The 56,865-nt window shown below is 68.4% G+C and carries 53 protein-coding genes and 1 pseudogene (2 of these 54 only partly in view); 21 read left to right on the top strand and 33 right to left on the bottom strand.

The features are described from left to right. A protein-coding gene (locus tag AB0M36_RS17255; protein ID WP_364158238.1) for a phospholipase A2 crosses the window boundary here: on the bottom strand, window positions 1–3,572 show its 5' portion. Its footprint begins 820 nt before the window's first position; only the first 3,572 of its 4,392 coding nucleotides appear in the window; its start codon is at window positions 3,570–3,572; its stop codon lies off the left edge, out of view. Between the two features lie 320 nt (window positions 3,573–3,892). On the opposite strand from AB0M36_RS17255, the gene AB0M36_RS17250 reads away from it, so the two are divergent. Beyond that, window positions 3,893–4,696 carry a hypothetical protein gene (locus AB0M36_RS17250; RefSeq protein WP_364158235.1) on the top strand — a complete coding sequence of 268 codons (804 nt, stop codon included), beginning with the start codon at window positions 3,893–3,895 and terminating at the stop codon, window positions 4,694–4,696. A 24-nt stretch (window positions 4,697–4,720) separates the two neighbouring features. Here AB0M36_RS17250 and AB0M36_RS17245 read toward each other — a convergent pair whose 3' ends face one another. Next, window positions 4,721–5,074 carry a PepSY domain-containing protein gene (locus tag AB0M36_RS17245; protein ID WP_364158232.1) on the bottom strand — a complete coding sequence of 118 codons (354 nt, stop codon included), beginning with the start codon at window positions 5,072–5,074 and terminating at the stop codon, window positions 4,721–4,723. Between the two features lie 231 nt (window positions 5,075–5,305). Here AB0M36_RS17245 and AB0M36_RS17240 point away from each other — a divergent pair, with 231 nt between their 5' ends. Continuing rightward, on the top strand, window positions 5,306–5,977 hold the full coding sequence (locus tag AB0M36_RS17240; protein ID WP_364158230.1) for a response regulator transcription factor: 672 nt from the start codon (window positions 5,306–5,308) through the stop codon (window positions 5,975–5,977). Next, entirely contained in the window at window positions 5,974–7,401 is a 1,428-nt protein-coding gene (locus AB0M36_RS17235; protein WP_364158227.1) for a HAMP domain-containing sensor histidine kinase, read from the top strand. Before AB0M36_RS17240 ends, AB0M36_RS17235 begins: the two co-directional genes overlap by 4 nt. Here AB0M36_RS17235 and AB0M36_RS17230 read toward each other — a convergent pair. Then, the gene (locus AB0M36_RS17230) at window positions 7,349–9,271 is read right to left on the bottom strand and encodes an ABC transporter ATP-binding protein (protein ID WP_364158224.1); all 1,923 of its coding nucleotides are present in this window, start codon (window positions 9,269–9,271) and stop codon (window positions 7,349–7,351) included. The genes AB0M36_RS17235 and AB0M36_RS17230 overlap by 53 nt on opposite strands. 155 nt (window positions 9,272–9,426) lie before the next feature. Between AB0M36_RS17230 and AB0M36_RS17225 the strand changes: the two genes are divergently transcribed. After that, complete coding sequence (locus tag AB0M36_RS17225) at window positions 9,427–9,864, top strand: nuclear transport factor 2 family protein (RefSeq protein ID WP_364158221.1); 438 nt, start codon at window positions 9,427–9,429, stop codon at window positions 9,862–9,864. Here AB0M36_RS17225 and AB0M36_RS17220 read toward each other — a convergent pair. The 4 genes from AB0M36_RS17220 to AB0M36_RS17205 all read right to left on the bottom strand — a co-directional run bounded on the left by AB0M36_RS17220 (window position 9,818) and on the right by AB0M36_RS17205 (window position 14,995). Then, window positions 9,818–10,120, bottom strand: a complete 303-nt coding sequence (locus AB0M36_RS17220; protein WP_364158218.1) for a hypothetical protein — start codon at window positions 10,118–10,120, stop codon at window positions 9,818–9,820. The two genes, AB0M36_RS17225 and AB0M36_RS17220, sit on opposite strands and share 47 nt — an antisense overlap. Before the next feature lie 81 nt (window positions 10,121–10,201). Then, the gene (locus tag AB0M36_RS17215; RefSeq protein ID WP_364158215.1) at window positions 10,202–12,547 is read right to left on the bottom strand and encodes a family 43 glycosylhydrolase; all 2,346 of its coding nucleotides are present in this window, start codon (window positions 12,545–12,547) and stop codon (window positions 10,202–10,204) included. Between the two features lie 30 nt (window positions 12,548–12,577). Continuing rightward, on the bottom strand, window positions 12,578–14,005 hold the full coding sequence (locus AB0M36_RS17210; protein WP_364158213.1) for an L-fucose/L-arabinose isomerase family protein: 1,428 nt from the start codon (window positions 14,003–14,005) through the stop codon (window positions 12,578–12,580). A gap of 351 nt (window positions 14,006–14,356) precedes the next feature. Next, complete coding sequence (locus tag AB0M36_RS17205) at window positions 14,357–14,995, bottom strand: isochorismatase family protein (protein WP_364158210.1); 639 nt, start codon at window positions 14,993–14,995, stop codon at window positions 14,357–14,359. 111 nt (window positions 14,996–15,106) lie between these two features. Here AB0M36_RS17205 and AB0M36_RS17200 point away from each other — a divergent pair, with 111 nt between their 5' ends. From AB0M36_RS17200 to AB0M36_RS17190, 3 genes are all read left to right on the top strand, one after another. Then, window positions 15,107–16,123, top strand: coding sequence for a helix-turn-helix domain-containing protein (locus AB0M36_RS17200; RefSeq protein ID WP_364158207.1), 1,017 nt, complete (start codon window positions 15,107–15,109; stop codon window positions 16,121–16,123). Continuing rightward, complete coding sequence (locus AB0M36_RS17195; RefSeq protein ID WP_364158204.1) at window positions 16,110–17,045, top strand: hypothetical protein; 936 nt, start codon at window positions 16,110–16,112, stop codon at window positions 17,043–17,045. The genes AB0M36_RS17200 and AB0M36_RS17195 overlap by 14 nt, the downstream gene beginning before the upstream one ends. Before the next feature lie 145 nt (window positions 17,046–17,190). After that, a complete protein-coding gene (locus tag AB0M36_RS17190) occupies window positions 17,191–17,907 on the top strand; it encodes a peptidoglycan DD-metalloendopeptidase family protein (RefSeq protein ID WP_364158202.1) in 717 nt (238 codons plus the stop codon). 17 nt (window positions 17,908–17,924) lie between these two features. Here AB0M36_RS17190 and AB0M36_RS17185 read toward each other — a convergent pair whose 3' ends face one another. The 13 genes from AB0M36_RS17185 to AB0M36_RS17125 form a co-directional block, all read right to left on the bottom strand. Next, on the bottom strand, window positions 17,925–18,092 hold the full coding sequence (locus AB0M36_RS17185; RefSeq protein WP_364158200.1) for a hypothetical protein: 168 nt from the start codon (window positions 18,090–18,092) through the stop codon (window positions 17,925–17,927). A 113-nt stretch (window positions 18,093–18,205) separates the two neighbouring features. Continuing rightward, on the bottom strand, window positions 18,206–20,311 hold the full coding sequence (locus AB0M36_RS17180; RefSeq protein WP_364158198.1) for a hypothetical protein: 2,106 nt from the start codon (window positions 20,309–20,311) through the stop codon (window positions 18,206–18,208). A 22-nt stretch (window positions 20,312–20,333) separates the two neighbouring features. Further along, entirely contained in the window at window positions 20,334–22,379 is a 2,046-nt protein-coding gene (locus AB0M36_RS17175) for a hypothetical protein (RefSeq protein ID WP_364158195.1), read from the bottom strand. Between the two features lie 2 nt (window positions 22,380–22,381). After that, window positions 22,382–23,116, bottom strand: a complete 735-nt coding sequence (locus AB0M36_RS17170) for a hypothetical protein (protein WP_364158193.1) — start codon at window positions 23,114–23,116, stop codon at window positions 22,382–22,384. Further along, a complete protein-coding gene (locus tag AB0M36_RS17165; RefSeq protein WP_364158190.1) occupies window positions 23,106–23,375 on the bottom strand; it encodes a hypothetical protein in 270 nt (89 codons plus the stop codon). The genes AB0M36_RS17170 and AB0M36_RS17165 overlap by 11 nt, the downstream gene beginning before the upstream one ends. After that, window positions 23,351–25,513: a hypothetical protein gene (locus AB0M36_RS17160; RefSeq protein WP_364158187.1), complete on the bottom strand. Its 2,163-nt coding sequence runs from the start codon at window positions 25,511–25,513 to the stop codon at window positions 23,351–23,353. The genes AB0M36_RS17165 and AB0M36_RS17160 overlap by 25 nt, the downstream gene beginning before the upstream one ends. 18 nt (window positions 25,514–25,531) lie before the next feature. Beyond that, window positions 25,532–26,542: a hypothetical protein gene (locus AB0M36_RS17155; RefSeq protein WP_364158184.1), complete on the bottom strand. Its 1,011-nt coding sequence runs from the start codon at window positions 26,540–26,542 to the stop codon at window positions 25,532–25,534. A gap of 47 nt (window positions 26,543–26,589) precedes the next feature. Beyond that, window positions 26,590–28,536 carry a hypothetical protein gene (locus AB0M36_RS17150; RefSeq protein WP_364158181.1) on the bottom strand — a complete coding sequence of 649 codons (1,947 nt, stop codon included), beginning with the start codon at window positions 28,534–28,536 and terminating at the stop codon, window positions 26,590–26,592. Beyond that, the gene (locus AB0M36_RS17145) at window positions 28,533–29,849 is read right to left on the bottom strand and encodes a S8 family serine peptidase (protein ID WP_364158178.1); all 1,317 of its coding nucleotides are present in this window, start codon (window positions 29,847–29,849) and stop codon (window positions 28,533–28,535) included. Before AB0M36_RS17145 ends, AB0M36_RS17150 begins: the two co-directional genes overlap by 4 nt. A gap of 126 nt (window positions 29,850–29,975) precedes the next feature. Further along, window positions 29,976–30,197: a hypothetical protein gene (locus tag AB0M36_RS17140; RefSeq protein WP_364158176.1), complete on the bottom strand. Its 222-nt coding sequence runs from the start codon at window positions 30,195–30,197 to the stop codon at window positions 29,976–29,978. A gap of 26 nt (window positions 30,198–30,223) precedes the next feature. Continuing rightward, window positions 30,224–30,862, bottom strand: coding sequence for a GNAT family N-acetyltransferase (locus tag AB0M36_RS17135; RefSeq protein ID WP_364158173.1), 639 nt, complete (start codon window positions 30,860–30,862; stop codon window positions 30,224–30,226). Window positions 30,863–31,099: 237 nt separating this feature from the next. Then, window positions 31,100–31,402, bottom strand: coding sequence for a hypothetical protein (locus AB0M36_RS17130; RefSeq protein ID WP_364158171.1), 303 nt, complete (start codon window positions 31,400–31,402; stop codon window positions 31,100–31,102). A 456-nt stretch (window positions 31,403–31,858) separates the two neighbouring features. Further along, entirely contained in the window at window positions 31,859–32,137 is a 279-nt protein-coding gene (locus AB0M36_RS17125) for a hypothetical protein (RefSeq protein ID WP_364158168.1), read from the bottom strand. Window positions 32,138–32,143: 6 nt separating this feature from the next. On the opposite strand from AB0M36_RS17125, the gene AB0M36_RS17120 reads away from it, so the two are divergent. Further along, a complete protein-coding gene (locus AB0M36_RS17120) occupies window positions 32,144–32,902 on the top strand; it encodes a tetratricopeptide repeat protein (protein ID WP_364158165.1) in 759 nt (252 codons plus the stop codon). Between the two features lie 301 nt (window positions 32,903–33,203). On the opposite strand, the gene AB0M36_RS17115 is transcribed toward AB0M36_RS17120, so the two are convergent. Next, a complete protein-coding gene (locus tag AB0M36_RS17115) occupies window positions 33,204–33,746 on the bottom strand; it encodes a DUF1877 family protein (protein WP_364158162.1) in 543 nt (180 codons plus the stop codon). A 342-nt stretch (window positions 33,747–34,088) separates the two neighbouring features. Between AB0M36_RS17115 and AB0M36_RS17110 the strand changes: the two genes are divergently transcribed. Together AB0M36_RS17110 and AB0M36_RS17105 are read left to right on the top strand one after the other, a co-directional pair. Then, complete coding sequence (locus AB0M36_RS17110; protein ID WP_364158160.1) at window positions 34,089–34,460, top strand: helix-turn-helix transcriptional regulator; 372 nt, start codon at window positions 34,089–34,091, stop codon at window positions 34,458–34,460. Next, window positions 34,457–35,830 carry a permease prefix domain 1-containing protein gene (locus AB0M36_RS17105; RefSeq protein WP_364158157.1) on the top strand — a complete coding sequence of 458 codons (1,374 nt, stop codon included), beginning with the start codon at window positions 34,457–34,459 and terminating at the stop codon, window positions 35,828–35,830. Before AB0M36_RS17110 ends, AB0M36_RS17105 begins: the two co-directional genes overlap by 4 nt. Before the next feature lie 71 nt (window positions 35,831–35,901). Here the strand turns inward: AB0M36_RS17105 and AB0M36_RS17100 are convergent, their stop codons facing one another. Together AB0M36_RS17100 and AB0M36_RS17095 are read right to left on the bottom strand one after the other, a co-directional pair. Further along, window positions 35,902–36,357 (bottom strand): hypothetical protein, encoded by a 456-nt coding sequence (locus AB0M36_RS17100; protein ID WP_364158154.1) that lies wholly within the window; start codon window positions 36,355–36,357, stop codon window positions 35,902–35,904. A gap of 61 nt (window positions 36,358–36,418) precedes the next feature. After that, complete coding sequence (locus AB0M36_RS17095) at window positions 36,419–36,985, bottom strand: maleylpyruvate isomerase N-terminal domain-containing protein (protein WP_364158783.1); 567 nt, start codon at window positions 36,983–36,985, stop codon at window positions 36,419–36,421. Between the two features lie 209 nt (window positions 36,986–37,194). Here AB0M36_RS17095 and AB0M36_RS17090 point away from each other — a divergent pair, with 209 nt between their 5' ends. Beyond that, a complete protein-coding gene (locus AB0M36_RS17090) occupies window positions 37,195–37,839 on the top strand; it encodes a hypothetical protein (protein WP_364158152.1) in 645 nt (214 codons plus the stop codon). Between the two features lie 533 nt (window positions 37,840–38,372). Here the strand turns inward: AB0M36_RS17090 and AB0M36_RS17085 are convergent. Further along, window positions 38,373–38,942: a dihydrofolate reductase family protein gene (locus AB0M36_RS17085; RefSeq protein ID WP_364158149.1), complete on the bottom strand. Its 570-nt coding sequence runs from the start codon at window positions 38,940–38,942 to the stop codon at window positions 38,373–38,375. A gap of 81 nt (window positions 38,943–39,023) precedes the next feature. Between AB0M36_RS17085 and AB0M36_RS17080 the strand changes: the two genes are divergently transcribed. Together AB0M36_RS17080 and AB0M36_RS17075 are read left to right on the top strand one after the other, a co-directional pair. Continuing rightward, window positions 39,024–39,590 (top strand): TetR family transcriptional regulator, encoded by a 567-nt coding sequence (locus AB0M36_RS17080; RefSeq protein WP_364158146.1) that lies wholly within the window; start codon window positions 39,024–39,026, stop codon window positions 39,588–39,590. 218 nt (window positions 39,591–39,808) lie between these two features. Beyond that, window positions 39,809–40,752, top strand: a pseudogene (locus tag AB0M36_RS17075) (transposase). Window positions 40,753–40,834: 82 nt separating this feature from the next. Here the strand turns inward: AB0M36_RS17075 and AB0M36_RS17070 are convergent. Next, the gene (locus AB0M36_RS17070; RefSeq protein WP_364158143.1) at window positions 40,835–41,284 is read right to left on the bottom strand and encodes a hypothetical protein; all 450 of its coding nucleotides are present in this window, start codon (window positions 41,282–41,284) and stop codon (window positions 40,835–40,837) included. Between the two features lie 10 nt (window positions 41,285–41,294). Next, window positions 41,295–43,823: a S8 family serine peptidase gene (locus tag AB0M36_RS17065; protein ID WP_364158141.1), complete on the bottom strand. Its 2,529-nt coding sequence runs from the start codon at window positions 43,821–43,823 to the stop codon at window positions 41,295–41,297. Window positions 43,824–44,347: 524 nt separating this feature from the next. Between AB0M36_RS17065 and AB0M36_RS17060 the strand changes: the two genes are divergently transcribed. Continuing rightward, entirely contained in the window at window positions 44,348–45,241 is an 894-nt protein-coding gene (locus AB0M36_RS17060) for a HEAT repeat domain-containing protein (RefSeq protein WP_364158138.1), read from the top strand. A 187-nt stretch (window positions 45,242–45,428) separates the two neighbouring features. Here the strand turns inward: AB0M36_RS17060 and AB0M36_RS17055 are convergent, their stop codons facing one another. Together AB0M36_RS17055 and AB0M36_RS17050 are read right to left on the bottom strand one after the other, a co-directional pair. Then, window positions 45,429–46,142 (bottom strand): hypothetical protein, encoded by a 714-nt coding sequence (locus AB0M36_RS17055; protein WP_364158135.1) that lies wholly within the window; start codon window positions 46,140–46,142, stop codon window positions 45,429–45,431. 466 nt (window positions 46,143–46,608) lie between these two features. Then, window positions 46,609–47,292 carry an ElyC/SanA/YdcF family protein gene (locus AB0M36_RS17050; RefSeq protein ID WP_364158133.1) on the bottom strand — a complete coding sequence of 228 codons (684 nt, stop codon included), beginning with the start codon at window positions 47,290–47,292 and terminating at the stop codon, window positions 46,609–46,611. Window positions 47,293–47,397: 105 nt separating this feature from the next. Here AB0M36_RS17050 and AB0M36_RS17045 point away from each other — a divergent pair, with 105 nt between their 5' ends. The 4 genes from AB0M36_RS17045 to AB0M36_RS17030 all read left to right on the top strand — a co-directional run bounded on the left by AB0M36_RS17045 (window position 47,398) and on the right by AB0M36_RS17030 (window position 49,479). Further along, window positions 47,398–47,718, top strand: coding sequence for a hypothetical protein (locus AB0M36_RS17045; RefSeq protein WP_364158130.1), 321 nt, complete (start codon window positions 47,398–47,400; stop codon window positions 47,716–47,718). Window positions 47,719–47,877: 159 nt separating this feature from the next. After that, on the top strand, window positions 47,878–48,228 hold the full coding sequence (locus AB0M36_RS17040; protein ID WP_364158127.1) for a hypothetical protein: 351 nt from the start codon (window positions 47,878–47,880) through the stop codon (window positions 48,226–48,228). Window positions 48,229–48,230: 2 nt separating this feature from the next. Continuing rightward, window positions 48,231–48,761 carry a hypothetical protein gene (locus AB0M36_RS17035; RefSeq protein ID WP_364158125.1) on the top strand — a complete coding sequence of 177 codons (531 nt, stop codon included), beginning with the start codon at window positions 48,231–48,233 and terminating at the stop codon, window positions 48,759–48,761. Window positions 48,762–48,822: 61 nt separating this feature from the next. Then, complete coding sequence (locus tag AB0M36_RS17030) at window positions 48,823–49,479, top strand: hypothetical protein (RefSeq protein ID WP_364158122.1); 657 nt, start codon at window positions 48,823–48,825, stop codon at window positions 49,477–49,479. A 185-nt stretch (window positions 49,480–49,664) separates the two neighbouring features. Here the strand turns inward: AB0M36_RS17030 and AB0M36_RS17025 are convergent, their stop codons facing one another. After that, entirely contained in the window at window positions 49,665–50,567 is a 903-nt protein-coding gene (locus AB0M36_RS17025) for a LysR family transcriptional regulator (RefSeq protein WP_364158119.1), read from the bottom strand. Between the two features lie 79 nt (window positions 50,568–50,646). On the opposite strand from AB0M36_RS17025, the gene AB0M36_RS17020 reads away from it, so the two are divergent. Together AB0M36_RS17020 and AB0M36_RS17015 are read left to right on the top strand one after the other, a co-directional pair. Continuing rightward, the gene (locus tag AB0M36_RS17020) at window positions 50,647–51,534 is read left to right on the top strand and encodes an EamA family transporter (protein WP_364158116.1); all 888 of its coding nucleotides are present in this window, start codon (window positions 50,647–50,649) and stop codon (window positions 51,532–51,534) included. Next, on the top strand, window positions 51,531–52,157 hold the full coding sequence (locus tag AB0M36_RS17015; protein ID WP_364158113.1) for an NAD(P)H-binding protein: 627 nt from the start codon (window positions 51,531–51,533) through the stop codon (window positions 52,155–52,157). The genes AB0M36_RS17020 and AB0M36_RS17015 overlap by 4 nt, the downstream gene beginning before the upstream one ends. A 31-nt stretch (window positions 52,158–52,188) precedes the next feature. Here the strand turns inward: AB0M36_RS17015 and AB0M36_RS17010 are convergent, their stop codons facing one another. Further along, the gene (locus tag AB0M36_RS17010; RefSeq protein ID WP_364158110.1) at window positions 52,189–52,755 is read right to left on the bottom strand and encodes a Uma2 family endonuclease; all 567 of its coding nucleotides are present in this window, start codon (window positions 52,753–52,755) and stop codon (window positions 52,189–52,191) included. Window positions 52,756–52,792: 37 nt separating this feature from the next. On the opposite strand from AB0M36_RS17010, the gene AB0M36_RS17005 reads away from it, so the two are divergent. Beyond that, the gene (locus AB0M36_RS17005; protein WP_364158780.1) at window positions 52,793–53,206 is read left to right on the top strand and encodes a response regulator; all 414 of its coding nucleotides are present in this window, start codon (window positions 52,793–52,795) and stop codon (window positions 53,204–53,206) included. A 393-nt stretch (window positions 53,207–53,599) separates the two neighbouring features. Here the strand turns inward: AB0M36_RS17005 and AB0M36_RS17000 are convergent, their stop codons facing one another. The 3 genes from AB0M36_RS17000 to AB0M36_RS16990 form a co-directional block, all read right to left on the bottom strand. Next, window positions 53,600–53,908, bottom strand: a complete 309-nt coding sequence (locus AB0M36_RS17000; protein ID WP_364158107.1) for a (2Fe-2S)-binding protein — start codon at window positions 53,906–53,908, stop codon at window positions 53,600–53,602. Window positions 53,909–54,398: 490 nt separating this feature from the next. Then, complete coding sequence (locus AB0M36_RS16995; RefSeq protein WP_364158104.1) at window positions 54,399–55,091, bottom strand: ATP-binding cassette domain-containing protein; 693 nt, start codon at window positions 55,089–55,091, stop codon at window positions 54,399–54,401. Then, a protein-coding gene (locus AB0M36_RS16990; RefSeq protein WP_364158102.1) for a dipeptide/oligopeptide/nickel ABC transporter permease/ATP-binding protein crosses the window boundary here: on the bottom strand, window positions 55,088–56,865 show its 3' portion. It continues 46 nt past the right edge of the window; 1,778 of the gene's 1,824 nt are visible here — the last part of the coding sequence; its start codon lies beyond the right edge, outside the window; the stop codon is at window positions 55,088–55,090. The genes AB0M36_RS16995 and AB0M36_RS16990 overlap by 4 nt, the downstream gene beginning before the upstream one ends.

Raw genomic sequence — 56,865 nt, 5'->3', positions numbered from 1 at the left:
TTGAAGGAGCAGCAGAGATCCCATGGCATCGGCAGCCGCTGCCAGGCCCCGCCGGTCGTGACACCGCGCTGGTAGACCCAGTATCGGACGTTCGGGGTGCCGCTACCGGTCCAGCGCAGGCTGACGGATCTGTCACCCGGAGTCGCTGTCAGGCCCGAGGGCGCCCCGGGGAACGGGGGCATCGGCCGGGCGCTGGCGATGGCGGAGAATCCCGAGTCACCGGTGATGTTGTTGGCGAGGACCCGGAACTCGTAGGTGACCGCGTTCTCCAACAGCGTGACGTCGAAGGCGCAGCAGGTGGTCACCGGGTACCGCAGACGCTGCCAGGCGCCGCCCCGGGACCGCAGCTCGACCCAGTAGTGGACGTCGCTGACGCCGCTCCATCGCAGTGCGACCCGACCGTCGCCGGGGGTCGCGGTAAGCCCGGTGGGTGCCGCCGGCGGCGGCGGCATCGGGCGGGCGGACGCCAGATTGGTGGTGTCGCTGGACCCCGAGGGGTTCCTGGCCGCGACCTTGAACTGGTACGTATTGCCGTTGGTCAGCAACCCCGCGGTCATGGAGGTGCCCTGGACCGAGATGGGCAGCTTCTGCCAGGAGCCGCCCGCGCTCTCGTTCCGCTGGTACACGTCGTAGGTGACGTTGGCGGTCGGGCTTGCCGTCCAGCGGAGCACGGCCTGGCCGTTGCCGGCCGTGGCGGTCAGGCCGCCCGGTGGCTGCGGCACGCCGCCGAGCGAGGTCACCCGGATCGGGGTGGTCGCTACGCCCTCGCCACCCTGATTCTGGGCGGTCACCTTGAACTCGTAGACGTGGCCGTGCGCGAGCATGCCGATGTTGGCGGTGGTGTGCTCCGTCGGGAAGACGCCCTTGACGAAGTTGGCCTCGCCGGTCGTCACGTTGCGCCAGTAGATCCAGTACTGCAGGTGGGGTCCGGGCGCGTCCCAGTCGAGTGTCACCGAACCGTTGCCGACGGCGGTGCCGCGCAGGTTCTTCGGCGCCGCCGGCCGCGCGTACGTCGACGTCTCCTGGACGGCGGCCGACAGCGGGCCGGCCCCGGCGCCGTTCGTGGCCGCGACCTTGAACTGGTAAACGTGGTTGTGGACTAGCAGGCCGGCCGTGAACGTGCAGCAGGTCGTGACCGGCAGCGGCAGCTTCGTGAAGCCCGCCTCGCCCTTGGTCACGTCCCGGACGTGTATGTCGTACCAGAGCCCGTCGCCAGGCGGCGCGGTCCAGCGCAGCCCGATCGTGCCGTCGGCGTCGGCCGTGGCGGTCAACCCGGTCACCGCTCCCGGCAGGGGAACCCGCGGGGTGACCTGGATCGTGCTGGTGGCCGCCGACTCGCCGCCCTGGCTGGTGGTGGTCACCTTGAACTCGTAGGTCTGGCCGTTGGTCAGATACCCGGCGGTCATCGCGCAGCACTCGGTGACGGGCAGTGGCAGCTGGGTGAATTGTGGCTCACCGGTCGTGACGTTGCGCTGGTGGACCTGGTACCAGACGTTCGGGGTGGAGCTGGCGGTCCACTTCAGCACCGCCTGCCCGCTGCCGGCCGTCGCGGTGAGCCCGGACGGCGCCGCCGGCACCGGGTATACCGCGCGGGCCCGCGCGACGGCCGAGGCCGGCCCTTCGCCGCCCCGGTTGGTCGCGGAGACCTTGAACTCGTACTCATGGTTGTGGGCGAGTAGGCCGGCGGTCATGGCGGTGCCCTGAGCCACCGGCAGGCTCAGTCGGGTGAACTGGGTCTCGCCGGCCGTGACGTCCCGCTGGTAGACCCGGTACCAGACGTCCGGGCCGGGCGCGGCCCAGGACAGCCCGATCGTCCCGTCGCTCTTCGTGGCCGCGGCCAGCCCGAGCGGCGCGCCCGGCGGCGCGTAGGTCGCGGTGGCCCGGACGGTTGCCGACGCCGGCGAGGCGCCGCCGCCGTGGTGGGCGGTGACGTAAAACTCGTACTCGTGGTTGTGCTCCAGGTCGACGGTCTGGTGGCTGGTCTCGCTCCCGGCCGGTCGGGTCAGGAACGTGAACGATGTCTCGCCGGCCGTGACGTCCCGGCGGAACACCTCGTAGTTCCAGGCCGACGAGACCGGGCTCCAGCGGACGGTGACGCGGCCGCCCTGGTCGGCGGTGGCGGTCAGGCCGGTGGGGGCGGGCGGCGGACCGATCTGGGGGGTGACCTGCACGGTCGCCGAGGCTGGACCCTCCCCGACCGCGTTCTCGGCGGTGACCCGGAATTGGTACGAGTGGCCGTCACGCAGCATCGCCACCTCGGTCGAGGTGCCGGTCGGCGTGCTGGAGAGCCGGGCGAAGTGGGTCTGGCCGGCGGTCAGGTCGCGTTGGTGGACGCGGTACCGGGCGGCCCCGGCGACGGGCTGCCAGGACAATTGGGCGGTGCCGGCGGAGTCCACCGTCGCGGTGAACCCTTGCGGTGCGGCCGGCAGGGTGGCCGGGTCGAGCCGTGGCCGGGGCCAGTCGACCTCCACGAAGCGCGGCCGGTACAGCCGCGCGTCGGCGAGGTTGTCCGCGTCCCGGAGGCTGTTGACGTTGTACGAGACCAGCAGCTTGCCGGAGCGGGCGAGCTCGGGGTGGAGCCGGGCGTCGTAGGTGATGATCGAGGTGCCGGGCAGCTGCTCGGGCGCGCCGAAAAGCTGGACCGGACCGGAGAACGGGCCGGTCGGCGCGGACGCCGTGTAGGCCACGTACTGTCCATCGAAGAGCAGGTTGTTCTCCTGGGTGACCAGCACGTACTCGGCGCCGACCCGCTGCACCGCGTAGGAGGTGCCGACGCCGCTGAGCAGCCGGCCGGCGTCGGACTCGGTGGCCGACCAGGCGCTGCCGGTCCAGAACTGCCACGCCCCGTCCAGCCCGTCGGCGCCCACCCGGGCCACCTTGCCGAACCGCATGCCGGCCGGCGCGTTCTCCGAGCCGTACACGTAGGTGTATCCGCCGTCGGAGACCACCTCGGAGCCCCAGGCCACCTTGTCGCTGAGCGGCAGGTCGACCACCGAGTCGAGGTGTAGACCGGGCAGGGTGAAGGTGGCCAGCGCCGTGCCGGTGAGCACGAAGTCGAGGTTGCCGGTGCCGCTGCGGCGGTGCCGGTTGTAGAGCACCTTCAGCGTCCCGCCCTCCACCACACCGTCGGCCACCCAGTAGTACTCACCGGGCTGACCGGGCACGACGAGGGCGGTGGGGGCGGCGGCGGTACCACCGTGCCGGGTGTCGACGAGGCTCGCTCCCTCCTGGACGACGATCGTGTTGTTCACCATCGGCGTACCGGCGGGCCGGCTGCCGTCGGGGTTGACGGTACCCAGGAACGTGTCGGAGAAGAGCCACGCGACCCGACCGTCCGGGAGCTCCACCGACGCGGTGTTGTCGCCGCCGGTCCAGTGGTTGCCCGCGTCGCCGTAGCCGCTGAACATCGTGTTGACGTCCGCCGCGGCCATGCCGCCGGCGGGCACCGCGGCGGCCGCCGGGGCGGGGAGATCGGTCGTCTGGACCAGGCCCGCGGCCACGACGAGGGCGGCCGCCAGCGTGGCCCACCTCCGTCCGCCGGGAGCCGACCCGTTCCTGCGGTGTCTGGACATGCGCGAGAGCATCGCAGCCGGACGGCTCATCCGTAACAGTCGATCAGTGGCGGTTGCCGTCTGAACGGTCGATGGACCCCCGCGTCGTCCAGGACGATGTCGACGTGATCGGTCCGGCGCGTCCCGACTGCCGGATCAGTCGGTGAGCGTCGCGGTGCCACTAGTCCGTTTGGTCCCGCGACCAACCCGTAGACGCATAAGACCAGGTCACCGCCTCCGGAATTCGACCCTGTGGTCGCTGAGCTGGTGTCCTGTCAGGGGATCAGGTGCACCCGTCCGGCTCTGCCGCTTCGAGCCGCGCGGGCCGTACCGTGCCACCAGTGATCCAGACAGCTACGGAATCGGCGGGCCCAGCGGCTGCGCCACGGCCGACGACGGTCACCGTCGCGTTCGCGTTTCAGGTCGCCCTCGTCGGCACGTTACTGGTGATGATCGCGACGGTCGTGGCGGGAGCGATCCGGTACGACGCCTTGATCGACAAAGCGGCGCGGGCGGTCGGCGCGAGCGCGAGCGACGTCTCGTTCGAGCGTTCGATGAACCTGTCCACCACGCTGACGGTCGCCGTGCCGCTCGCGGTGCTGGCCGTCTGGTTGGGCCTCGCCGCGGTGTGGGTGCGCCGGGGCAGCAACGTCGCCCGAATCCTCAGTCTGGTGGGGCTCGGCATGCCGCCGGTTCTGGGACTGCTGGGGTGCCTGTTCGGCAGCGTGTTCGGCGGCATCCTGATGATGGGTCTGCTGGCCGGCCCATCCGATGACTTTTTCGTCGAGGACGGCGCTTCCGTGGACGACAGCGCCTTCGTGGAGGAGGACTTCACGGGCGAGGGCGAGATGGCCCTGATGGAAGAACTGGCACGGCTCGACACCGAGGGCTGGTCGATAGCCCTCCAGGTGACCGGCATGACCACGGCCGCGGTCGCCCTGCTGCTCGGTGTCGCGACCATGGTCCTGCTGCTCACGGGCCCATCCGACCGGCACTTCCGGCCATGGCGGCGAGTGCCCTCCTTCACCCCGCCGACGGGACCCTGGCCAGCACCGCCCCCGCATGCACCGCACCCATGGGACGGCTTCCCGGCCCTGCCGCACCCGCCGGGTCCCCCTCCGGCCGCTCCGCCCCCGCCCGGCTGACCTCATATTCCAGCCTCGAAGGTCTCAGTCGTCGGCCAGGATCGCTCCGGTGGTGGCGTCGACGTCGACCTCGTCCTCCCGGCCGGAGCGCTCGAACTTCATCTCCCAGATGGGTGCGCCGCCGGCCTCGTCGAGTTCGGCCTCGGTGACGCGGGCGCCGGGGAAGGCGTTCTCGACGATGGCGGCGGCCTGGGTGGCGTTGACGCGGCGCGGCCCGAATTGGGCGTCGAGGTCCGCGTCGATCTCCAGGTCGAAGGACGGCCGACCAGACGCGGGTACGGCGACGCGCCGCTCGTCGCGGTCCTTGGCGCTGGCAACGGCTGTCCCGGCGAGGGCTAGTCCGACTGCCACGACGGCGGTGATGACGGCTCTGCGCATTGGTTACTCCTTGGTGGGTCGCGTGTCGTGCAGTACGCGTTCCCGGTCGCCGCGGATGGGCGTACGCGAATGCCTGGCGGTGTTCTGGTTGATTCCTGGCCGTCTCCTGGCATTCGGCTCTCTGCCCGCCGGTTCAACCAATCGCGCTGACGGTACGTATCCCTTCCCGTCCGGGATGCCGGATCACGGCTGCCCGGTGCCCGCCGCCCGGCAAGAGCAGGGGATCGTGGCATGAGAGTTCTGCTAGTCGAGGACGACGACTCGATCGCCGAGCCACTGACCGCCGGGCTGAGCCGGTACGGGATGACGGTCAACCGGGTGGCCACCGGAACGGAGGCGCTCGCAGCGCCGCGCGCCGAGATGGTCCTGCTCGACCTCGGGCTGCCGGACATCGACGGCATCGAGGTGTGCCGGCGGCTGCGCCGTAGCGACGACATCCCGCTCATCATGCTCACCGCCCGCGGCGACGAGGCGGACCGCGTCATCGGTCTGGAGCTCGGCGCCGACGACTATCTGGCCAAGCCGTTCAGCATCCGCGAGCTGGTCGCCCGCATGCACGCGGTCGGCCGCCGCACCCGGCCCGTCGCGGCGCCGCGGTCCGAGGACCACCTGCAGCGGCTGGGCGCCTTGACCATCGATCGCCGCATCCGCGAGGCACGGCTGCGCGACGACGTCATCGGCCTCGCGCCGAAGGAGTACGACCTGCTCGTCGTCCTCGCGGCCGATCCGGGCGCGCTGGTGCCCCGCCGGGACATCCTCGAGGCGGTCTGGGAACCGAACTCCTTCGGCCGCGGCAAGACCCTCGACTTCCACGTGGCGAGCCTGCGGCGCAAGCTCGGCGACCCGGCCTGGATCGAGACCCGTCGCGGCGTCGGGCTCCGCCTCGTCGTCCAGCAGCCATGACCCGGCGCCTGCTGCTCACGTACCTCACCTTCGCGCTCTTGATCTTGATCGCTCTTGAAGTGCCGCTCGGGTACGTCTACCACCGCAGCGAAACCCAGCACGCCTCCGCGCAGCTGGAACACGACGCCGAGGTCCTCGCCGCGTTCATCGACACGGCCATGCGCACCGGGCAGCGGGAGCAGATCGACCTGCTCGCGCACGAATCCGCCCAGCGCCTGGACGGCGATGTCGACGTCGTGGACGCCCGAGGGCAGCTGCTGGCCAGTACCCACCCGGACGAACACCCGCCCGGCAGCCTCGCCACCGCGACCGACATCCGCACTGTGCTGCACGGTCAGGGCCGGATCAGCACCCACGTCGCCGAAGCGGGCGCCGTGGGCGTCATGTCCGTGACCGCGCCGATCAATCCGGGGATGGCCGCGCAGGGCGCGGTCCGGGTCACCGTGCCGAAAGGGCCGCTGACGTCGCGGATCGAGCAGTTCTGGCTGCTGCTGGTCGGCGCCGGCGTGGCCGTGCTGGCGGCGGTGGCGCTGATCGCGCTGGCCCTGGCCCGCTGGATCAGCAAGCCGGTACGCGCCCTCGAACTCGCCAGCCGGCGCCTGCCCGACGGAGCGCTGCCGCCACCGACCACGACCGGGCCGCCCGAACTCCAACGCCTCGCCGCCACCTTCCGCGCCACCGCCGAACGGGTGCACAACCTGCTCGAATCGCAGCGGTCCTTCGTCGGGCACGCCTCACACCAGCTCAAGACGCCACTCGCGGCGCTGCGGCTCCGCCTGGAGAACCTCGAATCGGACAGCCCGGCCGGCAACCGGGACCTGCACGCGGCGATCACCGAGACCGACCGCCTCGCGCACCTGGTGGAGACACTGCTGGCCATGGCCCGCTTCGAGCAGAGCGCGTTGCCGCGTGAATCCGTCGTGCTCGCCGACGCCGTCGCCGACCGGATCTATGTGTGGTCGCCGCTGGCGACGGAGAAGCAGGTACGGCTGGAAGCGACGGGCCCGGAGACCGCTGAGGTCCTCGCTGTCGCGGGTGCGGTCGAGCAGATCATCGACAACCTGGTGTCCAACGCGCTGCGGGTGGCGCCGCCGGACAGCACCATCGCGATCAGCTGGCGGCCCGGACCGGACGACATGGTGGAACTCCATGTTGTCGACGCCGGGCCAGGACTCCCCTCCGAGCAACGGAAACGGGCACTGGATCCATTCTGGCGGGCGCCGGACGCCGCCAAGGACGGCACCGGGCTGGGCCTGTCGCTGGTGCGAAAACTCGCGGCCGCCGGCGGCGGCGACGTGGCGCTGCGGGCGGCCGACGGTACGGGAATCGACGCGGTGGTCACCTTCCCGGCCGGCCGGCCCGCCGACGTGGTTAGCGAAGGCCTCGTTGCGCTCCACTCTGGTAGCCCTTGGACTGCAAGGTGAACAGCTCGGTGTAACGGCCGTTCGCGCGCATCAGCTCGTCGTGGGTGCCGACTTCCGTCACAGCGCCGTTGTGCATGACGAGGATCCGGTCGGCGTGGGTGACGTTGGCGAGCCGGTGCGTGATCAGGATGGTGGTCTTGGAGCCCTTCCGGGAACGAATGGCTTGGAACAGCTGGTCTTCGGCCCGGGGATCGAGCGCGGAGGACGGCTCATCCATGATGAGCAGATCGCCGTCCCGCATGAATCCGCGAGCGGCCGTGATCCGCTGCCACTGGCCACCGGACAGATCCTGACCATCGGCGAACGTACGGTCGAGCAAAGTGTCGTAGCCGTGCGGCAGGTCCAGAATCATCTGGTGTGCGGCGGCGAGCGACGCGGCGCGCTCGATGCGGTCGCGGTCCGCGGTGATGGTCAGGTCGCCCATGGCGATGTTCGTGGCCGCGCTGAACGGCCACTTGTGGTGCTCCTGGAGCACCACGCCGATCCGGGCGCGTAGCGCGTCGGTGTCCCATTCCGGCAGCGGCCGCCCGTTCCAGTTGACGACGCCCGTGGTGGGTTCCCGCAGGCCGGCGATCATGGCGGCGAGGCTGGACTTGCCGGAACCGTTCTCGCCGACCAGGGCGATCGTCTCCCCGGCACGGATGGTGACCGAGAGTTCGTCGACGGCCGGCTTGTCCCGGTCGGGGTAGGTGAGGCTCACCCCGCGAACGGCGATCTCTCGCAGCTCCTCCGGTGCGCTCCCCTCGTTGGCCGAGGTCGGCAGATAGGTGGCGGCGCGTTCCAGGAAGCCCACGTACTCGTTGAAGAACTGACCATCGGTGAACATCCGGTCGATCTGGAACGTCGTCTGGGTCAGCGCCCGCTGGGCGGCCTGCACGGCGACCACGCAGGTCGCAGCGGCCGCCAAGGGGATCTGGCCGTCGATCAGCAGCACGCCCAGCAGAATGTAGACACCCGTGAGCGCCAGTCCACCGGTGGCCGAGCCGATCGCGGTGGTCGTGGTGACCCGTCGGGCCAGAGCGAGGTCGACCGCGGTCTGCGCGCCCATCACGCGGTCGTGCTGGTTCAGCAGAAAATTCCGCAGTCCGTACGAGCGCAGCTCCGGCGCGGACACACGCTCCGCCATGAGCTGCTGCAGCACCCACATCCGGCGCCGCCTGGTCGATCCGGCCAGGTAGCTCTTGAACTGCTCGTGCCCGGCGCGCAGTGCCGCATAGGCGGTGGGGACGGTGGCCACCAGCAGTGCGAGCAGCAGCAACGGATGGATCACGACGACGGCGACCGTGACCGCGAGGAGGCTGACCACACCGGCGAACAGGTTGATCGTGTTCTCGACGAGGTCGATGGCCGCTTCCGAGCCACGGGTCGCCCGTTCCATCCCCTCGGAGAACGCGTCGTCGTCGAACGCCTCCAACCGCACCGCGGTGGTGTGCTCGAACAGCTGCCGCTCGACCTCCTGGTTGACCCGGGGAGTGAGCCCGTTGAGCGCGTACCCGGTGGCGATGCCCATCGCGCCCCGGATCGCCGTCGCCGCACCGAGCAACACCAGCGCCGGCAGAGCGGCGCGTACCCGATCCGGGGTGGGGCCGCCGGCGAACAACTCGATCAACACGCGTTGAGTGGCAAGGAGCCCGAACGTGGCCATCACGCCGGCCGCGATCGTCACGGCGGCAACGGTCGCGGTTCGGAGCCGGTCGGTGCGCCAGGCCATGCTGACGGCCTTGGCGGCCAGGCCGGGAATCTCGGCGAACACGCCGAGGATGCCGGTCTCCGCTCGCGCCCGTACTCCGGTCTCCCACCAGGTCGGCCGCAGCTCGGGCAGTACGAAGTCGTCCGTCTCGGGTCGCTGCTGCCTTGGGCTGGTCGTCACCCGGTGACCTCCTGGAACGTGGCCTGAGGCGACGGTAGAGGCACGAGGGTGCGGCGCAGTGTCACGACGCCGACAGGTGCCCCGATCGGTTGCCGGCCGGTGGAACGTGTTCTAATCTCGGAGGCATTCCGGATGTTCGGCACGGGAGGCATGCGATGGCGTCGGGAGTGTTGACCGTCCGCGACCTGGCTCGGCGTTCTCAGGCGGCGGCCGGGGCCAAAGACCGCGAGGGCTGGCTCGGGCTGTTCGCCGACGACGCGATCGTCGAGGACCCGATCGGTCCGTCCCCGCTCGACCCGGACGGTCGCGGACATCGCGGTTCCGCGGCCATCGCCACCTTTTACGACACCGTGATCGGGCGCGTCGAGGGGATGCGCTTCGAGATCGAGCGGTCCTACCTGTGCGGCGACGAGGTCGCCGATGTCGGCAGCATCCACCTCACCCTGCCGGGGGGACACCACTCCGAGGTGCGCGGCGTCTTCACCTATCGGGGAGACCGCAACGGCAAAATCGCGGCGCTGCGGGCGTACTGGGAGTTCGGCAACATCATTCAATCGACCGACTCTCCGGACCGGCGTACTCCGTCAACGTGAACCGGTCGACTTCCCCAGCGGGATGCACGTTCACGGTGATGGTGCTCTCATCCTCGAATCTGAGCTCGAAGACCGGATCCATCTCGCACAGGAAGGCGAACCCCTCGCGCTCGTCCTCGTCATCGGTGAGCAGGCGGCCCTCGGCACTCCAGCCCGTGTCTGTAGTGGCGATGGCCACCGCGACTTCGACGCTGGCGAGCAACGTCATGGAGTTGGCCCACCAGTCCAGGTGGCAATGACCCTCGAAGCGTTCCATGGTCCCCATCATCCGGCAGGGCCATCGCACGTCGCGGTGCAACGGCCGCGGGCCAGGTGTGGCCCGCGGCCGGCCGAGGGGTCAGGTGGTGAGGTAACAGCTCTTCACGACACCGAAGATCGGGTCGAGGCCGAAAGAACTCGGGTTGCACGGTGCGGCGTCGGTGAAGGACTTGTAGACATAGCGACCGGCCGCGCCGTATGCCACGGTGCGGAAACCGCTAAATGAACACGTGCCGCTCTCGCCCGCACAGGCGGTGCCGAAGCCGACCGGGCCGCCGGTCTGTGTGTAGCAGGCGTTGGTCGCACCGGCGATCGGCGCACCACCGAAGTTGGTGGCCGAGCAGGTCACCGAGCCGTTGATCTGACGGGCGTAGTAGGCGCCGCTGGTGCCATAGAAGACCGTCTGCGGACCGTTGACGGTGCAGGTGCCGCCCTCGGCGGCGCACTGTTGCCAGTTACCGGCCGGCGCGGCGGCAGTGGTGGTGTAGCAGGCTTTTGTCTGGCCGCTGATCGGGTCGCGGCCGAACGCGGCGCTGGTGCATGCGGTGCCATTGGTGGCCAGCCGGAACACGAAGGCGCCGTTCGCGCCGTACGCGACCAGCTTGGGGCCGGTGAAGGCGCAGTTGCCGCCCTCGGCGGCGCACTGGCTGTGTCCGGCGGGTCCGCCGGCCGGCGCGACGTAGCAGGACTTGAGCACCCCGTAGACCGGGTCGCCGCCGAACGCGGCGATGCCACAGGCGGTGCCGCCGGTGACGGTCTTGAAGCGGTACCCGCCGGCGCCGTAGGCGACCACGCGGGTCCCGGTGAACGCACAGGTGCCGCCCTCGCCCGCGCAGCGGGTGTAGCCGGCGGGCAGTTCCTCGGCGACGGCGGCGGGTGCGGCGTTGACGTCGGTGGTGAACTTCAGGTCCCGGGACGACTCAGCGGTGAAGCTACCGCCGCGATTGACGCTGTAGCTTTCGACGCCACCCTGGTACGGATCGAAGTCGTTGTACTCGAAGCCGTAGCAACCCGCGGTGGTGCTGGAGCGCAGCCTGATCGTGTACGTGTGGCCGGCGGTGACGGCGACGTTCGGATGCGCGGCCAGCACCGTCGGGGTCCACGGCACCGCGCCGGCCGGGATCGCCGTGGAATGCAACAGCGTGCCGGTCGCGGCGTCGACCACGTCGACGATCAGGGGCGCGGTCGGCTGGTTGCGCTGGAAGGTGGTCATCGACGCGCTGGTGAGCACGCCCGTACGCGACGGGGTGAAGGTCTGCTGGCGCCACACGTTGCCGGCGATGTCGCAGTGGTGCCGGAAGCGGTCGAAACCGCTGTGCTGGTCCTGGTCGGCGGTGACGGTGTAGGCGCCGACGGTGGAGCCCGGAAGGGTGGCGGTGAAGGAGTTGACGCACTGGACGGTCTGCAGCGTGCCCTGCGCGTCGAAGGCGAGCGGGCCGAGGAAGAAGTTGGCCAACCCCTGGTTCGGGTCGCGGTAGGCGCCCCACCGGTCGGAGACGAAGTAGTAGTCGGTGCCGCCGGTACGGTTCACCGGCAGCACCGCGAGCGGCTGGCCGCCGCAGTTGTCGGCGTTGACGATCCGGGCCCTGTTCCGCGGCTGGGGCCGGTTCTCGTAGATGTTCCAGCCGTTCGGGTCGTACCAGACGCCGGACCACGGCCCGAGCATCGAGGTGGCGGTCACCTCACCGGTCGCGCCGGCACAGTAGGCGCAGGTCGGATCGGACATCAGCACGTGATAGACGCCGTCGCGCTTGAACGGCGCGAACGCCTCGACGTTGCCCAGCCCGAGCCGGACCGCCTCGCCGGTGGTGGTGAGGTAGTTCGGGGTCAGCTTCTCCACCACCATGTCCGCGGTCATCCCGGACGGGACGAGCGTCGTGTTGTGGATGACGTAGCCGGTGCCGTCGCTGTCGACGAACAGCGCCATGTCGACGCTCTGCCCGATCGCCAGCGTGGGATTGGCCCGCCGGGTGAACAGGCCGGTCGGCGAGGGGCTGGTGAACACGCCGTAACTGTTGCCGAGGCCCATGTCCGCCCACAGCACGTAGGTCGACGTGCTGGCGTTGTAGACGACGTGCGGTCGGAAGCAGTACGCGCACTGGCCGGGCTCCACGACGTATCCGCGGTCGGTCCAGTGCACCAGATCCGGGGAGCTGTAGACCTTGTAGCCGCAGAAGCTGCTGTTCTGGGTGTAGCGGTAGCCGCACGAATAGCTGGTGCCGTAGAGGTAGTACAGGTCACCGACCTGCACAATGGAGCCGTCATGCGCGTCCAGGGCGTTGCCGTCGACGTCGAACCGGCTCACCTGAGCGCCGTTCACGTCGCTGTTCACCACCGTCACCGCGATGTCCGCGTGTGCCGCGCCCGGAGTCAACCCGGTCGCGGCCAGCACCGCGCAAACGATCGCCACCAGTGCTCGTCTCATGTCACCCTTCCTCCAGAGTGTTCTCGAACATCACACGATCGTCAGCCGCAGCCCGAGGAGGTCAGCGACGGCGCGGAGTTCCCCGAGGCGATGGCCGGTGCCGAGCGCCCAGTGATGGGCGATCCCGGTCGCCGACCATTCGTCGGTCCACTCCCCCGGGTCGCGCCCGAAGTCGACGCGCGACGTGGTGTTGCCGATCCGCAGCAGCGGTCCGGGCACGACCGTTCCCTCGGAAGCGACGAGGGAGAAGGTGCCGTGCCGGTCCTGGGCGAGCCCGCAGGCGGTGACCGGGCCGTGGTTGACGTCGAACTCGACGGACACGCCCCAGCCGCGCTTGCCGTGATAGACGCCGAGGCCGCGCAGCAGCGGGCGGTGGGCGCTGATGGCGAGGTGCGCGGGGCCGTCGTGGCCCATCTCGACGACGTCGTCGACGAAGTTGAGGGCCTGCAGCTCGGTGAAGGAGCCGCCGGCGCCGAGCCGATCCATGACGAGCATCGCGAGGGAGGTGCGCAGCTCGTACTCGCCGCAGGCCGGGACGCCGCGCGCCGTCAGCAGCGACGCGCCGAGGATGAGCCCGGCGCCGACCCGTTCGTGGGTCTCGCCGTCGAGGCCGCGGTGGTAGTAGGCGAGCGAGTCGAGGGCGAAGTCCTCCACCAGCCGGTCCAGTCCGACGGACACCTGGGCGCCCCAGCGGAAGTCCGCTTCGACGACCGAGTCGTCGAGCTGGAAGAGCTCGCGGGCAAGTGCCATGCGGGCTTCGGTTTCCGCGTCGGTGACCTTCTCGATCCGTACGCGGAGGTCGTCGATCTCCAGGATCTCGACGTGGCCGCCGAGCTGGGCGCAGACGAGTGTCGGATCGGTGGAGACGTCCATCATGCCCGGGTACAGGTGGCCCATGAGCCCGTGCCGGCCGTGGCGGAACGCGGACCGCACGCCGGCGGCCTTGATCCAGCGTTCGATGCGGGTCCAGGCTCGTTCGTCCTCGAGGTAGCCGGAGACGGAGCGGAACTCGATGCCGCAGCGGCGGAAGGCGTTGGCCATCTCGGGCAGCGGGCAGGCGCCGCAGTACGCGAGCCAGGCGCCGGTGTCGAAGGTGGCGTGGTCCATGACCTCGGTGGGCTGGAGATTGAGCAGCAGGACCGGTGCGCCGGTCCGCTGCGCGACCGGCACCAGCATGTTCGCGGTCATGTACGTGGTGAGGAAGCCGACGATGAGGTCGCAGTCCGCGACTCGCAGTCTTTCGGCGGCGGCCGCGCCTTCCCGCGCGTCGGAGATGAACCCGACGTCGACGACCTCGCAGTCCAGCCGCGACATGCGCTGCGCGACCCGTCGCGACGACGCCCGCAGCTGCGGCAGGAGCTCGGGGAACTGCGGCCAGTACGCGCCGAGCCCGCCCGCGACGAGGCCGATACGGGTCTTGCGCGGCGTGATCCGCGAGACGCCAGGTCGTTCGGTCATGACGTACCTTTCGGATGCCCATGAGCGTTATGAAACGTTTCATGAATGAACGCGCGAACGGCACGATCTCACCGTCGGTTGTGTACTCGCCGAGCTTGCGAACCCTACGCACTGGCGCAATTGGCTAGGCAGGCCGGGGCCGATGAAGCGGTCTGGATGAAGCTGGCTGCATTGAAACGTTGTGCCGAAGCCTACGGCAAGCGACCGCGCGGGCCAACCCCCGTGGCCCGCGCTCCTCCCGCCCGCGATCGCGAACGCCGACCACCGAAGGGAACCACGGTGAACGCGGTGACGATGTGCTGGCGGGAGGTCAGCGTCGTAGTCAGCGGCTCGGGCGAGAGCAGGTGTCGATCAGGCTTGCCCGGCGCGCCGCGCACCGGTCGCGGCGGAGGCGCGGAGGTCGGACTTGGGCAGTGGATGCCGAGCGGCGACGGCGTCGGACCAGGTCGCGGTGTCGGCGACGGCGGCGAAGTTGGAGTGGAACAGTGCCATCAGGGTGGTGTGGACCGTCTTCGCGTCGGCGAAGCCGGCCTCGTTGGCGATGTTGATCGCGCCGGTGGCGTCGGAGAGCACCTCGACGGTCAGGCCGTGCGTTTCGGCCTCGGCGGCGGAGGCCAGCACGCAGTTGTTGGTCATGTAGCCGACGAGGGTGATGGTGTCGATCTGGCGCTCTCGCAGAAACGGGAGCAGATCGGTGCCGGCGAACACGGTGCTGTACTGCTTGACGATCGTTTTCCACTCGCCGGTGCGGCGGCGTTCGATGTCTGGGTGCAGTTGGAAGCCCGGCTGGGTGGGGTTGAAGATGGGCGCGCCCTCGCCCGATGTGTGCTGCACCGCGACGACGGGAATGCCCGCGACGGTGGCCGCATCGATCGCGTGCGCGATCCGGGGCAGCGAGTCGGTGTGCGGCGGATACTGGATCTCCAGCGGGCCGCTGAAGTACTCCTGCTGCACGTCGATGACGATGAGGGCGCGGCGCGGGGTGGTCATGACTGGTGTGCTCCTTGGTGTCGGTGCCGTTGCTTCCGTGGGCGACACATCGAGTCTGCGGGCCGGCAACGTCGCGGGCCATTGGCACACGTGCGACGTTACGATGAAATCGTGCCAACCTCCGGAGACGCCCTGCGAGTCGCTGTCTACGCCTTCGACGGCATCACGATGTTTCACCTCTCCGTGCCGCAGCTCGTCTTCGACGAGGTCAGGCGGCAGGGCCTGGGCGATTGGACGACAGTGCTCTTCTCCGACCGCGCCGGGTCAGTCCGCACCGCAGAGGGTTACCCGATCGGCGAGGTGCGCGGTCCGTCGGCGGCCGAGAAGGCCGACGTGGTGGTCATTCCTTCCTGGTTCGAGGACGGTCGTGCGGCGGGTCCGGCACTGCGGCGACTGCTGACGAAGGCCCACGATCGTGGCGCCACGATCGCCGGTCTGTGCCTGGGCGCCGTCGCCGTCGCCGACGCGGGCCTGCTGTCGCGGCGTACGGCGGTGACGCACTGGCAGGCCGTCGACATGCTCGCCGCCCGGCACCGCGACGTCGCCGTGGACGCCTCGGTGTTGTATATCGACCACGGCGACGTGCTGACCTCCGCGGGCACGGCCTCGGCGATCGACGCCTGCCTGCATCTGGTCCGCGGCCGGCTCGGCGCCGCGGCGGCCAACCGGGTGGCCCGCAGCCTCGTGGTGGCCCCGCACCGTGAGGGCGGCCAGGCGCAGTACATCGAACGGCCGCTACCCGCGCAGTCGGCGAACGACCCGATCGCCCTCGTGCTGGACTGGGCGCTGCGGCACCTGGCAGAACCGCTTCCGGTCGAACGGCTGGCCGGCGTCGCACACCTGAGCCGGCGCACCTTCATCCGGGCGTTCCAGGCCTCCACGGGGGTCACCCCGGCGGTCTGGGTTCGGCGTCAGCGCCTCGACGAGGCCCGCCGGCTGCTGGAATCGACGGATCTGCCGATCGACCAGGTCGCCGCCGCCTGCGGTTTCGGCAGCACGGTCACCATGCGGCAGAGTTTCGCCGCGGCCTTCGACACCTCGCCGTCGGAGTACCGCCGACGCTTCGACGCCCGTACCGAAAACAGCCGTGCCGCTGCCCGCACAGGCTTGAGCCTTGAGGTTCTCTAAAGTTCGCCTGGAACCAGCGTATAAGCCGGACGGCGGCACCAGCTGGCAGGTCGTCGCGGTCGACATCACCGGGTCGTCGGTGTCGGTGCCGCGGTGGTCGCTGCCGGGCAGCACCACCGCGAAGCTCAAGGTGATCGCCAGCGACGGAATCCGCAGCACCGCCGCGGCCTCCGAGACGTTCTCGCTGCGCCAAGGCCGGAAGCACCGTCCCGCTCAAGTGGTCGATCTCCGGTCCGGGCGTCAACGCCGGCACCATCAAATCGGCCAGGTTCCTGAACGACGGCGCGAGCTACAAGATGGTCAAGTCCGGCCCGCACTGACACCTCAACGTGCAGACTCCCAAGACATGGGCGGCAACCAGCCAGGTCTTTCGGATCACCCTGGTCGACGGGTCCACGCACGAACCGCAGTTCACCCTGAAATGAGCCGGCCCCGGCCTCGGCCAGCCGTAGCGGTGCGAGCAGCGGGAATGCTGCTGCTCGCACCGCTGCTGCCCGCATGCACCCCGACAGCCGAGCCGTCGACCGGCGACAACGGCCTGACCGGCACGGCCGTCGTCCTCGACGACACCGGCCTGTCCGACTCACCGATCGAAGAGGGCTGGATCATCGCCGTGCCGGAAGCGGCCGTCGACGACCTGTGGAGCGCCGCCGGCGTCGCTCCGCCCGAAGACATGCCCCACGCGAACATCCCGCTCAGTCGCGACCAGGTGACCCGGGCCGGCGGAGTGATCGCCCCTCTCGACCGCGAAGGCCGGTTCGCCCTACCCGCCAAGGAAGGCGGGTATCTGCTGTGCCGCCTCAAGCAGACCGAATCCGGGGGCGAGAGAACGCGAGGCTGCGGGGTCTTGACTCTGCCCGCAGCCGGCAAACTACGCATTACCGACGGGGAAGGTGGCTTCCACGCGGTGCTGAAGGAGTAGCGGCTCGAGCGGCCGCACAAGCCTTCTGTCGACGATGCTGGGCGGCGCCGGCAGGCACGGGAGAGGCTCCGGAGTGACCACCGGCACACGCGTACAGCGGCATTTGGCCTGATTAGGGGTCAGGCGCTTCTGTCAAGATCGAATCATGATCTTGATCCGTCGCTTGTCTGGGTTGACCGCTCTCGCCGTGTGTCTGGCCGGCTGCGCCAGCACCGCCGGAGGCGTACCGGAGGCCGCGACGCCGCAGCTGGTGCGGCCAGCCGCGGCCATCGAGCCCGTCCCGCGGGTGGCGTCCGGTGCGGTACCGGCGAATGCCTCTAGCGCCGCGATCACTGTCAGCAAGCCGGCCACCACCCACCGGTACGCCTTCCCGGTGCGCGCGTCGAACGTGTCGTTCCACAAGACCCACTCCGGCTACCCGGCGACCGACATATTCGCCGCTTGCGGTAAGTCGGTGGTCGCCACGACCAGCGGAGTGGTCCTGGAGATCAGCAAGGTGGACAAGTACGTCAAGGGCAAGCCGGACGGCCCGCGCAACGGCGGCAAGTTCGTCTCGATCAAGGGCGACGATGGTGTCCGCTACTACGGCTCGCACCTGAGCAAAGTGCAGTCCGGCATCAAGCCGGGCGTCCGGGTGAAGACGGGCCAGGTGCTGGGCAAGGTGGGACACACCGGCAACGCCAGCGGCGTCTGCCACCTGCACTACGGAATCTCGCCCCCGTGCAAGAAGACCGGCGACTGGAAGGTCCGCCGCGGCGTCGTCTGGCCCGCGACCTATCTCTCCTCCTGGCGCAAGGGCGGGAAGAAGAGCCCGGCCGCCGCGGTGAAGGCATGGAACAACAAGCACCACTGCAAGGCCTGACGCCGGCACCCGGCCGATCAGGTCGTCGGTGACAAGCCCGGCCCGTCGAGCAGCGTGTCGAGCGTTTGTTCTCCCGTACGTGCCAGTTCTTGCCGTTCGGTCTCGTCGAGGTTGTCGTAGGTGCCGTTGATCGCGGCGGTGGTGTTGTACACCCCGTGCGCGATCTCGGTGACCGCTTCCGCCACTCTTGCGTTTCTACGTGGCATGGCGGCGACCATGGCAATGAATCACGGCAGGAAGAAGATCACGGGGGCTTCAGCGACGGTAACGAACCCTCGACGGTCAGGAAGGAGCAACGCTACTGAGCTGTGTGCTTCCTCAGGTATTCCAGCTGTTCGGCGGGCAGCGGCGGAACGTCGGGCACGTAGTCCGTGCCCTTCTTGACGTAGAAGTCATTGCCTTGGCTGATCATGAAGTCGACGGCGGAGCGGGAGACCACCAGGTGCCTGTTCACCTTGAACCCGCCGAACGCGTTGATCTCGAACTCCCCGTCGAACTCCCATTTGCCGTTCCCGACCGGGTTGTACGCACCCTCGTACCGGTAGACGATCGGCCAGGTGCGCGGGTCGGAGCCGCTCGGAGGGATCGTGTTCATCCGGGTCACGGTGACCGCGGCGTCGGAGTGGGTCCAGTCCGAGGAATTGGTGAGATCCCGGCTCAGGATGACTGTTCCGACCTCGCCGTAGGCGTTTCCCTCCCACTCGACGATCAGCTCGGCATTCGCTTGCAGCGCCTTTCCCGGCTGGAGGCTCAGGAACGTACGGCGGTGCTTCGATGTCGCCGCCCGTGCGCCGGGCATCTCGCGCCGCGCGTCGTCGGTGAGCAGTCGATGTGCCTTGTCATAGGTGAGCGAAAGGCTTCCGGACGCGGCCGACAGGCCCGCTTGCGCGACTGAGATGGCTCCCAGTCCGATCTGGATGGCGTCGACCAGTGCGATGGCCGGCAAAATCTGCTGGTACGACATATGGCCGAGGGGCACGGCCAGCGAGCCGCCGCCTTCATACAACGACTGGGTCAGGACCGGAGCGTCCGGCGAGCGTTGGTAGAGATCCGCCTCCGCCTGCCGGCGCTGCACCAGCTCGTCGAGCTGGACGACCTGCGTGCCGCGCCGGGCCCGTACCCATTTGTTGAGCTCGGTCGGGATCTGGGCGTGGGCGCCGTCGCGCAGCAGCCGCACCAGCGTCGAGGCGCGGAAGGCGTTCATCCCGATGCCGAGCATGAAGCAGGCGAGCGCGTCGACCTGGTTCTGGTTCAACGGTACGGAGACCGTCTCGGTCAGCACCTTCGCGGCGTCCGCGGCACGCTGCTCCACGTCGACACCCTGCTCCCACCGCCGGATGAACTCCAGTCCGGCCGGCGAAACCGCGCGCGTCGATCCGTTGACCGCGACCGGGCCGTCGAGGGTCAAATCCGACAACGGTACGACCATCGTCACCAGCGACGTGGCCCCCGCCGATGTGCCGAATGACAGGGCGTCCGAGGCGATCGTCAGTCCGCCCTGTCCCTTGACGACGGGTGCGCTCGATCTGATGGCGGGCAGCGCGCTGACGTCGATGCTGCTGCCGAGGCCGCCGCCGATCACCGGCACCTTGCTGAGGACCGACCGGAGGGCCTCGTTGATGAGGCCCACCGTGCGGTGGTAGGCGGTGGTGATCGCGGTGTCGAACCCCTGGCCGGCCTTCCAGTTGTTCCAGAAGAAGAACGTGGTGGGTTCGGGAAGGACGTTCAGACCCACCGAGCCGGAGACCACCTGGGCGCCGGCGTCGAGCCACGCCTGGTTCAGGGTGGCCGCGTAGCAGTTCATCATGTAGACGGTGCGCAGCGGGAGTGCCTTGGCGAACTCGGTCTTCCAGCCCCGGATCATCGTGTCGTCGATGTCGGCGCCGCCGTCGTTGATGGCGATGGTCCGCTCGCCGCCGTGGGTCAGGACGTACAGATCGATGATTTTGCCGGCACGGGCGAGCGCGAACAGCTTGGTCTTGAGGTCGTTCGCCAGGGAGGTGCTGTTGCGCAGCACGGTGACGTCGGCGTAGAGCGCCGGTTTCGCCTGCTCGTAGCGGGCCAGGGCCAGTTCCGCCGTCTCCAGCAGGTTGTCGGTGACCTTCTTCAGTTCCTGCCGCAACCATGACACCGCGTCACGCTTGACGGATTCCGGGATCAGGCCCGCTCCGGGCAGCTCCCGCAGAATCGTGTCCACGAGTGCCGGCAGGCCGAGGTCGAGCCCTCCGTTGTCGAGCAGGACGACGAGCGCGCGGTCGGTGGACGCCATCGTGCGGGAGATGCTCTGCGCCGTCGCACGGCCGTACCGGACTCTCGGCTGCACCGCCGTCCGGGCACCGCGCCCGGCCGACGCCGGAACGCGTTCCAGGTAGTCGCTCATCTCCGCGAACCGGTTCCGGGTCATGACGCTCTCCTTCGGGTACGGCTCAGGCCGGCTGAAGCTTCTTCCGCTCGAGCAGCTCGCCGATCAGCGTGTCGAGGTTGTCCGTCAGCACCTTGGCGGCCGACGTCACCAGCAACGCCGAATCCGGGTCGGTGAAGGTCGTCATCAGGCGCATGATCTCCGCGTTCGCGGACGGGGTGGGCCGGGGCACGTGCTTCCAAACCTTGGCGAAGTACGCCGCATAGTCCACGCCGGAGGCGCGGATCGCCGGATCGGTGATGGAGTCGGCGGACTGCTTGACCGCTCGCCGCATGATCGCGGTGGTCTCCGCGGTCAGGTGCTCATCGCCGAGCAGGGTCCACTCGCCGTCTCCGGCGCCGTTGGTCACCCGAAGCCCGTGCTGATTCAGGTGATCGTGTAGGGCCTTGACCGCGAAGTTAGCGATCTTCTCCGGCTCCTGGACGGCCGCTTCCTTCAGGAGGCTGGCGAACCGGGAGGGTGAATTGATGTCGGGGTGCCATCGAAGGCACCAGCCCGCGGCGCACACCGGGTATCCGGCGGTCTCCAAGGTGCTGAACTTCTGGCGTACCTTGCCGACGAAAGCCTTCTCCGCCAAGCGGTCGAAGAAACGGTTTGCCGCCGCGTTCAAGGAAGTCGCGGAGAAGAAGTTCGCCTTGAACATCGCGATCGCTGCCTCCTTGTTGAACAAGTGGCCGGCGGCGAACGCGTCGGTGAGGAAGTGGTCGCCGAACGCGTTGCGGATCACCGCGCGTTCCGGGAATCCGCTCGCGTCGGAAGTTCGGTAGAACTGCTGCGCCTGCTCGATCGCCGACCGGTGGTAGAACTCCCAGGTGTCCTTGTGGTTGCCGAACCGGAGAGCGACCGGCACCTGGACGGGCAGGGTATGCGGAGCAAAGTGCTCGTAGTTGGCCTGCGCCAACCGCAGGTATTCCCCGTTCGTCGCCGCGTCCCACTCAGCGTGGGCCACGTTGGAGGACGCGTCGCGCTTGCCGCCGGAGTAGAACGCCGTACTCCGTTCGATGAGGCGACGCATCGTCGCCAGCTGCGCCACGGGGGTCGCCATCATGGCCTCCGGGGTGGCGCAGAAGTCCGCCATGGCGACCAGCTGCCCGTAGGAGAACCGGACTCCTGGAGCCGGGCCGACCGTCAGCGCGTCGGCGTAGAGGTTGTCTCCCGCCAGCACATGTTCGCCGGTGTCGTACATGGGGAGGCTGTGTGTGCCGGCTTGCTCGCCCACGACCATGCTCACCGGGGCGCAAGCCGCCTCCCGGCTCGGGAGGTCGGCCCGGCGCCGGTCGACGTCGTCATGTGCGGCATGTATCGCGTCGAGATCCTGGATGAACTCGGCGTTGCCCACAGCTGAATTGCCTAGCGTGTTCTCCACAATGGCTGGCGGGGGGCGCGGTGCCGCCGGCTGCGGGGGCTGAGCGGCGCGGTCGAAGTCATCGAACTTCCGCCGCAGCTCCATGCTGCCGAGGTCGTAGGTGTTGGCATACTCCATGCTCGCCGCGAGGGCGTCGAAGAACGCGTGCTCGTTGGCTTGCGGGAGTTGCGGCGTCGAGGTCGGCCCGGCGTCCTGTGCGGCTGGCCGGGTTGGGCCGTCCTGCATCGTGCCCGACGTGGGGTCCCAGCGCCCGTTGCCGGACAGGATCCGCTGCATGTCGGCGAGGATGTCGTCCTCCGTGAGTGACTCCGCAACACCGGCGGCAGGGACGGCGGGCTCCTGCGGGGCGATGCCGGCCGGGCTGCCGACCATGCCCGGTGAGGCCGGCAACGGCGGTGCCGGCGGCGCGGGGAGCGGGAGATCGGGAGGTGTTGGTGCCGCGACCGGTTCGTTCCACCGCGGGGACTCCACGACGTACTCGGACTCCTCCGGGCTCGCAGCCACGCCAGCGAGGATTTCGCCGTCGTCGTGGCCGAGGCTCAGGCTGACCGCACGTGCCGGCGTCGTGTCGGACCGGGCGCCGTACGCCGAGCGGGCGGACCGGCGATCTCTCCGGTCCCCAGCGGTTCCGTAGTGTGACTGGAGCAGGTCGTCGTAATCGCTGGCAGCGGGTCGTCTGGGCATGGTCATCGCGCCTTCACATTGACTTTGACGACGGAATACTCGTCCAGGGCGAGGATGAGTTCGTTGTCCACCTCGAGCTGGCCCTCGAGGCGGATCCGCAGTTCCCCGTCGCCGCGCGACAGCACCTGCGCGACGCGGCGATTGACCGCCGCGACGGGCGGAAAGGCCGGGTCGACGGACAGGTGCCGACCCTCGATGCTCAGGTACGGCACGCTGTCCTCGTCGAAGCCGAGACTGATCGACTTGACCTGCGGCGGCTGCTGGTCCCGGCGCGACTTCTGGATCTGCTTGTTGAGCTGGCTGTAGTCGATGTCGCCGTCCGAGACCTGGCCGAGGTCGACGTTCTTCTGCCTGAGGTGTTCGAGGTCGTCCACCGATTGGATCCCCAGCCTCCGGAGCTTCTTCTTCGTAGCCTTGTCCACCGGGATGCGGGCGATGGGGATGTCCGTCTGGGCGCCGGGCAGCTTGGTGGTGGCGCGCACCTGCTGATCCGTGATCGAGTTGAGGTGGATCGTGATCTTGGAGGCGCCCTCCTGACCGGGCTGCGCCGTCACGAACCGCACCTGGTCGCCGTCGTACGAAGGAAAGGTGTTGAGGTCGAGACTCAACTCCTTGACGGAATAGCTCAGCGGCTTGTTCACGGCCTTGACCGCCAGGGTCTCCCGGGTCTTGTCGAGCTCCACCACGAGCGAGTCGACGAAATCCTCGAGCTGCCACGCCGTGTTCTCATCGGCCATCGGAATGCTCCGTCCGCTCAGCCACGAAACGGATCCGGTGGTACGACGGACGCAGCGAGGTGTCCACCGCGTACAGCGGCGGAATCGACCCGACGAACAGCCGGTTGTGTTCGTCCACTCCGATGTCGAGTTCGACGGGCACCTCGATCTCGAACCGGGTCACATAGGTGTGCACGCCGCTGTCCTCGTCGACAAGGTCGGCGGGCGATGAACCCAGGTTCGCCACCAGCTCGCTCAGCGGGACGAAGGCCTCGTCCATGCGGCAGTCACCATCCTCGGCCCCTCGGTCGGCGGGGTCAGCGCCACCTTCTCGGACGACACGATTTCGAAGCCGGCGAATGTGTACGCCGGTTCCGTGGCCTCGGCGGTCTCGTCCTCCTCGTACGCCCTGCTGGAGAGGTCCGACTTCATGGCGAGCACCCGGACCGCGCACGGAACAGGGAACCGGGCCTGCTGTTCCGACACTGTCGTCACCTGACCCGCGTCGTCCGTGGCGTCCACGGATCCCAGCCGGATCTCCCGCAGGTTGAACACCGGCACGACCCAGATCATCCCCCGCTCGCGCTTGCCGCCCTTGAGCCGCAACGCCTGGACGACCTCCCCGGCGGTACGCCGAGCGAACTCCTGCGTGGCGAGCGCCTGCAGGACCTCGGGCGGAAGCGGCTGTTGCCCCGTCCAGAGCGGCAGAAGCTTGTTGACCTCGCCGACGCTCAGCTCGATCCCACCCTTGAACCGGCCCTCGGTGCGGGCGACGGCACTCTCCCCGTCGGGGACGGCGGTCATCGCCCTGGTCTCCATCAGGCCGTTCGACGGCTGCGTCGGCGAGAACAGCACCGAGTACTTCATCGCCGCCTCGAGGCTCCAGCGAGAACTGCCCTCCTCCGCCGACGCCGACTGAAGGACGGGCGATTCCCAGACCTTGTTCCAGAACGGCCGGAACGTCTGCATGTCGACCAGCTCCCGGTCGCCGTCGACCGGACCGGACAGGCTCTTGACGAACACCGGGTCGACGAGCACGATCTCGGCCACGGCCGCCGCCTGGAACGCCGTCCTCGGACGACTTCCCGGCCATCTCACCTGCGCCGCCACCGTGAGCGGGGTGTTCCTCGGCAGGTGGCTGATGTCGCCGGATTCCAGGGCGAGCAGGAGCGGCGTGCCGGGCTCGACAGCGAGCAGGCGGAAGTCCTGCTGGTGGAGCACCCGTTCGGTCGCGTCCTTGACCACCACGTGGGCGATCGCCTTGGGCAGGGGCTGGCCCGGCCCGGCCCGGCCCACTTCCAGCCGCAGCCGCAGGCCGATGGCGGAGCCGTGTCGGAAGAGGTTCCGCTGCTCGCCGTACCACTCCTGCGGTGGGGCCAGGACGAAGGTGAGCGCTGCCTTGCTGTTGGCCGCCGGCGGCGGTGCCGGAGCGTACGCGAGACTTTGGGACGTGGTCGGTGGCGGTGCGGCCGCAGCGGCGGCTTCGCCCTCGAACAGGCCGGTGAGCGCCGCCAGGGCGGGGTTCCCCGGCGATGCCGCACGCGCCTGGGACAGCAGCTCCATCATTCGACGTCGGTCCAGACCCGACATCAGGTCGGTGATCAGTTTGTTGTTGGCCTGCCGCAGCTGGATCTTCTCCTGGGCGGCGGCGTTCACCAGTTGGGGAAGAACCTGGATGATCGGGCCGATCAGCGAGGCGATCAGCGCGTCGTCGATGCCGAAGATCTGTGCTCGGGCGAACGGCGCCCCGGCGAACCGGTTGCGGGTCGGCCCGGATATCCGGGGTCGCACGAGTGACTGCTGCGCGCTCACGCCTGCCGGTGCCGGCGACGCCACGGCCCCGAGGATGGTCCGCAGCAGCTCCGCGACGATGGTGCCCGGCGCGGCGGGCGCGGCGGGCGCGACGGCGGCGCTGCCGGGCTTGAGCAGATCGGCGACGACCGGTCCGGCCAGTTTGACGAGCTGCCCGAGCAGATCACCGAGTCCCGGCGGGAGGCTGAACGTCTCCGTCAGGGTGCGGCAGGGAATGACGCGGGTGTCGTGGAACGCGGTAGTAGTCATCGCGAGCCCCAGATCGTCGCCCGTCGGCGACCGCCCACCCAGGCCCAGCTCCATGGGTCGCGACAGCGCCGGCGACGTGCCTCGCTCGTCCTTGAAGCTGAGCAGCTGGGCATAGCGGGCGGACCGGCAGACGGCAGTGGGTATCCGAACCGCCAGGTGGCTGTCGAACGTCCAGCCCGCCTTCGGATTGCGGGCCAGGGCAGTGGTGTGTACGACGTCGTCGACCTCGTCGAATCCATCACGTTGCCCTTTCTTCCTGCCGAACCTCAGCTGGTACCAGGGGTTGGTTCCGGTGTCGATGCCGAACCGGACCTGCGTGTCATCGACGTCGTCGACGTTCAGGATCGCCAGGCCCATCCGCCCTCACGACCTTTGTCACTTGGCGGGCGGGGTAGGTGCGCCGGCAGGCGTCTGTCCGGGTGCGATGGCTTTGACACCGCCGTCGGCGTACATCTGCGCGAAGTTGTCCAGCTTGAAGTAGTCGGTCTTGAACTCGATCTTGACCAGCCCCTTGAGCGTGGCGGACAGGTCGTCGGTGGCCTTCTTGTCGGAGGTGTTCACCTGGATGTTGGTGTTCTGCACGGAGATCGAGCCCGACGGTCCGCCGAACAGGCCGCCCAACCCGCCACCGAATCCGGTCTCCACATTGGCGACATTGATGTTCTGATCCTGATGCGACGCCCCACTCGCCCGGGTCGCCTTCACCGAGAACTCGACGCCGGCCTCGATCAGGCCCTTGTTGACGACCAGCCGGGTGACCCCCATCAACAGCACCTCCCGCAGCGCGGCACGGTGCTCCTTGGCCATATTGATCTTGGCTTCGAGGATGTGCATCTTCACCTGGGCGTCGTCGACGTCCGCCTTCTCGCCTTCCGGATTCGTCAGTGCGAGCTTGGTGGATCCGTCCGGGTTCTTCTCGGTGATGACGTTGTACTGGTCGCCGCGCGACTCGGCCAGTCGGGCGAACGACTCCTCGTCACCCACCTTCTTGATGAAGTCAGCGGTGGACTTGGTCGCCTCCTTCATCAGCTTGATGTAGGAGTCGGTCTGCTGCTTCATCACCTTCAGGTTCGCGTCGAAGACGGCCTTGAGCAGGTCCGCGACGAACTGCGGGAAGTCCACCGACTCGACCAGCTCGGTGAAGGCCTTGGTGTCCCCGCTGAAGCCGGGGTCGTAGCCCTTGTAGCCCATCTCCTTGCCGGAGTCGGTCGCCAGCGGACGATACAGGCCACTCTTCTCCTCCTGCTTGCGGATCTCCTCGTCGACCATCGCCAGGTACACGCTGCGCTGATCGTCGAGCGGCAGCGTCAGGTAGACGCGGCTCGGTGCCAGCACCTCCATCGCCTTCGCGCGCGCGGCCTGAACGATGTGGTCTTCGTGGGTCACACTGCCTACCATGGTCGACCTCCGGGATCTGGTTCTGGATCGACCGACTAGAAGTCCCACTCGCCGACCGGCGCGGCCGCGGGCAGTCCGGGCACTCCCGGCGCCAGGCCCCGCTCGTCCTCGGGGGCATCGGCATCGACGTCCGCCTCGTCCTCCATGAGGTCCTCCTTGAGCGACTCCTGAAGGATGCTCTGGGTGGTGATGAACGCCTCGACGTCCCCGATGAATCGGGAGAAGGTCGTGTCCTCATCGAAGGTGGCCGCGTCGTAGTCGGCGATCGCCCGCAGAATGTTGTGACCGAGCCGGGCCTTGTTGTTCAGTACGGTGGCCCGCGGCCGGGCCCGGGACATCCCGAGGTGAAGCGCCTCGACGACCGTCCACCAACTCCCGCCGCCCGGAGCCAGCTGGCGTCTCACCTCGTCGTGCATGAGGATGCGGCGGGTGACGAAGTTCAGCTCGTCGTAGATCAACGGTGTCATCACCGTAGCCATGCCGGTGCAGTGCAGCGAGAGGTTGTATTGCACGTCCTCGACCGCCTGCATGACGTTCTGACGGGAAACGTAGCTGGTCGGGTTGGGGCTGATCTGCGCCCGCTCGAGATATCTCGCGGACTCCAGCATCAGCACCTTCCACAGCCGCGGGAACTCCTCGTTCACCACGATGTCCTCGGTGACCTGACCGCCGCCCTGGTTGAACACCTGCCGGTAGAACATCTGCCGTTCCGCCGGCTGCGTCCGGTCCACCAGCCGGTTCGTGTTGGTGCCGGCGTCGACGACCGTGAACTGGTTGGAGAAGACGTACATCTGCAGGTCCCGGCGCAGCCGGGGATCGGTGATCTCGAAGCCCTGGCGGACCAGGTGCTTGTGGGTGAAGTAGTTCGCCACGTCGAAGACCCGCAACTCGTCGCCGAGGATCATCGTGTAGTACAACTGGGCCGCGCACTTCACGGCCGAGCGACTGACCTGGATGGTCGACCGGTCCTCGGTGAAGAAGTCGACCTCGAAATCCTGATCGGACGCCTCCCGCGTGGGCACCTGGTCGTCGAAGTCGACGCCGCCGGCGATCTGAGAGACGTAGAGCGGGATGTAGTAGGCGATGTTGGCGGCCGTGACCGTGACCGGCGCCCGCTTCAGATACTGGATCAGCGGCAGGCGGTACATCGAGGGATAGAGGTCCTTGTGAGCGTCCAGCAGCTTCTCGTACCTGCCGTCGTTGAGGTGACTCTGCACGACCAGGCGCACCCCGGGAACGAACGCGTCGGCCGAACACGACAGATCGGCTGCCCGCAGGTCGTCCATGACCTCGGCGTCGTCCTTGAGATAGGCGACATCGAGGTTCTCGTCGTGGATCCAGGAACGGGCCGCGGACAGGATCGCGTACTCGCTGATCTTGGACGCACCACGGCTGTTGCGGGTGCAGAAGCTCAGCAGCGAGGGGGCGGTCTTCAGGTTCTTCACGAGGTAACCGAAGGCGACGAGATACTTCCTGATGCCCGGATAGTCCGGATCCAGGACCGCGCGCTGATTGAAGGACAGCTCCGACCACCTGCTGTTGAGCAGCTCGTCGAACTCGTAGCTGAGCTGGGCGATCTCCGGACTCAGGTCGACCACGTCCGCGACGGTGAGCTTGCCGGGGTCGTCCTCGTGCGCCAGGTCCAGCCGCGAGGCCAGCGACTTCGGCTCCCACGAGACGCGACCGGGCCGGTGCGGCGTCAGCATGGCGTCGATCGTGGCCCGGAACAGCAGGCCGGCGGATGCGGTCCCCCCGGCTCCGGAGCGACTCGCGGCGCCAGTCGTCCCGGCGGCCTTCGAGGCGTCTCCCGCGGCGCCGTCCGCCGACGACGCCGGATCCCGATCCGCGAACACCCGCTTCCCGAGCAGCGTGTTCAGCTGCTCGAGATGGCCCTTCACCAACGGGTGCACGTCCGAAACCGGTCCGCTGAGAGAGCCGCGCCGAAGACGGAAAGAGGCCTGTCCGTTCTGAGTGATGGTCATGGTGAGCTTCTTCCGCTCCGGTGCAGCGTGTACGCGAGCAGCTTCATCGCGTCGGTCATGTTGATCAGCCCGTAGCCCGCCTGCCGGTGCCGGGTCCGGGCATCCATCCGATCCGAGGTGTGGCGCAGGATCCCCGTGACGTCGCTGGTCGTGAGGACACGTCCTTCGTCGCGAGCATAGGAGAGCAGCAGTGCCACGCAGCCAGCAACGAAAGGTGCGGCCTGGGAGGTGCCGCTGGCCACGGCGTACCCCTGGCGGGCGTACGAACTGAGGATGTCGACCCCCGGCGCCATGACGGTGATCGCCGCACCGAACGACGAGAACCGCGCCGGCTTACCGGAAGGGTCGGCCGCACCCACAGCGATGACACCCGGAAGCGCTCCCGGGTAGTACCGCGCCGACGAGCCGTCGTTGCCGCTCGCCGCGACTACCGTGACGTTCTTGGCGAGGGCATAGCGGATGACGTCCGCATGCGGCAGCCCGCCGCCGGTGTGCTTGATTCCCAAACTCATGTTGATGATGTCGGCGCCCTGGTCGACCGCCCACTTGATCGCCGGGTTGATGTTGTCGACGATCCCCGCACCCACGAGCCGGTTGCGGTCCTTCATCGTGGCGAGAACCCGTACCGCCATGATCCGGCATTCCGGCGCTATACCTTGATCCATCCGTACGCCGCGCCCCGCGACGATGCCGCCGACGTGCGTGCCGTGACCGATGTCGTCGCCGGGGTCCTCGTCGAAGTCCATGGTGTCCCCGACGAAGGCAGTGGTGTCCATGCCTTGCAGGTCAACGAAATCCGCGCGGCCCGTGATGCGGCCCCGCAACTCCGGATGGTCGAGGTCGACCCCGGTATCCAGCACCGCCACCGTGACGTCCGGCCTCCCCCGCGTGGTGGCATGGGCGTAACCGAGCCCGACGGACTCGCCCCGCGAATCGCCAAGGGAAGTCTGGTGTGCGAGCGTCGGCGCGGGCACCGGCGCCTCGACCACCTCGAGTTTGCGAACATCCTCGACCGACGGCACTTGCCGGACCTGCTCCAGAAGCTGCCGCGAGACGACGGCATCGTCGAGGAGGAGAACCCGGTAGGTGCGATCCAGTCCGTGGTCCCGCTCCACCGCGTTCCACGTCGCACCCGCCGGCGAGAACTCGCGGGTCACCCAGTACTGGACGCCGGCCTGGTGGAGGACCGTGTCGACCAGCCCGTCGAGGGACTGATGGACAACCGACTTGTCCGTGATGAAGGAGACCCATTCAGGGATCGCAAGATCCGCGGCCAGCGAGCGCCGTAGCTTGACGATCAGATGCTGCTTCATGGGTACCCGATTCCCGCACCGGCATGTTGTGGCTTGGACGCTACACCGGCGGCACGTGGCGCATCGCGATACTCAAGAAGAGGTCGTCACGCGCGGGAAGGATGCCATGACCTGGGCGTTTCCCGCCTACCCGCACCATTGCATCCGTACGGGAGGCAGCGCGGGATTGGCCGCGGCGTGCTCCGCCAGGTCCGCGTCGTCGACATCCGGCGGCGTGCTCGGATTGCTGGCCACGAACTGCCTGAGCCCCTCGACGGCGGGCGTTGGCGCGGCGTCGATCAGGCGCAGCAGCACGTCGATCGGTGTCGCCGGGTTCCTCGCCAGGCCGCGTATCCACGCCTCCCTCACGGGCGCAGTTGGCACAGGCTCGTCAGTCACCGGTCGAACCAGGGCAGGCATGGGGTAAGTCCGTTCACGATTACCTCGCTGTTGTGGCCCGCAGCGCGCCATTGCTGGACCGTCAGTCTCATGTGCCGCAGTTCGACGAGGCCGCTACCCGAGTCATTGAGACTGAGCCCGTTGTCCGTGTAGCCGATGCTGCGCGAAACGCCGAGCGATGCGGCGTTGTCGCGACGCGCTGAGCTGATCGCGGCGACGGCTTCCAGATGGTCGAACGCCAGTCCCAACACCGCTTTCCGCATGGCAACTCCCACGCCTCGCCCGCGCACGGACGCGATGAGCCAGGAGCTGGAGTCAACTGTGCGTAGCGTTGGGAAGTCCTCGGCTTCCAAGGACTGCATCCCCACGATGGCGCCGCTGTGCACGACCGCCAGTTGCAGCGTCCACGACGACGGAGACCACGTGCCCATGGCACGCCAGTAGTTTTGATAAACGAGACGTTCGCGATTCTGTGCGAGGTCCAGGCCGGGCAGCATCTCCGCGCGTGGATCGTGTTCGTAGTCGTCGGGCTGGATCGACGCGAGCAGTGGCAGGTCGCTCTCCCTAACCGTCCGGAGTTCGGCCGGGCCACACCGGATGCGCAGGTCGAACAGCGGCCATGCCGAACGGGTCATGGCGACCATTATCACCGAGACCAGCAAGCGGCATCCGGCGCTTCGACGGCGTCACCTAATCTCGTCCGCGCGCGGAGTTCATCTCTGTGCCGTCGCGTGGGATCGCCTGCTCCAGGGGGCCGCGGATGGATCGCACCGATGCGAGCGCTTGCGGATACGACTCCTCGGCCTCCCCCACAGCTCGCGCCACTCCGATACCGCGCGGATCGCCGCATGAGAGGGCGTTGCGGGAGGCTCTCACCCGTTCTCTCGACCAGGCAGCGGACTCCCGAGCAGGAACGCTTCGTAAGCCAGCCGGACGTCATCATCTACCTCCGGCCGTAACTGGCTATAGCGGGTATCGGCGCGGTCCCGGCGCGGCCCGGACAGCCAATACCCCTCGTCGGTGTCCACGTCGTAGAAGTTGGCGTCATAGCCCCGCGCCCGCCGCAGCGTCTTCCCGTGCCAGTATGCCGTCCGCCAGCTCTTGCTGAACCGGACGCGACTGATCCACGCCGGCCCCAGGTCGGTGCTGTACCCCGTCTTGAGCTGAACGAACATCACCCGATCCGCCACACCGCAGATAGTCGCAGCACACCCTGGGGTACGCCCGACCTTTCGACCTACCAGGGCCGACCGCGCACGGACGGCGGCAGATGCGGTTGCGGTGCCGGCGAGTCTGCCGGCTACCTCGTGCAGCTGACGGGCGGACAGGACGTGCGGCCCACGTGAGCATCGGCCCGTCCGGATCCGCTCGTCTGCTCGGCGACATCGTGCGCCGCCAGCGCCTCCTCTGCCCGCGGAGATCCCCACCGCCGACCGGCAGCCCGTGCGGGACGGCGAAGGTGCACGGACATTCCACCGCCAGGCCCGCCTCACACCAGGCTTCACGTCCGCCCCGCTGCGTGGTGATGGATGTCAGTCGACGCGGCGCGCGCCGAGCCAGGTGGCCATCGTGTACTCGACGTCCAGTGCACGGCGGCCGCCATGGGTCCGGTTGTCCTCCGTGGGTGGGACCTAGGTGTTGCTGACGGCTGCTTCCGCGAAGCGGTACCGTTCGGCATGCTCGATCGCCTGCGCGCCGCCGTCACTGCGGCGAGGGGGTCCTTCGGACCGGATGATCACCGTACGCTGGTGGCTCGCCTGGCCCTCGGCCGCGGTTTCCGGGAACGCAGTCGTGACGAGGAGGCGCACGTCGAGCTGGTGTCCCTGGCTGACGACTGCGCTCGGGTCCTCGGACCGGAGCATCCGGACACTTTGGTCGCCCAGCACGAGGCGGCCCAGTCCTGCCTCCACCTACACATGGTGCAGGCCGACCGGAATCCGGCACGACTTCCGGAAGCCGTCCGGCGACTGAAGGAGGTCGCCGCTGTCCGGGAACGTTTGTATGGCTCCGCCCACCCGGACACGCTCGGCGTCTGGCTTACCTTGTCCTTTGCCTACAGCACCGCGGCGCGGGTCACCGAGTCGAAGGCGCTGGACGAGCGGATCGTCGCCGGCTGGCAGCAGGTGGTCGCCGACCGAGAGCGGGAACTCGGGCCGGATGCCCCGGATACCCAGTTCGCGCGACTGCACCTTGCCGACTGCAGTGAGTGGGACGTGGCCCGGGCGTTGCGGCAACAGGTCGCGGAATCGTGGGGTCGGTTGGCGGCCGAGCGCAGCGCAAGACTCGGCCCGGTGCATCCCGACACGATCGCCGCACGCGAGCGGTACGCATACGGCCACCGTTCATTCGACCGGTACGACGATGAGGTGCGGCAGTTGGAAGAGATCGCCGCTGATCTAATGGACGCTCTGGGGCCAACTGATCCGCGGACGTTGCACGCCCAGGTGCAGCTCGCCGCTCGCTACCTCGAGGGCAACCATAACCAGGCAGCAGCCATCGATCTTGGTGAGCGGATCATCGACGAGGTTCGCCGGGTGCTCGGTCCCGAACACGAGGACCTGCGCCTGGTGCGAGCCGTGCTGATTACCTCTCTCGTCGTCGGCGGCCGCACGGAAGAGGCGTTCGCGGTGGCCGCCCACTACCCCATGCCAGATGACGAGGACGACCTTAAGTAGACGGCCAGCGGTAACTCACCTTCGCTGTTCTGAGCTGTCAGCAACTGACACCAGGCCAGACGAAGATCGCCTTGAAGTCAGTGGCCCCAATGGCCCGGAGAACTTGGACCAGGCTCGTGTGAAATACGTACAACGGGGCGTCGTGATCAGCCTCGGAATGTTGCGCCTCCCCGATCTGCCGGACTACGACTGGACAGTCGACCGGACTGTCACGACGGCTGGCCCAGACCGCCGGGCATGCTGCGCGGCAAATGAGGGCTCTGTTCGATCAGGTCCGCTTGCAGCTATGCGTGGTTCATTCTCACGCCGCCCAGAAGATCGTGCACTCACCGTGACGCGCGGCTGCACTGTAGAAGTTGGTCAGATCGTCATACCTGTCGGCCAGCTGGATTCGGTAGGACTCGACCCTCTCATTCGAGAACACCGGCGTCACGATCCGCTCAAGCGGCAATGGTTGCCCGTACGTCGGCGACTCGTAGTCGTAGTCAACCCGCACCGCGTCCCGCTCCACCAGTGCGTCGCGCAGACGCGGGGCAAGTGTGGCGAATGGCGTCTGCTCGAGCAGCGCAGCTGCCTCCGCCACCTGATGGGGATCCAGGGACCGGGCATCGCCCCAAGCGCCGAACGCGGTCTCCTCGTCCGGGAACAATGCCCCGGACCGGAACGGGTTGACCCGGAAGCCAGCAGCGACGAACAGCGGCGCGAATAGCTTCCACTCCCAGTCGAGTTCGAGCCGCTCCGGCCCGCCGAACGATGTCACGCGGTCGTACGCGGTTGACGGGTCGGCCCGGATCTCTTCCCGCAGTCCCGGCGAAAGCCGGATGACGTCACCGAGCAGGCTCATTACTCGTCATCCTCCTTGGGTACGTGGGCCGCCGGCTCAAGCAGCTGAGCGACCAGCGTCGTAGCGTAATCGGTGACCAGCCGCACTCTTCGGCACGAGGGTGTGCCCGGCACCTCGAGACGGCGACGCGGAGCGTGACGCTGCGGCGGAGCCGGCGCGCACGATCAGCGGCAGAAGCGGACGCGTTCCTCGTGGGTGTCTGCCCTGGCGTGATCAGGCCATGGATTCGAGGGCGCTGACACCGCTCGAAAGCACAGTACTGAAGGCGCCGCCGGATCGTTCTTGTGGCCCTTGATACCTAGGACTACTATGCCTCGTACTTCTAGGTATGAGGGGGCGCTCGTGCGGGTGACCAAAGATCTGGTGGCCGCTTCGGCGACACCGATCGTGCTCGGCATCCTCGCCGAGGGCGAGAGCTACGGGTACGCCATCCTGCGCCGGATCAGTGACCTGTCCGGCGGCGAACTGGACTGGACCGAAGGCCTCCTCTATCCCCTGCTGCACCGGCTGGAGCGTCTCGGTCACGTCGAGTCGAGCTGGCAGTTGGTCCCGGGCGAGCGGCGACGCAAGTACTACCGCATCACCCGGCAGGGCCTGGCCGAACTGGCCGAACAGCAACGTCAGTGGCGGACGGTCGTCGAGGCGCTCCAGCAGGTCTGGCCGCGCATTGCCGACATCCGGCCCCTGTTCATCACTCTGGAGGGCAACGCGTGACGGTCACCGACGGCAAGGACGAGCTGGAGGCCCAGTTCGCGCAATGGCGGGAGTACGTACGCCGCCGCCCGGAGCTGGTCGAGTCGGACGCCGACGAGTTGGAGGACCACCTCCGGGGCTCGGTCGACGGACTGGTCTCGAAGGGGCTGGCCGCCGACGAGGCGTTCCTCATCGCGGTCAAGCGGATGGGCGGCCTGGACGACCTGTCCCGCGAGTTCGCCCGCGAGCATTCCGAGCGGCTGTGGAAGCAGCTGATGTTCACCGGCGACGCCGGCGACCCGGTGCGCAGAAGCCGATCCCGGCGCGACGTGCTCGCCATGCTGGTATGCGCGTTCGGGGCCGCCGTCTCGGTCAAGATTCCGGAGCTTTTCGGACGCGGCTTCAACGACGATGGCCTGTTCTACAGCATCAACCTGGCCCTGTTCGCGCTGCCCTGGCTGGCAGGGTTCCTGCTATGGCGACGGCGGCCCGGCGCCGGTGTGGGCGGTGCGTTGGCAGCGCTGTTCGTGCTCGGCGCCGTAGTGGCCAACGCCTACCCGCTCGACGAGGACTCCCAGTCGGCCGGCCTGATGGCCACGCACCTGCCGATCGCCCTGTGGCTGGTGGTCGGGCTGGCCTACGTCTCCGACGATCTGCGCTCAGCCCGGCGGCGGATGGACTTCATCCGCTTCACCGGCGAGTGGTTCGTCTACCTGGTACTCATGGGCCTCGGCGGCGGGGTCCTCATTGCTTTCCTGTACGGCATCTTCGACGCGATCGACGTCGAGTCGGACACCGTAATCGGAAACTGGGTGATCCCCTGCGGCTTCGTGGCCGCGACCGTCGTCGCCGGCTGGCTGGTCGAAGCCAAACAGGGCGTCATCGAGAACATCGCCCCGGTTCTCACCAGGATCTTCACCCCGCTGTTCACCGTGGCGCTGCTGGCCTTCCTGATCACCATCGGCTGGAACGGCCGGGGAATCGACATCGACCGCGAAACGCTGGTGCTGTTCGACCTGCTGCTGGCAGTAGTCCTCGGCCTGCTCCTCTACTCCCTGTCGGCCCGTGACCCGCAGGCGCCTCGAGGCCCGTTCGACGTGCTGCAACTGGCCCTGGTGGTAAGCGCACTGGTGATCGACGCCCTGGTCCTCTACACCATGGCCGGCCGCATCGCCGAATATGGCACTACTCCCAACAACGTGGCCGCACTGGGCGAGAACATCGTCCTACTGGCCAACCTGGCCTGGTCAGCCTGGCTCCTGCTGCGCTTCGTCCGTCGCCGCGGCACGTTCCCGGCAATCGAGCGCTGGCAGACCGTTTACCTACCGGTCTACGCCCTCTGGTTCTGGACCGTGGTCCTGCTCCTACCCCCACTGTTCAGCTTCCGCTGACCCCGACGACGCGATCGCCCCCACCGCACGGCGAGGGCGATCGCGTCAGCGCCTAAATCACAGACACGTGCTCAGCTGTTGCGATTGGTGCGCCACGCCTCGTAGCCGCGGTCTCGGATGCGCGGGAACCGCTGCGGTACATCCGCGATCCACGTGTCTATAGCGTCCGGCGAGTGCCTGATGGCGTCGATGAGACCCTGCACCGCCTCCCGCTTGGCGGGGCTGACATGCCGGTCCAGATCCGCCTCCGTCACCTCCCGGCAAGTCATGGCGAGTTGCCACCAGAACTTCATCAGAACGCGGCATTCCTCCTGCTCGCGGTCGTCAGCCAGGCGCTGCATGACGACGGCCCGCGCAGACTGCAGCTGGTACTCGTCGCGGAAGCCGTTGCGCAAATCAACGAGGGACACGCGCGGAACGTACTGGGCCACGAGCGTGAACGCGAGCCATTTCAGGGTGTCACTCACATCGGCGCGAGCGAGCGCAGTTGCCCGGGGGCGGCGCTCACACAGTTCGGGATGGGGCATGTCTGGCGGCATGGGCGGATACGCGTTGTCCCGCGTGAGCGTCGGTATCTGGCAGCAGGCCTTACCCGACCGCAGCCTTCATGACCCAGGAGGTGGGCCGAGGACGGCCGGGAAGGTCAGCACGCCCGGTGGACCAGAGAAGTACCTGGATCGGATCCCCGGCCGGAGCGTGGGGGAAGAGCCTGGCGAGTACAGCGCTGCAGAGAGATTCAGGTGGCCGCCAGCGGATGCCGAGCCCTTCGGTGATGTCGTGGGTGTGCATCAGCGTCTCGTTCACGCCCAGTGCCGCGAAGCCGCTCGGATCTGTCGGGCCCCAATGCCAGGCTCGTACCGAAGGGTCGGAGGCGGCCAAGGCAGTGCTCAACAATCGTCCTGCACCGGCGGCTATTCGCAGCACGTCGTGGGGAGACGCGTCGTCGCGTACCACGAGGTCGAACGGGAGATAGGCGGAGTTAGGGCGAGCGGCGAGCTGCCCGGCGTACGCGAGGAGGTCATGCGCGATATGGGCGGCTGTTTGCCAACAGCTCCAGTCGAGCGTGCCGGCCGAGCGGCGCCAGTCCGCGGTTTCGTGTGGTGTGAGTACCCGAACCATCTCGGCCACAGCTTGGTCGACATCACGGCTGTCCATGGGACGCATGACGAGAAGCCTGCCAGATCTTGCGCCGCTCGCCGAACGCGCGCTCATCGGCAGCGTGCATCGGCTGGCATATGCGGCCGTCGATGCGCTGTACGGAGCGTGACAACCCGCGAGGAGCCTCCGCGCACGAGCGACGGCCAGTTGAGGGCGATCCAGAGCCGGCGAGCCTTCGTCCTATGCTGAACACCTAGGCTCAGGTCGTGATGGCAGACGACAGCAGCGAACCGAAGACCTATAAGCGTCCGGTGCTCGACAACGTCTTCCACTTGCTGGACCTGATGCGGCTGCGACCAGGCATGTTCGTTCGCGACGGCTCGCTGAGAGAACTGCAGACACTCTTGGCCGGCTACGACACTGCCCTCGACACCCATGGAGTGGATGAGGGCGTACCCCGCATGAGCCACTTCAGCGGATGGCTAAGGTACAAGACCGATTGGCCACTGGCCCTGGGATGGGCGACAGCCATCGAGCACAACCTCGTCGACGGCGAATCGGCCCTGGAAACGTTCTTCCGGCTCACCGACGAGTACCGGAAGCTCCGACCGACCGTCCTGTGCTCAGCGACCTTAGGTCCGCAGCACGCAGCCACGGGCCGACGCATCGTGATCGGCATGAACTCCCGCCAGCCGACCCCCATGGCCGTCGACGTCATCCAATACCGACCCGAGCCCTTGCACTTCCTCCGGTTCCACTACCCTGACGGCCCCGAGATCCGCAGCATCCTCATGGACAACACCGGCTCTCACGCCAGCACCGCTGAGTTCGCCCGCCAATGGGTCGAGGAGGAGTTCCAAGTCCTCCCCGAGGAGTGGCGGTCGCCCCATCCACCGACTCTCCCCCGTTGAAGAGAAGTGCGGGGTGGCGCAACGAGGGCATTCGTAGCGGCTGGCTATGCAATCTGCTCGCCAGGGTCGGATGTCGGGGTCGACGAGCTCTCGCCACCGAGGGTGTGCTCGTCCGCATTCGGCGCGCACGGACGGCGGCGGAACAGTGCGTCCGAGCAACCCATGTTCTGCGCCATGTCGCGCCGATCCCAGGATGGGGTGGGCTCAGCATGGACGGAGACGAGTTCGAGCGGGCCTGGGACTCGGCCGGCCAATAGTCGGCTACGCGCCAATGAGCAGCGCGCTCACTCCAAGGCTGGATCTGGAAGGTGGAGGCCCGGGGCGCATGGGACTCGTGGTGGTGCAAAGCCACGCGCAGGCGAAGGGGGCTTGCTCAGGAAGGTGATTGGTCGACCTGCATCTGCGGGGACGAGGCGTTCTTCGATCGTTCGGCTTGGCGACGGGAACGAACGGAGTGCCAGATGTCGACGTGCATGGGCGTTGCGTGACTGGACCTAGCGGCTGACGCTGACGTCTCCCCACGGCGGAATGCTTCATCGGGCCTGGTAGCGCAGCACCACCACCCCACTCTTCAGGGGCGTCGTGTCGATGAGGGTGAATCGGTGTGGGTGGAACCCACTGGCGGCGAGCGGGATGCCGCCGCCGGCGATCACCGGATTCAACTTGATCACCAGTTCGTCGATCGCGGGGAGCAGCTGGCCGGCGAGGTTCCCGCCGCCGCATAGCCAGATGTCCTTGCCGGACTCCTGCTTGAGCTTGTCGACGAACGTGATGGGGTCGTCGGCGACTATCTGGACTGTGGGGTCCGGTGGCGTCGTGATCGAGCGAGAGAAGACGATCTGCTTAAGGTGCGCGTACGGGCTGGTGATTCCGGCCCGCAGGGCTGGCTCGTAGGTGCGTCGTCCCATCAGCACCGTGTCGAAGACCTGGTGGGAGGTGTCGGGTCGCAGCGGATCGCGTACGTGCGTGGGCACGGTTTCCGGATAGCGCTCATTCATGTAGGCGGTGACGTCGTCTTGGAGCGGGAAGAAGTCCCAGGAACCGTCCGGTGCGGCGATGAAGCCGTCGATGGTGCTGGCGACGAAGTACATGAGGTTTCGCATCTGAAGCTCCTACCAGTAATACCACTACGGCTGTCGTGGTTAATGTACAGCAGGTGTAGTGGTTCCTGCTAGCGTGTAAGCATGCCCAGGAACCCGGACCGTCGCAGAGCGCTCACTGATGCCGGCCTGCGAGTGCTGGCCGTGAGCGGCGCTCGCGGGCTCACTCACCGGGCGGTGGATACGGAGGCCGGAGTTCCGAGCGGCACGGCGTCGAACTACTTCCGCTCCCGCGACGCGCTGCTCGGCGCACTCGGTGAGCGAATCATGGAGCGCTTCGCTCCGGATCCAGGCGTGCTCGCCGAGTTGGGCGCTCGTGAGGCGAGCCGTGAACTCTTCATCGACTACCTGCGCTACATCGTGGAGCGGACGACCCGTGAGCCCGAGCTAACCCGGGCGCTCATCGAACTGCGCCTCGAATCGGCCCGCAGTCCCGGACTCGCCGCCATCCTCGGCGAAACCCTACGGCGCGGCTATCGTGACGATGTCGCCTTCCACGCCACAACAGGCCTGGCCGGCGGGCCGTTCGAGATCGCTCTGCTGCACTACGCGCTCGACGGTCTGCTGCTCGATCTGCTCACCACCTCGATCGGCGCGGACGCCGCACCGGACAAGGTCGTGGCAGCCTTCGTCGACCGGCTGGTCCTCTGACGTCGCTACCACCGACCGACACGCTCCAAGAACGCGAGAGCCGGACGCTACTTCTCGGCAGTTCAGGTGGCCGGATGGCACCTGGCCCGTCGGCGACCCGGCGTGACGGCTCTCCACTACCAGCGTGCTCGCTCTGCGGCAGATAAGCGCGCACATGGGGGACACTCATTTCGTGAGACAAGCCGCTGTCGAGGGTGTAGCCGCCTACCTGGCGGACGATGACGCAAAGGTCTACAACCTCTGTCGAGGGCTGCCACGGCATCGGCCGGCACGTCGCCCAGCGCCTGGTCGCCGACGGTGAAACCGTCGTCGATGTGCCGGCCAAGCTGTCCGCCCGGGCCCGGGTGTTCGCCACCGGCCAGGGCCGCAAGACCGACCCGGTCGACGCGCACAGCGTCGCCGTAGTCGCCCTGCGCACCGAAGGCCTACGACAGGTCGTCACCGACGACACCACGGTCGCGTTACGCCTGCTCGTCGACCGGCGTGACCAGCTCGGCCGCGCCCGCATCGAAGTGGTCTCCCGCCTACATCACCTGCTGCTCGAGCTCGTGCCCGGCGGCGCGAAGAAAGATCTCTCCGCCCAACAGGCCCGCGCTCTACTCAACACCGTGCGCCCCCGCGACGTGGTCGGCAAGACCCGCCGCTGGCTCGCCTCGGAACTGATCCACGAGCTCGTCGTCATCGACAAGAAGATCAAAACCGCGAAACAGGAACTCACCGAGCTCGTCAACAGCACCGGCAGCAGGCTGATGAACCTGACCGGCATCGGCCCCTCCGGCGCTGCCCGGCTACTCGGCGACCTCGGCGACATCGCCCGCTTCGCCGACCGGGCCCACTTCGCCTCCTGCAACAGCACCGCACCGATCGACGCCTCTCCGGCGAGCAGAACCGGCACCGCCTGTCTCGGGCCGGGAACCGGCGCGTCAACCGGGCGCTGCACATCATGGCCATCGTCCAGCTGCGCCGTGACACCGAACGCCGCCGCTACTACCGCCGCGGACTCGCAGCCGGCAAGACCCCGATGGAAACCCTACGCGCACTGAAACGACGTCTGTCCGACATCGTCTACCGGCGGATGGCCGCCGATGCCAAGCTGCTCAGGACGGGCCCGGGAGGACACACGGGGGCGACTCTGCAATCCAGCGCGAGGCTGGTGTGCTGAGCGAAGAACTGGCTGCGGTCATTGAAGACGATGCGATACCAGACCCTGACCCCCAAGGAAATCGGTGAATGGTCCGTACGTTTCAGAGCTCCCAACCGACTTCCATGGGCCCTGTGGTCGCCATTCCTGCGTCTGCTCCGCTTTCTTCAAGCACGGGCTGAGCGTGCCCGGCCGCCCCGGTGAGCGGCCCTTGTGGCGGAGCGAGTGACGGTGTGAGCGGGACGCCTTGGGCGGGGACTACAGCCGTGATGCCGCGGGCACGCAACCGCCGTTGCACCGCCTGTAGCTCATCGGGGCTGGGCACGTCGAAGACCACCCGCAAGGTGCCGGTCTCTTCAACCTCGAGCACGACCAAGCCGCCTTCGTCGGAGATCGCTTGCAGCACCTCCTGCCGATTGCCCTCGATGAGCACCGCGAGCACGTACTCGTCAGTGCTCTCCTCGGTGCTACTGGCGGAGGAGGAGCAGCTGCTCGCCGCCGCGACGGCGGCGAGCAGCAGGACGGACCGCCTCGTGACGAGGCGGTCCCCCACAGTGGTGCGGTCAGCTTGGCGGCAGGAGGCTGAGAAGCTCAAGGATGACCTCCGACAGGCTCCGACCGTCGTCGCGGTCGAGCTTGGTGTACGCCCCGCCGGTTTGCGACGCCCAGTGTCGCCAGTACGGCTCGAGCGTCGTGTCACCCGAGCTGTCCACTTGCAGCAGCTTGACATTGCGGTCGCGCAGCGATGCCAGGGCGCCCGACTGGAAGTCGATGTCGTCGCCGCCGCAGTCGATGACGCCGTTGCGGCCCGGGTCGATACCGGTGTCGCCGGCGAGCAGGCCGCCGTCCACGCCGTCGTTGATGTTCTGGTCATGCGGAACGTTGTCGCCGAAGTTGACGATGAGCCGCAGCGCGTCGGACCGGAACCCGATGGTGGCGGCGGTGTCCACCTGGGCGAGCTCCCACAGCGCGCGCCCGTACGCCTCCGGCCCGTCACCGCCGTTGCCGAGTTGCAGCCCGTTGATCGCGGACTGGACGGTGGCCGCGTCGGCGGTGGCGTTCTGATTGATCCGGAACGGCGCGTCCGGTGCCGCGCCGTAGGTCGCCGAGTAGGACGAGCCGCATGCGGAGCCGGCGAAGTCGGCGGGGTAATCCTCGTACGAGGTGACGGCGAAGCGGAAGTCGGTGGACGGCGATGCCGCCTTCATGTCCGCGATCGCCTGCGTGACCTGGGCCTTGGCGCGGTCCAACACGCCACCCATGCTGCCGGTGAGGTCCATCGACAGCACCACGTCCACCTTGGCCGGCAGGTCGATCGTTCCCTTGCAGGCCAGCGCGGCCGGCGCGTTGATCACGTGGAAGTCACGGCCGGTCACTCTCGGCCCGGAACTGCGGGCGCCATTGACGATGCAGGTCTTCGCGTGGGCCGCGGTCAAGGATGAGTTGTGGCTGAACAGCAGGCCGGCCAATCCGGCGACCTGAGGCGCGGCCATCGACGTGCCCGTCTTTTCGTCGTACCGGTCTCGGCAGAACAGTCCGAAGAAGCAACTACGCGGAACGGTGGAGAGCAGGTCTGTGCCGGGCGCCGCCACGGTGATCAGGCTGCCGAAGTTCGACGTGTCCTGGAGGCCTCCGTTCGTCTGCGCGTTGGCAATGGTCATCGTGTTGAGCGGGAAATCCGCCACCAGGCTGGCCGGCGACTGATAGCGGGCGTCGCGGCATTCGTTGCCCGCGGCGAACACCCAGAGCACGTCGCGGTTGTCGCGCTGCGCCCGCAGGACCGCCCTGCCGAGGACCGCGTTGGCGTCTCGAGCGCGGTTCTGCGAGGCGCCGTCGTCGCTGGTCAGGCCGCACCGGTTGGTGTCGTTGTAGCCGAGGCTCAAGTTGACCACGCGGGAGCCGTCGTTGGCTGCCTTCACCATCTGCTCCTGGGTGGTCACCGTGTCACTCACGGTCGAGCCGGCCGGGAACAAGCGCAGGTCGCAGTCCCACATCATGCCGGTGACGCCCTTGTCGTTGTCGCCCTCGGCGCAGATGGTGCCTGCCGTGTGTGTGCCGTGCCCGTCGGCTGCGGCGCCGCGGCCGTCGATTCGGCCGACGTTGTCGTCCAGGTCGCTGTGATTGCGATCCATGTCGAGGTCGATGACGGCCATCCGGATGCCGCTGCTGCCGGTAGTCACGTCCCACGCCTGGCGCATGCCGGTGTATTCGAAGTTGGCGTTGTTGCCGGCCGGCGTGTCGCCCCAGGAGTCCCATTCGGAGTCGTCCGGATCAACCAGACCCTCCGTCGCGACGTAGTTTCTGGTCACCGCCTCGACGCCGGCCACGCCGCGCAGGATCACGGCCTTGGCGTCGAGGTCGCGTGGTGCCAGGCCGGGGAACCGGATCTGATAGGTACGCGTCGCCTGCACCGCGCCGTGGACGATGCCGCCGCCGGCCCGTGCTGCCGCCAGCGCCACCGAGTCGGGTGCGGCGGCGTCGTCCGCCACCAGCAGCACCAATTCGTCGGAGACGAACTTCGCGCCGTCCACCGTGGCCACCCGGGCGCGGCTCGGCGGCGTCGCCGATGTCGGCACGCGGCCGGGCGCGGGCTTGGTCACCACCACGACGACCGGCAATGGCCTGCCGAGCTCGCGCTTGCCCTGGCGCAAGCTGATCGTGCCGAGATAGCCCGACTTCGTCGTGGCGGGGAGTGCGGCGCTGATGGGGAGCTCGTATCGGTTATCGCCCAGCGGAGTGAGCCGATCCAGCCGTACGGTGACGACGCCCTTGATTCCGCCGTTCACGACTGCCGTGACCGAGGTCGGCTTGCCGGTGACCCTGAGGCGCACCGCGGTGTCCACGGTGCTGCCGTCCGGGACCCTGATCGTCAGCAGCTTGGTCTGCCACTCGAGGCGCGGCTTACCGGTGCCGGGAGTGTGCTGGTTGCGTCCGTGCAGTTCGTGCGAGGGTCGGCGCTTGTTGGGCAGCTTCCCCGGCCGCTGCCGCACCGACGCGTCCCGGGTCGGGGTGCCGGTCGCCGGCCGGGTGCTCGCGTTCGTCGCCGACGGGCTCGGTCGGCCGACGGCAGCTGCGGTGCGACCTTCCTGCACGTGAGCGCCTGCGGTACCGGCACCCGCGGCCATAGCCGCCAGGCAGGCGACCGCGCCGAACAGTTTGACCGCCGTGCGTCGGCGTCTTGATCTCACAACAGACCCCCATCAATCGGCCAAGAGCGGACCGGGTCGATGCGATCGGAACTCCCATCGCATGTTCACCCCCAACGAGACAGTGACTATGAGCGTTGCGTGGGGGCGACTCGTATGGGCGAAAGTCGAAGTGTGCGGCCCTTCCGGCTTACCTCGGCCGGGCTAACCATCGGCGCAACGCTCATCGATGCGATGATCGAGGGAATATCGGCTGGGCTCGGCGGATTGAACATCCGGCCGAGTAGCGGAAATGTATGGAAAAGGTATTCATCTAGCGTGCTGTCATCGGCATGCCAATTCTTCCGTGTGACGGTGATTAGTCTTGACGGTCGGTAATGAGTCCTTCGCGCTACGGGCAGTGTCGATCCACGAAAATAGGTGGCATCGTCTCAGCGATCGGATGGTCGTCGCGGTGTGTCGTTCTTGAGTTGGCCCCGGCGGTCGTGACGGCCGAGTCCAGCCGTGGCGATGGTGACGCGTATGGTCGGGCGGTGAATCCCGCTGACCTGCAGGGCCTTCGATCGGGAAACCTCGAGACCCGCGAAGCACATGTGTACCACTTGCTCGACCGGGCCAGGACGCACGGCGATGAGTCAGCCATTGCGGCGCTGCACGCACTCGTCCGCGACTACCGAGATTTCCACAGGTCGTTGTACTCGCGGGCGATGAACCAGGCGGCCGTCTTCGCAGACGCCGGACTGCAGGAGCCGTTGCTTGCCGCACTCGGCGACACCCGGTACAACTGCCAGGCATGGGCAGCAATGGGGTGCGCGGCAATGGACATCCGGGCCGCCGTGCCGCAGCTCCTCACGCTCCTCGACCACCAGCAGTGGATCGTCCGGAGCGAAACGCTGACCGCGCTCGGCAGACTCGGCGACGCCTCGGTCATACCCTCGCTGCGACCACTGCTCGGCGACCAGGCCGACTGGCTCCGCCAGCGAACCGCTGAGGCCCTGGCCCGCATCGGCGGCGACGCGGCGCTGGAGGCACTCTGGTACGAGTTTGAGCATCGGCGGTTCCCCCGGATCGGCTATCTCGCCAGCACACTGGCCTCGTTCACGCCGGAGGTGCTACCCCGGCTCCTGGCCGCGGCCGACAGCACGGATCCGGATCAGCGGTACTGGGCTGCCGTCGCGCTCGGATCGACAGGCGATGACCGGACGGTACCGACGCTGGAGCGGCTGATGGCCGACGACCGTGGCGTCACCGTGTTCGACGGGGAAGTTCGTACCGCGGCGAAGAAAGCCCTGCGTACGCTCCGTCGTATCCAAGCTGCCATCGCCGAACGAGAAACCGCCGAAGCGCAGACCAAGGCCGGCTGACGAATGCCCCCGCTGGCTCAAGGCATGTTGCGATTGACGTACCGCCCGACGCTGACCCAAGCTCGCTGGAGCCGTTGATCCGCCTCTATGTCGGCAAGGGGGAAGTGTTTTGGGAGTGGGTGACGTGGAGGGCTTCCGCCCTTCGTAGCGCGCACACCGCGCTGCCCGTATTGCGTAGCCGCCGACTTCAGCGGGCCGGAGGTTCTGCATGGGCGGCTCGCCGCCATTGCTCGATCTCGGTCTTGTGCGAGCCTGCCCGGGTGGCGGTAGCCATCTGTGCGTGACGCTCGGCATCGACGGAGTCGTCGCCGGCAAGCAGGGTCAAAGGCCAGGCGGGAGTTCCGTCTTGCTCGCCGTAAGCACGCCAGTCCCACGGTCCGTTGGAGTGCCAGGCCCGGCCGTGGCGGTCGGCGACATCATCGCCGGGGTTCAGGAAGGCGTACGGCCGGAACACAAGGTCGATCGTCAGGGGGATGTCGTCATCCGGGTTGATGCCGTTTCCCTGCTCAACAGCGTTGACGTCCTCGGACACGCCGCAGCGCAGCACCACAATCTCGCGGTGGGGCTGGGGCAGCCAGCCCGTCTCGAGCGGCGGCTCAAAGCTCTGCGCCTCGATCACGTGCACCACAGTGGCAGGAATGCCGACGCGGCAATCCGCTCCTGCCTCAAGCAGGTCGGCGGAGGGTTCGGTACGGAACAGCTCGTTGGTCCAGCCCGGCGTGTCAGGTCCGCGGGCGATCGCGACGTTGCCGTTCCACTCGATCCACTCGACATCCGGATCGTTCTGCCACCACGGCCAGCGAATCGACACGTGTCCGCTGGAAACGTCGGCCACCCTCGCCTCGGTGAACGGACAGGAGACCCTCAGCACGTCGCCGGTGCGAAACTCGATGTCAACCACGACGCGAAGATCTATCACCCAGCCCCGGGATGTGTCGACCAGCAGCGAACAGTCGGGGCCTCGACCGGCCTTGGCCTCGGCAAGAGGTTGCATTGGCGAGCCGGAGGCGAGAGCACGGAGCGTGACCGCGGTGCAGCAACGGCGCACACGGAATCGTCGACTTCGGCCGTGGCCGCACGCAATCCGGGCACGAACCCGGCACCGGGTGGTGCTGGCCAGCGTGCGCGACCCGGAGACAGCCCGCCTGGCCCACCTGCCGGCGAGCGGAAGCGACCGCCGAGGACGTCCATCTGGCCGCGGCTGCCGAGCTGGCCCTGGCCGAACGCGGCCGGGGTGCGGGCGATGCTGCAGCAGCAGGGCGTGACCGTGGTCGACGAGCCCCGCGAGACCTTCGCCTCCAAGGTCTCCGACGTCTACCTCATGCTGAAGGCAGCCGGCCGGCTCTGAGCCCGTCGACCCCCTGTGCTCAGCCGGCAAGCGCGGTCGCCACGCCTGTCTCCTGCGGGCCGAGGAAGACCGGGTCCCGCCCCGACACGAGATCCAGCACCGCCTTCACGCAGGCGCCGTGCTCGCGGGTGGAGCTGACCCGCCACGCGCCGGCGAAAGCGCGCACCGAGGCGTCGCCCACCCCGTACGTCTCGATGCCGAGGCGCCGGCAGAGGGTGACCGCGCGGGGCAGGTGGTAGGTCTGGGTCACCACGACGGCCCGCTCGACGCCGAAGATCCGTCGGGCCCGGCTGCACGAGTCGTACGTGTCGAAGCCGGCGTGGTCGAGCACGATCTTCCCGTCCGGCACCCCGTGGTCGACGAGCCAGCTCCGCATGGTCCCGGGCTCGTCGTACTCCCACCTGCCGTGGTCCCCGGAGACGAGGATCGCGCGTACCTTGCCGCTGCCGAGCAGCTGGCGGGCGATCTCCAGCCGGGCGGCGAGGAACGCCGACGGGGAGCCGCCGGGGTCCACCTGCGTGCCGAGAACAAGGGCGACCGGGACCTCGGGGACGCTGGCCGCGTCGTAGACGTACTCCTCCGCCTCGCCTCGGATCCACGCCACGCTGGCGACGGTCACCACCAGCGCGGCCGCGGCCGCCGTCAGGCCGATCCGCACCGTCCGCCGTGCCCGGCGCCGGGCCATGCTCCAGTCTCGTGCCATGGGGGCAACCTTGTCAGTGCCGGTCAAGCGCGGTCGTCGCCGTCAGGCGGTGGGAAGCTCGGTCCCGTACTCCGGCTCCGCGGCCCCGCCGACGCACTGCAGCCGTTGGGGCGTCCGCAGCTCGTGCACGCGGACCTGACGAAGAACGTTCTGCTCGCCCCCGGGCTTCCTCCGGCCATTATTGACATTTCGCCCCATTGGCGGCCGCCCGCGTACGCCGAGGGCATCGTGGTCGCTGACGTACTCTGCTGGCACGACGCACCATCGACGGTGTGGGAAACGGTGGACGTATCGGCGGCGGTAGCGCGGGCAATGCTGTTCCGGATGGCCACGACAAACGAGCGGGTCCGGTCCGGAGGCGAGGGCGTCGACCTGCAGGACGAAGCTCGGCGGTACGGTCTCGCGGCCGCTGCCATCGGTCCGTGACACATCGAGACGTCCTCAACTCGCCACGAGCGGGCGCTCGGCACGCCGAGACGGTCGCACGGAGCGTGACGCTACGGCGAAGCCGACGCGCACGATCGGCGGCAGATCAGTGCACTCGATCAAGACATAATGGCGTCGGCTGGGCCATAGGCTGGCCAGATGGCTGAGATAAGTCCTAGGCAGGTGGTCGCCTTCGTCCGAAGCGTCGCCGTCCTCGGCTTGCCGGCCGACGCGCAGGTGGCCTGGCTACAGCAGCTATTCACTGACACCGCCCGCTCTGTCGACGAACTGGCGCTCGAATTTGACGATGGCTTCCAGCTCGCGCCGGCCTTCATTGAGCTGGGCTGGCTGAATGCCGCTGCACTGCCGGCACTGGAGCAGCTGGACGCTCGGCTCGATGCGATGAGCAGCGACCACAATGCCGAGCTGTGGCAACTCGACGGGCTTGCTCGAGAGGACTGGGATCGGGTCCGCGGCTTGGCTAGACGAGCCTTGAGCCAGATGGGCTGAGAATGGGGATGCTGCTCGCACGGACTTGGCGGCGGGTCACGTCAGTGCCCCTGACATCGGAGCTGGAAGCCAGCGCGCACGCTCCGCGGCAGATCAGCGCACTGAAGTCCGCTGCTCCTATAGTGCTGATCAGGGGGATGTACACGTCGGTTCGGGGTTGGATCGAGGTCGACCACAAACAGAGAAGAGCCGTCGAGGAGATCATCGAAAGCAGTCGCCACGACCTCTACTCCGGGGGCTGGAGTTTCCCATCGACCCCGTTCAACTGGACGTTGTACGTGTTCTATGGCGGTGACATCCCGGACGGCGAGCTGCCTTGGTTGCGCGAGCAGGCCCAGCGGATCGCCGCGTTGGCTCCAGTCGATGATGACGGTGATCGCCCCATCGGCCTGTTCCTCGTCACCGACGAACGCGGGGCAGCCGACATCTGGCAGGTCCGCGATGGCGCCCTTGGTGAGCGGGCGGCCCCGGAGCTGTCTTGGTTCGGCGAGGAGTCCAGCGGCCCGCGACGACCCGATCCGCCCGCACCGTAGATTGAACGCAACCAGCGGCGAAATGCGTGCGGAGGCTTCTGACACGCGTCACGCTGCACTGGTGGATGCGTCTGACAAGATCCGGATGCGCTTGTTCGCCGAGGCCCCGGAGGCCCGAAGCGCTGAACTCGCTTCAACCCTGGCTCGCTGCCTCGCTGGCTACGGTGATGTCCAGGTGCACGAGGCCGGAGCCTATTGGAAGATCTCCGGGTACCTGGAGTTCAACGTCGATCTGAAAACTACCGGCAGCGCATCGGCTTGCATCGCCCGTCTGCGCGCACTCGAACCCGCAGGGTGGTCAGGCGATGTCTGGAAGCATCGGCCGGACGGGCGCGTGTTCTTGCTGCCTGAGATTCGCTGGGCATGGCTGGCGAGTCCCGTTGAGCACGACCGGCAGTCGAAGGCCAGCACGGTCGCTGCGGCTGCAGCAACTGTGCTGCTAGCGGCCATGTCGTGCTTCGCGGTGCTCGTTCTTGGGCTGGGCGCGGCAATGGCGACGTGCGATGACGCGGAACGACACCGTTACGCCTGTAACGAAGGCGGCTTCTGGTGGGCTTCCGGTGCGTTCTTCTACCTGCAACTCGGTGGCTTCGGTGTAGCTTTCCTCGGAGCCTGGGTATGGCCGCGTCGAGTCCGCTGGGCATGGATCGGTGCGGGCTACCTCATAGCTGTCGCCAGCTTCGTCATCAGCGTGGCCAGCTTGAGAGACCCGCCGTAGTGGCAGACGCCCTGGGAATAGGTCAATCTCCGGCCCATTGCGCCATGATCGAGTGCACTCAACTCGGCACGAGAGCGCGGGCGCGGCTTCACCGAATCGGAGATCTGTTGCTGGGCGGCCGCGGTCTTCGCCGTGGGCGATCGCCGCGCTGTGGACGGCGGGCGATCGTGGCTGCCAGCGCGTTGTCACTGGAAGGACGCGTCCTGAGCCTCGCCGACCGCGAGGTTCAGCTCGGCCAGGAACGCCGTCGCCGCAGGGGTGAGCGAGGAGCGGTTCCAGATCAGATGCTCGATCCGGGTGGGGGCGTCCCGGACCGGGACGGTGACCACTCCGGTCAGGTGCGGGGTGTACATCGAGGCGAGCAGGGCGATGGCGAGATTCTCCCGAATCAGCCGGAGCATCAGAATATCCACAGTGGTCACCTCGAAGGCGACCTCGCGGTGCACGCCGGCGGCGGCGAAGGCCAGGTCGGATTGGGCGCGTCCGGCCGTTCCGGCCGGCAGGTCCACGAAGGCCTCGGTGGCCAGGCGGGCCAGGTCCACCTCGGTTTCCGCCGCGAGTGGATGATCCGGGGCGACCACGGCCACCAGGCGGTCGTGGGCCAACTGCCTGCTGCCGACCCCGTCGGGGCGTACGGTCACGGGCAGGCCGAGGAAGGCGACGTCGACCGTGCCTTCCTTGACCTGCTCGATGAGCTGCTCGCTGCCGCCGACGCGCAGGCCGATGCGGACCTGGGGGTACCGCCGGTGGAACGCGTGCAGGGCCGGCGGGATGTCGACCGCCGCGACGGTGGGGATCACGCCCACGGTGAGACGACCGCGGATCTCCCCGACGGCGGCCGCGACCTCGGCGACGGCGCGGTCGGCGGCGTCCAGGCACTGCCGGGCCACCGGTAGGAAGGCCGTGCCCGCCGGGGTCAGGCGCACCCACCGGCTGGTGCGTTCGAAGAGTCGGGCGCCGAGTTCGCGTTCCAGGCGGGCGATCTGGTGGCTGAGGGCGGACTGCACGACGTGGCACCGTTCGGCGGCCCGCGTGAAGCTGTTCGTCTCCGCGACGGCGACGACGTAGCGCATTTGCTGGAGCTCCATTGATCCATCGTGAATCACGATGGCTGGGGTGACAATGATGTGTTGGACTCATCGTTGCCGGGCGACGAGCCTGGAGGCCGTGAAGATCCTGCTGACCTCGGTGACCGCCACCGCGCCCATGGTGTGGGGGACGACGTACGTCGTCACGACCGAACTCCTGCCGCCGGGCCATCCGCTATTCGCGGCACTGCTGCGGGCGCTGCCGGCCGGACTGATCGCGATCGCTTTCAGCCGTACGCTTCCGCGGGGGATTTGGTGGTGGAAGGCCGCGGCGCTCGGGATTCTCAATATCGGCGTGTTTCTGCCCCTGCTGTTCGTCAGCGCCGAACGGTTGCCCGGCGGGGTGGCCGCCACCCTGGGCGCCGCGCAGCCGCTGCTCGTGGCAGCCCTGGCCGTCGTGGTGCTGCACCGGCGCCCGTCGGTCTGGACCCTCGCCTGGGGGGCCGTGGGCGTGGCCGGCGTCGGTCTGGTGGTGATCGGGCCGGATGCCGGCTTCGACCCGGTCGGGATCGCGGCCGGTCTCGCCGGGACCGGCGCTATGGCGCTCGGCGTGACCCTGACCAAGCGGTGGGGACGGCCTGTCGGGGTCGGTCCGACGGCGTACGCGGGCTGGCAGCTCGCCGCGGGCGGCCTGTTCTTGATTCCGGTGACGTGGGTTCTGGAGGGCGCTCCCCCGGCGGTCGACGGGCATGCCGTGCTCGGTTACCTCTGGCTCGGACTGCCCGGCGGGCTGATCGCCTACATCCTGTGGTTCCGCGGCGTCACCGCGCTGCCGGTCACCTCCGTCACCGTGCTGGGCCTGTTGTCGCCGATGGTGGCCGCGCTGCTCGGGGCGGTGCTGCTCGACCAGACGCTGGGCCCCGTCCAGTTGGCCGGTTTCGCCCTCGCGTTGGCCGCGATCGTCGCCGGCCAGCTCTCCCCGCGTTCTTTCACACTCCAGCCCGTTCTAGAGAGGATCCACCGTTGAAGATCACTGTTGTCGGGGCCGCCGGGATGTCCGGCTCTCGCGTCATCGCCGAAGCCCTCGGCCGAGGACACCGGGTCACCGCCGTCCTGCGCCGCCGCCGGCCGGTTGCCCTGCCGCCGGAGGTGACCGCCGTGTACGGCGACGCCACCGACACCGGGCTCATGACCAAGCTGTTCGCCGACGCCGATGCGATCGTGGGCGCCACCCGCCCCGATCCCGGCGCGGAGGACACCGTCACCGCGACGACCACGGCCCTGCTCGACGCCGCGGCCGAGGCCGGGACGCGGATCCTGTTCATTGGCGGGTCCGCGCCGCTGCGAGCGCCGGGCGGCGGGCTGGCGTTCGACCACCCCGGGTACGTTCCAGCGGAACTACGCACCATCGCCGCCGCCAGCATCGCCCAGCTCGACGCCTGCCGTGAGCATGACGCCGACTGGACCTACGTGAGCCCGCCGGCGCTCCTCGAGCCCGGCACCCGGACCGCACGGTATCGGCGCGGCGGCACGGCGCTCGTCGTGGCCGCGGACGGCTCGTCGCGGATCTCGGCGGAGGACCTCGCTGTCGCCGTACTCGACGAACTGGAGAGGTCTGCCGGGGAGCGGCATTTCTCCGTCGGCTATTGACGGACACCCCGCCTCCGCAGCGCGGCGGGAATCAGATCTGGCCGAGATCGACCTCGATGAAGAAGGGAACGCTCAGTTTCACGGCGCCGGTGAAGATGTCGCTGTCGCGGTAGCGGCCAGTCGCCGGGTCAAGAATGTACGTGTAAACGAGAGGCGCACCAGTGGCGGCCTGCTCCACACGCCAATAGAACTGAATGCCAGCCTTCGCGTACTGATCGGCCTTGACGATCCGGTCGGTCGTCTCCGACCCGGGTGAGACCACCTCGACAACAAGAAGCACGTGCTCGGGTCGTGTCGGAGTGACGTCGATGGTCTCCGCCCGGTACACCGTCACGTCAGGACGACGGTTGTTCAGCGGTACGTCCTGGAGCCGGACATCGAAGTCGGTGTCGGCGTTCCAGTCCGATCCAGCGGCAATGTCCAAGGCGTTCGCCAGAAGCCTGGCCAGGCGGTTATGCCGCTTGGACGCACTCGGACTCACGAGGACCATCCCATCCACGATCTCGATGCCCGCGCACTGCTCTTCCGTCCATGCCGCGTACTGCTCGGCCGTGACCTGCTCATGCATCCAGGCCGGCGCGACCATCTCGACAGTCATACCCACCTCCTGAATGTGATCGGCTACCAGACTCAAGATACCGCTTCCGGCGACAAGCAGCCCCATCCGTACGTCTGCCCCGATTGTCGCGAATTATGTCGCCAGTGACGGCTGGGTACGAGCCCGCTATCCGGAACCGCAGCATGAGGCGCTTCGCGCCGCGGAACTGCAGGTACCCGATCTGCTCCTGGCTGACATGGACATGCCTGGCCTGGACGGTGCACAGCTGTGCCTCGCCCTGCGCGAGCACCCCCGGCTCCGGGAGGTGCCCATGGCAATTCTGAGCGGAACGCTCTACCACGACGATCCCCGCGTGCGGGGCATCGGCTCCTGCGCCGTGATGCTCGAACCCATGCCGAACAAGAACCTCCTCACCGCTGTCGAACAGCTGCTTGTCACGAGGCGACATCACCACGACGACATAAGCGGATATACGCCCGCGATCGGTTGAGCTTTTCGTCCTCCAGCAAGGGCTTAAGGAATTGTCACCGACCGGGAGGCGGTCGGGCAGGTGAGCGTAGAAGTCGACAGCCCGGCCGTCCCGACGCTGACCGCCGAACAAGGATCCTCACTGGCGCCCTCTGCGTGTTCGACAGGCAGTCCCGAACCCTGAACCAGCACCTTCACCGCCACCTTCTCGGCCAAGCGGCCGCAGTGCCCAGCGCTTTGATGGGGCGATCCGCGTGTCCGATGTTGATAGCATCCGGATCCACTGAGCGAGGCAGACGCCCTCCGGCGATCCAGCGGCTGAGGAGAGGCCCGGCGAATGGGCTGGGATCCCTTCCTCGCCGGAGCGGACTTCGTCGTATTGGACGGTGCCGTACTACGCGCATGAGCGTGGGATTCAGCGCTCCGACGTGGTCACGCGAGACGGCTCGTCGGTGTTGATGAGGGCGCAGTCGCCGCATTTGCCGCCTGCGGGGATCTGGTAGTGCAGGCAGCAGCTTCTCCGGACGAAGAACAGCTGGCCCTGGTTGATCGTGACGGTGCCCGTGCCGGCGAGTGGCCCGTTTTCCAGGAGCCGTTCGGCGACGGCGTGGCAGGTCTCCACCGGTGCGGTGCCGTGGATTGCGAGGGTGCGAAGGGCCCCGGCGATCGAGGAGGCGACGTTGCCCCAGAGGAGGCCGGGTGCGACGGGTGCGACTGTGCGCACGGCGTCAATGACGAGTCGGAGGTTGTCGGTGATGCTGTCCCACCTGTGCTGCCCCGCCGGTGTGGTGAGTGCTTCGGGGTTGGGTAGGCGCCAGCCGGACGGCGCGGCGCAGGCGAATTGAAATCCGTCGTCGGGTAGGTAGCGCCAGTGCAGCCGGTCGGGGTCCAGGTCGAGGAGGATCCCGTGGGTGGCGAGAACGGCTGTGGTGGGGGCCAGGAGTCGGGAGGCGTACCCGAGTACGGCGAACGAGCCGGCGATGCGCCGAGCGGGGGTGGAGTATCGGGCGGCGATGGTATCGACGAGCGCCGCGGTCGTCGCGCCGTCGGTGAACAGCGCCCGCGCGGTATGCCATCCGGGCGTATCCGTGTCGGGGCCGGTGTGCAGGTGAAGATCGGGTTGATGGCGACGGCGGTGAGCGCTTCGGCCGTCTCACGGCGGTCGGCGGCGGGCAACCGGCCGGTGGGCACGGCGGCTGGGGTGGATGTGGAGCTCATGGTGTCATCCGGTGGGTGTGGTGGGCGAAGGTGTCGAGCCAGGCGGTGTCGTGGCTGACGACGACGAGGCCGGTGCCGTGTGCGGCGGCGTGGGTGAGGAGTTCGCTGATCGCCGCGGCGGTGATGACGTCTTGGCGGGCCGTGGGTTCGTCGGCGATGACGAGGGCGGGTTGAGCGACGAGCGCGCGCAGGATCGCGATGCGCTGACATTGGCCGCCGGAGAGGTCGCCGGGGCGGATGGTGGGGTCGACGTGGCCGAGGCGGGCCCGGTCGAGCCAGTCCGCGGCGGTGGCCCGCAGCTGTGCCGGGTGTTGCCGGTCGCGGCCGGGGGCGGTCAGCGGTTCGGTGATGCTGCGCCAGATTGGCCATCGGGGGTTCAGGCTGGCCGAGGGGGCTTGGAAGATCGGCATGACGTAGCCGGGCCGCGGGTACCGGGCGGTGCGGGAGCGGCCGGTCCAGGCCGGCTGGCCCGCGAAGTGGATGGTGCCGGTGTCAGGGCGTTCGATGCCGGCGAGCAGGCGGAGCAGGGTGGACTTGCCGGAGCCGGACGGTCCGCTGATGCCGAGGATCTGCCGGGGTGTGACGGTGAGGCTGACCTCGTGGACGGCGGTGACGGTGCCGCGGGCGGTGGCGTAGGCGCGGGTCACCTCATCGGCGGTGACGATCGGCGGCGGCGAGGGTGTGCTCACGACGTGGCCACGTTCCAGCACGCGACGCCGGCGGCCAGGACCGGTTCGCGGTCGTGGCAGATGTCGGTGGCGTCGGCGCAGCGGGCGGCGAACGCACACCCCGCCGGTGGCGCGCCGACCAGGGACGGTGGCGTGCCGGGCAGCGAGACCAGGGGTGCGCCGCCGGGTTGTGGGGTGGCGGCGATCAGGGCGCGGGTGTACGGGTGTCGGGGGCGCTCGAGGATGTCGGCGGTGGGGCCGGTCTCGACGACGCGTCCGGCGTACATGACGATGACGCGGTCGCTGTGTCGGGCGACCAGGTGCAGGTCGTGGCTGACGAGCAGCAGTGCCCGGCAGGAGCGGCGCAGCGCGGTGAGGATGTCGTCGGCGAGGTGGGCGTCCAGTGCGCTGGTGGGCTCGTCGGCGATGGTCAGCACCGGATCGTGGGCGCCGGCCGCGGCGATGGTCGCGCGTTGCAGCATGCCGCCCGACCAATGGTGAGGGCGTTCGGTGAGGCGGGTCGCGGCGCGGTCGACGTCGAGGGCGGAGACGCGGCGGGACACCTCGCCCCGCGGCGGGCGTTGGCGGTGGTTGCGCCACGGCTCGGCGACGTGGTGGGCAACGGAGTGCAGCGGGTCGCAGGCGGCGTAGGGGTCCTGGGCGACGTAGCCGACGGTGCGGCCCCGCATCCGGCGCAACGCGGGCGGCGACACGGTGGTCAGGTCCACGCCGTCGATGGCCAGGGCACCGCCGATCGCGGTACCGGCGGGCAGCAGCTCGAGCACGGCGCGGGCGAGGGTGGACTTGCCGCATCCTGACTCGCCGACAACGGCCACGCACTCGCCGGCGGCGACGCTCAGGGTCACTGCGCGTACGGCGTGCGTGCCGTCGGGATAGGTGACGGTGAGGTCGGTGATCCGCAGCACCGCCGCCACGCTGTCGTCGGTGTCCGGCATCGGGGTGGCGGGCGTGCCGCTGCGGCGGTGGTGGCGGGTCCGATGGGGTGGCTGCGGGTCGATCGCGTCGCGTAGTGCGTCGCTGACCAGCATGGCGGCCACCACCGTGGCGGCGATGACCGTGGTGGGGCCGACGAGTAGCCACGGGGAGCTGACCAGCGCGCTCTGACTGTCGGCGAGCATCTGGCCCAGTTCGGCGGTGGGCGGCTGGGCGCCCAGGCCGAGGAACGACAGCCCGGCCAGGGTCAGCACGGTCTCACCGACCGTGGTGGTGGCGGCGACGAGGACGGTGGCGAGCGTGCCGGGCAGCACGTGGCCGACCAGGATGCGGGCTGGTCCGATGCCGGCCATCCTCGCCGCGATGACGTCGAGGCGCTGGTGGCTGCCCAGCACGGCGGCGCGGGCGATGCGGGCCGGGTACGCCCAGCCGGACACGACGATCGCGAGGACCAGGTTGGTCGAGCCGACGCCGAGGGCACCGACGACCGCGAGGGCGATGATCTGCGACGGCAAGCCCAGCATGGCGTCGATGACCCGTCCGATCGCGGCGTCGACGATGCCGCCCAGATAGCCGGCCAGGCTGCCGACGACGAGCCCGATCGTGGTGGTGAGCGTGAAGACGATCAGTACCGCCAACAGGGAGGTGCGGGTGCCGGCGAGGGTGCGGGCGAGTTGGTCCCGGCCGGACTGGTCGGTACCCAACCAGTGCTCGGCGCCCGGCGCGGCGAGTTGGTGGGCGTAGTCGGGCAGGTCCGGGTCGACCCCGACCAGGACGGGCCCCAACACCGCGAGGGCGACGACGGCCAGGCCGAGGCCGGGGCCGATGAGGAAGCCGCGCT

It is taken from the genome of Actinoplanes sp. NPDC051346, from assembly GCF_040682215.1.
Classification (GTDB): domain Bacteria; phylum Actinomycetota; class Actinomycetes; order Mycobacteriales; family Micromonosporaceae; genus Actinoplanes.
This window is presented reverse-complemented; position numbering and strand designations above follow the sequence as displayed.

Coding starts and splice junctions, on each gene's coding strand:
- AB0M36_RS17245 (WP_364158232.1), bottom strand. CDS start 5,074: ATGCGCAGAGCCGTCATCACCGCCGTCGTGGCAGTCGGACTAGCCCTC.
- AB0M36_RS17240 (WP_364158230.1), top strand. CDS start 5,306: ATGAGAGTTCTGCTAGTCGAGGACGACGACTCGATCGCCGAGCCACTG.
- AB0M36_RS17235 (WP_364158227.1), top strand. CDS start 5,974: ATGACCCGGCGCCTGCTGCTCACGTACCTCACCTTCGCGCTCTTGATC.
- AB0M36_RS17225 (WP_364158221.1), top strand. CDS start 9,427: ATGGCGTCGGGAGTGTTGACCGTCCGCGACCTGGCTCGGCGTTCTCAG.
- AB0M36_RS17220 (WP_364158218.1), bottom strand. CDS start 10,120: ATGGAACGCTTCGAGGGTCATTGCCACCTGGACTGGTGGGCCAACTCC.
- AB0M36_RS17215 (WP_364158215.1), bottom strand. CDS start 12,547: ATGAGACGAGCACTGGTGGCGATCGTTTGCGCGGTGCTGGCCGCGACC.
- AB0M36_RS17210 (WP_364158213.1), bottom strand. CDS start 14,005: ATGACCGAACGACCTGGCGTCTCGCGGATCACGCCGCGCAAGACCCGT.
- AB0M36_RS17205 (WP_364158210.1), bottom strand. CDS start 14,995: ATGACCACCCCGCGCCGCGCCCTCATCGTCATCGACGTGCAGCAGGAG.
- AB0M36_RS17190 (WP_364158202.1), top strand. CDS start 17,191: ATGATCTTGATCCGTCGCTTGTCTGGGTTGACCGCTCTCGCCGTGTGT.
- AB0M36_RS17180 (WP_364158198.1), bottom strand. CDS start 20,311: ATGACCCGGAACCGGTTCGCGGAGATGAGCGACTACCTGGAACGCGTT.
- AB0M36_RS17175 (WP_364158195.1), bottom strand. CDS start 22,379: ATGCCCAGACGACCCGCTGCCAGCGATTACGACGACCTGCTCCAGTCA.
- AB0M36_RS17170 (WP_364158193.1), bottom strand. CDS start 23,116: ATGGCCGATGAGAACACGGCGTGGCAGCTCGAGGATTTCGTCGACTCG.
- AB0M36_RS17165 (WP_364158190.1), bottom strand. CDS start 23,375: ATGGACGAGGCCTTCGTCCCGCTGAGCGAGCTGGTGGCGAACCTGGGT.
- AB0M36_RS17160 (WP_364158187.1), bottom strand. CDS start 25,513: ATGGGCCTGGCGATCCTGAACGTCGACGACGTCGATGACACGCAGGTC.
- AB0M36_RS17150 (WP_364158181.1), bottom strand. CDS start 28,536: ATGACCATCACTCAGAACGGACAGGCCTCTTTCCGTCTTCGGCGCGGC.
- AB0M36_RS17145 (WP_364158178.1), bottom strand. CDS start 29,849: ATGAAGCAGCATCTGATCGTCAAGCTACGGCGCTCGCTGGCCGCGGAT.
- AB0M36_RS17135 (WP_364158173.1), bottom strand. CDS start 30,862: ATGACCCGTTCGGCATGGCCGCTGTTCGACCTGCGCATCCGGTGTGGC.
- AB0M36_RS17130 (WP_364158171.1), bottom strand. CDS start 31,402: ATGTTCGTTCAGCTCAAGACGGGGTACAGCACCGACCTGGGGCCGGCG.
- AB0M36_RS17120 (WP_364158165.1), top strand. CDS start 32,144: ATGGTGCAGGCCGACCGGAATCCGGCACGACTTCCGGAAGCCGTCCGG.
- AB0M36_RS17115 (WP_364158162.1), bottom strand. CDS start 33,746: ATGAGCCTGCTCGGTGACGTCATCCGGCTTTCGCCGGGACTGCGGGAA.
- AB0M36_RS17100 (WP_364158154.1), bottom strand. CDS start 36,357: ATGCCCCATCCCGAACTGTGTGAGCGCCGCCCCCGGGCAACTGCGCTC.
- AB0M36_RS17095 (WP_364158783.1), bottom strand. CDS start 36,985: ATGGACAGCCGTGATGTCGACCAAGCTGTGGCCGAGATGGTTCGGGTA.
- AB0M36_RS17085 (WP_364158149.1), bottom strand. CDS start 38,942: ATGCGAAACCTCATGTACTTCGTCGCCAGCACCATCGACGGCTTCATC.
- AB0M36_RS17080 (WP_364158146.1), top strand. CDS start 39,024: ATGCCCAGGAACCCGGACCGTCGCAGAGCGCTCACTGATGCCGGCCTG.
- AB0M36_RS17050 (WP_364158133.1), bottom strand. CDS start 47,292: ATGGCACGAGACTGGAGCATGGCCCGGCGCCGGGCACGGCGGACGGTG.
- AB0M36_RS17040 (WP_364158127.1), top strand. CDS start 47,878: ATGGCTGAGATAAGTCCTAGGCAGGTGGTCGCCTTCGTCCGAAGCGTC.
- AB0M36_RS17035 (WP_364158125.1), top strand. CDS start 48,231: ATGGGGATGCTGCTCGCACGGACTTGGCGGCGGGTCACGTCAGTGCCC.
- AB0M36_RS17025 (WP_364158119.1), bottom strand. CDS start 50,567: ATGGAGCTCCAGCAAATGCGCTACGTCGTCGCCGTCGCGGAGACGAAC.
- AB0M36_RS17010 (WP_364158110.1), bottom strand. CDS start 52,755: ATGACTGTCGAGATGGTCGCGCCGGCCTGGATGCATGAGCAGGTCACG.